Raw genomic sequence first — 57,671 nt, 5'->3', positions numbered from 1 at the left:
ACCAGTTGTAGGTATCCTTAGAGGAATTGACAAACAGACGATCGACAGAATCGTTCCATTATACATTGGTGCTGGATTCACCACATTAGAAATCACAATGAACTCAGAAGGAGCGACAGATTTGATTGCTTATGTGGCCGAAAAATATCCTGAAATTAATGTAGGTGCAGGTACAGTTTGCGATTTAAATGATCTTGAAAAAGCATTAGCGGCAGGCTCTCAATTTATTGTAACACCCATCTTGGACGAAGAAGTTATTCGTAAATGTAAGTCTTTAGATGTTCCGGTATTCCCTGGATCATTTTCGCCTACAGAAATCTATAAAGCGTGGAAGGCAGGTGCAACAGCAGTTAAAATCTTCCCTTATACTCAGTTTAAAGTAGGGTATATGAAAGATGTGAAAGCACCATTAAACGAAATTGAATTACTTCCTACAGGAGGTGTTGGTGTAGAAAACATCGCCGAATTTTTTAAAGGAGGAGCATACGGTGTAGGTATGGGAGGATCTTTATTCCCTAAACATTTGATGGCAGAAGATAAAGCGGATGAATTGAAAGCACACTTCGAAGCCATTGCAAATGCATACTACTCTACTGTTCCCCAAGAAGTGTAGAAATATATTCTTGTAGTGACGTTGCATTGCAACGTCACTACGGGAATTTAATAATGAAAATATAAATGAAATATAAATTCATATTAATTCCTTGCTTACTCTTCACAATTTTTTCTTGTAATGAAAAAGTAGCAAGCAAAAAATCAAACAAATTAGAAAAGCCAAACGTCATCTTTATTTCATTCGATGATCTTCGTCCAGAAATGGGAACGTATGGTTCTAAACTAGCCATTACTCCAAACATCGACCGATTGGCGAGTCAAGGATTACAATTTAATAAGGCTTATTGTCAGCAAGCCATCTGTAGTCCATCAAGAGCTAGTTTAATGACAGGGGCTCGTCCAGAAACGATTAACGTAATTGAGAATTACACTTATTTTAGAGACGAAAATCCAGATATCTTAACACTACCTGAACACTTCAAAAACAATGGCTATGAGACCATCAATTGTGGTAAAGTGTATCATGGAAAATACAACGATCCGGGAAGATCATGGTCGAAAGAGCCTGATTATGCAAGTTTACCCTACGAAGTGAAAACGTTGGTAGAGCAATACGTAGATCCGGACAACAAAAAGATCTTTGCGGAAAACAAGGCAAAGATGTTGAAGAAATACAAAAAACAACATGGTTTGGGCATGGGGCCTGCCTACGAGTGTGTTGATGTAGAAGACAACGCTTATATCGATGGAGTAAACACTGATATGGCTATCGACATCATCAAAAAGCACAAAGATGGCGATAAGCCTCTCTTCTTGGGATTGGGTTTTGTAGCGGCTCACTTAGACTTTTTAGCACCAAAAAAATATTGGGATCTTTACGATGAGGATAAAATCACTTTATCCAATCAACATACAGGTCCATTAAACGGAGCACCAATGGGATTGCATGCTTCTTTCGAAATGAGAGTACGTTCGAATATTCCAAAATACGGAGCATTTCCCGATAGTTTAGCACGTACACTTAAGCATGGTTATTTAGCCACCGCTAGTTATATCGATGCACAAGTAGGTAAAGTATTGAAGGCATTGGAAGAAAAAGACATGTTGGACAATACTATCGTGATGCTTTGGTCTGACCATGGATATCATTTAGGTGAAATGGGCATTTGGGCAAAAGCAACGAACTACGATATATCTACTCGAGTACCGTTAGTGGTTTGGACGCCCAATCAAAATGATAAAAGCAGAGGCATGAAGTCCGATGCTTTGGTAGAATTGGTGGATATGTATCCTACATTGTGTGATTTAGCAGGTTTAGAAAAACCCTCACATTTAGAAGGACAATCGTTCGCTCCATTGTTAGAAAATCCAGCTATGGAATGGAAGTCAGCGGCCTTCTCCCTTTTCCCAACGCCAGCTTTAAGAGAGTGGGCAGCGAATCCATTATCAAAAGGTATGCGTGAGTCGTATTTCGGTCCATTAATCGAAGATGTGGAAGAAAGAATCATTAATGTGATGGGTGATAAGTGGGATAGAGAATTCTTCGAGAACTACCTTATGGGCTATTCGATGAAGACGCAACGCTACAATTTTGTCGTGTGGAGAGATCGTAGAGATAAAACGTCTGAACCGATTTTTATCGAATTATACGATCACGAAAAAGATCCTAAAGAAACAGTAAATATTGCCGAGCAAAATCCTGAATTGGTTGCAGAATTAATGGAACAATTCAATAGAGGATGGGAAGGCAATACAGCCAAAATAGCATTATGATGTGTACTTCAAGTTTATGAACGAAGCAATAAATTTCAAATACCATATAGCAAAAAAAGGCATCCAATTTGGATGCCTTTTTTTAATCTTCTTAGACACTTACGTCTAAATCTTTTTGAAATGAAATGATTCTATTATTACTAACTATATGTATTTGATTCTATGACTAATCATAAATAGGTGATTACAATTCTTTCTTTTGCCATACTCTGATATAATCGATCTCATAAAATGAAGGGAGATCGCTTTCAGAGGGTAAACCAAAATAAGGGACAGTTTCTGCATTTGCCCATAGTTCTATAGGTTCAGTGAGAAGATCTTTGTTGCCTAAATCATCGTAATCCGCTTCAAAAATCAATTGTCCATCAACAAAATATTTAATTCCATTTTCATCCCACTCGCAGCCATACACATGAAATTTACTGATGCTATCTGTGGCCTCTAATGGATAATTAAATATCTTCTTTTTGTTTAAATCGCTGCTGTTTTCTAAACTGTAGATCGACATATTGTAATGTTTGTCAGATCTCTTTTTATAAAACTTTGGGTCACCCACTTGTTCGAATAGTTCAAATTCAGAGTTTTTATTTCTACCACCGAATGAACTACTCACTGTGGAAAATGCCGCTTTCGATTTAATTTCCATATATCCATATAGAAATTTATTTTTACTTACTATTCCGCCTGTGGTGACGTTCTCATAGGATCTGCCATTAAATTTTTCCTGAGAAAAATCGAATTGAGGTTCCCATTTTGTTTCTATAACCAACTTGCCATTATTAAGGTAAGTATTGCTTCCATTAAATTGGGCAGGGGCACTTCCTTTCCATAAATGATACTCATTGTTCTTTCCTTGAATAAACCATTTATTGGAATCCAATACACTGTTATCAAACTCATCACTTAATTCCGATATTAAAGTCCATTTATCTTCTTCGTTTTGTGATAATGTTAAGGGTAAAAGCGTATTTGTATTTTTATTTAAAAGTTGAGCTTGTTCGTTTTTTACAGGTACTTGACTGCATCCAAACATGAAACCCACCGCCACTAAATATATTTTATACATACCATTGATACTTTCGACCAACTTTTTGTTTTATTTAATCGCAATTTATGAGGTGATTTTATTATATTGTTCCTCAATTTTAACAAGATTATGGTAAAAAATAGTCCTATTACATTTTTTACTCTTACTAGATAAATTACGCTTGGTTTTCGTTAATATTGATGAAACAGCATTCGTTTAGATATCTTTTTTTTGTTTTGATTTTTATATTTATCGACAACGAATTCAGGTTAACTATATAACTACCCTAATAGTGATTATTGATTATCAACTTAACATCCGTCGATTTACGGCTTTATTTTTAGTCTTATTATTACTTATCAGTTCAATTGGATTTGGACAGACAAATCACCTTGGTATTAATATTACGAAGCACATTACTTACAATGAAGGATTATCTCATTTTGGTGTGACTGCTTTGGAAGAAGATGCTTCTGGATTGATTTGGGTAGGTACATTTAAAGGGTTGAATAAATATGACGGTTATGAATTTAAAACTTACTACGAACAAGATTATCCAGGTTTAGTAAGTAATAGAATCACTAAGTTGTTTAAAGATGAATCAAATAATCTCCTGATTGGAACAGAAAAAGGCATTTCTATTTATTACCATCAGTTGGATTCTTTTTCGAGTATTTTAGAGAAAGAAGAATCAAAAACATCAATTTCTAACTTTTATATTCAAGATTTTTCTGAAACGAGTAATTACATCGCCTGCTTAACAAGAAGCGCAGAGGTGATTTTACTTAATAAATACAACTATTCAGTCCTTAAAGAATGGAAACCGACATCGATTCTAAATCAAAAATTAATTGCGAGTAATATTACCTCTTTAGGTAAAGATGATGTGTTAATTACCACTAATAATGGACTTTACTTATTAAATCTTAAAAGTGGTGATTATCAGTTAGTAGGTGATGAATATGTGAATTATACTGTAGACGCTACTTTTGATGGTTATAAAAATATTTATGTCCTGAGTTATAAATCGTTATATATCTTTAGATACGACCAAGAAACTAGGAAATTAGAGTGGGTGAATACCATTTTAAAAGAACAATATTACTCTAAAGTTCAATTGAGTCCAGAAGGTATTTTATGGTTGATGAAAGAAAATAATGAGATAGCTATGATTACGGATCCTCAGTATTTTAAGAACATCAATCAGCATTTAATTAAATACACTTTTTCAGAAGATTTTACCCGTCTAAGTAGCCTGTTGATTACCAAAAGTGGGGGTTGGATAGGAAGTTTTAACCAAGGTGTTTTTCAGTTTTTAAGTGAAAATAGAGCTTTTCAATATTCGGCCTTGAAAGGGAATGTGGTAGATAATTCTTCTAGTCAGGTCGTAAACATTTTCGCTTACGATGATAATGAAGTATATGTAACTCTTAACTCCAACTTCAATAAGTTATTTGATATTGATAAAGGCACTTACAAGCGATTTGAACAACCATCGATCAATAATCAGATAATTACTAGAGTACTCAAAGACCAAAGGGGACAGATTTGGGGAGGCAGTAGACGAAATGGAATCTTTAAGAAAAAGAACATTAATTCCCCTTGGAAATTAGTCAGTAACAAAGATTTTAAATGGTTCGCAAACGAAGGGACTAGAGCGATTGCAGAAGACAAATATGGCGATATATGGTTGGCAGGTTTAGATGCTTTTTACCGTTTGAAATTAGATGGAAATGGAGAATTAAATCGTATAAGTACCATAAAAAAATTGGGTAATATTCCATATGACATCAATTTTAATGTAAATGTGATTTATCCTGATCCATTGGAAGATTGTATTTGGTTGGGTACATCAAATAATGGTTTGATAAAACTAAATTACACCCCCGAAGAGATTGATAATGAAGGAATTATAACATTTACAAATAACCCTAACGATAGTTGTTCGATATCAGGTAATGATGTCACCTGTATCCAAAGATTACCGAATAAAGAAATATGGATTGGAGTGTTGGAAGGGGGCATCAATCAGTTAAGAAAAGAACAAGGAAAGTATTGTTTTGATCGCTATTCTGAAAAAGACGGTTTAGATGATAATGATGTAATGACCTTTCAATTCGATATGAGAAATCATTTATGGATTGCAACAAATAAAGGGATCAATCAATTTGATACAAAGACGAAATCATTTACCAATTACACGAGTAAAGATGGTTTAGTGCCTGCTTCTTTTGAGGTGGTGTCTACTAAGTTAAAAAGTGGTTTGATGATCTTTGGAGGGAATAACGGTATCTGTTACTTCCAGCCGGAAAGGGTAAATGTATCTCAGGAAACGCCGAAATTATTATTTGGTGATCTAAAAATACATAATCAAAAAGCAGGGATTGGAGAGCAGGAGATATTGCAAAAGCCGTTAGAAGATACCAATGAAATCACCTTAAATCATGATCAAGGATCGATTTCTATAGAGTTGATTTCACTTCATTTTGGCAACTCCAATACACATGGATTGAGGTATCGATTGCTGCCTAAAGAAACCTCTTGGTTTGTGACGACCTCCAATAATAAGTTGGCTACTTATAGTTTGTTGCCTCCAGGAGAATACGATTTTGAAGCACAAACATCGAACGCTCAAAATGAATGGTCAACACCAAAGCATCTAAAAATTATCATCAAACAAGCTTGGTGGAAAACCAAATTGGCAAAAAGTATTTATTTTCTTATAGCAGCCATCTTGATTATCGCTATTATGGTGGCAATCATCCGATTTAAATCATTGGAGTACAAACTTCAGATCGAACATGTCGAGAAGAATAAACTGAAAGAATTAGATGCTGCCCGTCTTAAGATGTTCATGAATATTTCTCACGAATTTAGAACGCCTCTAACACTCATCAATGGACCAATTAATGTGTTGAAAAATATGTTTGAAAATAACAAAGATGCTTTTCAACATATTGATTTGATACAGAGGCAATCGAAGAAAATGTTCCAATTGGTGGAACAAGTGCATGAGGTGAGAAAGGCAGATCAAAACCTATTAAAGCTTACACCTGATAGCTTCGAATTCACTTATTTTATTAGCGATATTAAAAGAGATTTTGATCAGTTAGCCAATGATACGGGTAAGAAGTTGATTCTAAATGGTGAAGCCAATAAAATAGAGTTGATTGCTGATGCTAAAAAGTTGGAAGTGGTCATCAACAACTTATTAAATAACGCTTTTAAGTTTACCAAAGAAGGTGATTCCATCTTTATCAATTATAAAGTAAAGAAGGGAACAATTTATCTTTCTGTGGAAGATACCGGGGTAGGTATATCAAAAGAAGATCAAAAAAATATATTCACACGTTTTTATCAATCAGAAACCAAAGAAGTATATTCTGTAGGTTCAGGAATTGGTTTAGAATTATCTAAAATGATTGTTGAACTACATGGAGGTAAAATTCAGGTGAGTAGCGAAATCGGGAAAGGAACAAAATTCTCAGTGGAATTGCCTGTGAATGCCAAGCGTTTGGAAGCAATCGAGGAGACCCGTCAACAAGAAATTATTGATACGGAGACTCACGAGCAAAAGCAAAGAGTGATCGATAAAAGTTTTGATCTTTCTTCTATTGTGAAGGGGAATCAGAATAAAGATATGCATATCTATTATGCAGAAGATAATATCGATCTGAGAAACTTTGTGGTCAATATTTTAGGTCAGATTTATAAAGTCACTTCTTTTAAAAACGGTCAAGAATTAGCCAATGCCTTGGACAAAGAATGGCCTGATGTGGTATTAAGTGATATCATTATGCCTGAGATGGATGGTTTAGAATTGTGTAAACTGATTAAAGATGATGTGAAAACAGGACATATTCCAGTGATTCTGTTGACATCAAAATCTTCTTCTGATGCTAAAATTGAAGGTATGGAAGTGGGTGCAGATGCTTACATCACCAAGCCATTTGATATGAAACACTTAGTAGCTACTCTCGAAAGTGTTTATAAAAATAGGAAGAAGATTCAAGATCGTTTTCAATCAGAAGTTCCACTTCCGTTAGTGAAAACAGAACAATCGGATACCGATAAGGAATTTTTAGAGCGTTTATATAAGCTTTTAGAAAAGAACTTGACGAACGAAAACATCGATTTAGAAGAGTTCTCTAAAGAACTTTATATGAGTAGAAGTCAGTTTTTCAGAAAAGTAAAAGCGTTAACAGATTCTACCCCTCAGGATATCATCAGAACCTATAAACTAAAGAAAGCAGCAGCCTATCTTTTAGATAAAGAAAACTCCGTGAACGATGTGATCATCATGACAGGCTTCAAGAGTAGAACTCACTTTAGTAAGTTGTTTAAAGATCATTATGGGGTAACTCCAGGAAAATATGCATCCTCTATAGAAGATAATTAAAGGAAAAGGCCATTTCAAATATTTATGAAACGGCCTTTTTGCTATTATTCTATATGGAAAATTAATTTGCAGTGATGGTCACTCTTACCATTTGCGAAAGATCGGGAACATTGGAACTCAAATCGTTCTCGATGCTAACAACTCCATTCTCGTCCATACCAGAATTAGCACTAGGTTGTCTTGGCGCTTGATAGTTACCCGCTCCTGCATATTCATCCAATTCAGTTCCAGAATCAAATACCATTAAGCTACTTGTAATGTCTCCAGTTAAAGGTGTTGATCCACTGTATAATTTCAAGTTATCGAAACCTATAAACCAATCATTCGACTGTACTAACATAGTCGCTAGGGATAAATAATCTCCTTCTTCAGCAGTGAAAGTAAAAGAATACGATTGATTCGGGAATATTGGGGCAGGGCTATCACCTTGATCAGGAGTATTGAAATGCATGGCAAATCCGGAAGCATTTCCATCTTCAGCTAAAGCCATTAAAGCTTCTGTTGATGATTGACCTAGCATAAATAATTCATTTGTTTTACCTACCGAATAAGCACCAGGGGCAAAAGGAGAAACTAATCCAGAATTGGCACCTAAAGTGGTGTTGAAACCTTCCAAGTTACCATCTTCTGCCAATCCTTCTAAATTACTACTTGCCGTTGATCCATCTTTGAATAATGGATATTGACCACTTGAGTGAACTACCCAAGATCCTGGAGCAAAAGGACTTGCCAAAGAAGCAGTATTCGATTTATTTTCTACTGTAACTGTAAACAATGTGCCGCCATCGTGAGCAATTGATACTTTAATGACATCAGATAGTGTCGGATATGTGTAACCGTCATTTACCATTGAAAGTAGTTTAATGGTTCCGTTTTCCGCAGTACCCGTATTTGGACCTGACTGTCTTGGTGCTTGATCAGCACCCACACCGGGCTCTTGATTTACTTCCGTACCTGCATCCCAATAGTAGAATTGAGAAGTAACATCTCCTGTTACTGCATTGCCATCACTATCATAAAGAGCAATACCAGCATCAGATGGAGCGTAGAACAAATCGTTAGACTGAACAAACATGGTCGCAAAGTTCAGATAATGCCCTTTTCCAGCATTAAAACTGAAGCTTTCTGAGTTTCCTGGAGTAATTAGTCCAGTACTTCCGTAAGCAAAGAAATCTTTTCCCTCAGCAATGTTTTCTATGGTTACTGTAAATTCATTAGCAGCTGGAAGGTTAACAGGATCATCATTTTCGTCGTCTGAACAAGCTGTAAACATAAAAATACTTAGGACGATAAATAGGAGTTGAATAGTTTTCATTATAAATGAGTGTTTAAAAAATTCATCCATTATTAGAATGAATTAAGAGAGTGATTTACAATTGGATTAAGTCGTTGTGTTGGATAATACAAGTTTAACAATACAATTTTCCCCCAAATGTGAAGTAGCTCACATTCAACAGAATTTTAGGTAAATACCTGTTTAAATATTCATTATTTAGGTTAATTTTGATGAATTACTTCAAGTATCAAGCAGTTAATTTTGTGAGATACTAAACAACAGAAGTAAAAACAGCTAGAATATGAGATTTTTATTCTTGGGTATAATTGCCCTGTTATCAATACAACCAACATTCGCACAAATTAACCCAGTATCTGATCCAGAAAATGCTGATGGGTGGATTCTAAATAAATGGGCAAGCGACGAATTTAATGGAACAGAATTAAATAAAACGAAGTGGTGGATTTTAGGTGAGAATAACGATTACCGAACAAAATGGAAAGGTAGAGCCCCTGGACAGTTTGCACCTCACAATGTAATAGTTAAAGATGGTCATTTGATTTTAAGAAGTCAGTGGGAGCCCACATTCGATTTTGCTCCTGAAAAGAATGACGATGTTTATTATGGTGGTTCATCTACAGCGGCTGATTTAAGTAAACCTATCACTCAAGCTTGTATTATGAGTGAAACTTTCTTTCAGTATGGTTATATGGAAATCAAATGTAAAATAGCCGATGCTCCAGTAACCTCTGCATTTTGGACAACGGGTTATCATAGTGAAATTGATATGGTCGAGAACTATGGTAAAAGACCAATAGGTAATTCTGAGAACACACCAGAAAATTTAGAATATAAATACAGAACCAACCTGATTAGTTGGGATCCAGACAGAGCCGCCGATCATGAAGAATGGAAGGTAGAAGAAGTAATGAAAGATCGTTTGGCAAGTGATTTCTTTATTTACGGTTTTGAATGGGATAAAAACTTCATGAAGATCTATTTCAATGGTCATCTCATTAAATCTGTGACAAAAGAAGAGTTAGAAGCTAAAGATCAGTGGAAGTACGATTATCCTCAAGAAATTTGGTTGGATTCCGAAGTATTCTCTTGGTATGGACTGCCAAATCAAGCAGATTTAGAACAGCCAGCAGAGTTTATCATAGATTATGTAAGAATTTGGCAAAAGGAAGAAACCCATTCATTTTTTGATGCATTAAGTTTCGAAGGACCTTTTCATTTTCAAGGTAGAAGCGTGAATTGGTGGTCGTCTGCTGCATCAAAATGGAGATTGAAAGACGATAAGGCTTTATCTGGGAAATTTAGTTTAAGATATGAGAATCAAGCTCCTTATTCAGGTAATTACTCTGTATTCTCTCCCTATGGTTCTATCAACTTACCTGCAGGTGATAATGAATTGACTTTTCATCTATTTATTGATGAAAATACCACAGTTGATAACATTGAATTTGTCTTCAATAATCCATGGTTGGTAAAAGTCGTTGATATTTCTGCCCTTGAAAAAGGAAAATGGGTAGAGGTGAAGGTGCCTTTCAACAGATCATTTGATTCTAACCCGAGTTTGATCAACGGCGACAGATTACAAATTCGTATTCAATCATCTGATATTAAATCTGACAATGCTTTACTATTTATAGATGATATTTCATTCTTAAATGATAATCAGGGAGATTTCCCCGAATATCCTTTCCCAGACGATGAATATCCTGAACAAGAATATCCAGATAACGATCATCCGACTGATTTAGGTTCAAATAGCAAAGTAGATTGGAAAGTATATCCCAATCCAACATCAGATATTTATTCTGTAGAATCTTTAATTAATGGGTCTCTCAAATTATTCGATTTATCTGGAGCATTACTTCAGACAGTTCAAAAAGAGAAAGGTATCATTAAGATAGATGTCAAAGATCTACCGAAAGGTATTTATGTTTTGGCATTTGAAACGTTAAATGAAGTGGTGACGAAGAAAGTAGTGAAGGAGTAAGCTAAGAAAAATTAATTTCATCAGAAGTTCAATAATCATCTGATGATGCATATACTCTACATATATGTTTGCCCACGGTTAATCCGTGGGTTTTTTTTATCCCTGAATTTGTGAGGATGTTGCAGTGCAACGTCCGTACAGGATATTTTTTATTGAAACTATGCAACAATATTTCAATGAGATAATTTGTACGGACGTTACAGTGTAACGTCCCAACGAACCATCAGCTAAACCAATTAATAAGTCATTTAAACCACCAAAAACTCAACTTTTCCCCAAATGTATTTTTACGTGTCACAAATGAAACCTTTTGTTTTTAGCTCGTATAGGCTGTTTTGATACGCAAAATGACACGTATTCCTACATTTTTGATACGCTTTACATACACAACATATTTTATAAGTGTGACCTTTACATTATCAAATCGGAACAAATTATTATCAACTAATAAGCTTTATAAAAGAAACACCGAAGCTTATAAATAATGAAATGAATTACTAACTCTCTTCTTCTTGCTGTAAGGGTACTATAGAAGAAAGACTAAATTACAAAGACATGAAATTAGTATTTAAAGATTCTGAGGTAAAGGACAACAAAACAATTTGTGTATCTAAAAAAGAAACAGCTTGTCATGATACATTATGGCATTACCACCAACAGTATGAACTAATCTACATTCATAAAAGCAAAGGGGTAAGATTTGTTGGAGATAACGTAGGGAGCTTTTCAGAAGGAGAATTGGTATTAGTTGGTCCATACTTGCCACACCTTTGGAAAAACGAAGATGAAACGGATGAGGTAAGTATTGTGGTTATGAAGTTTGAAAGAAACTTTATTGGTAATGGCACTTTTGATACGCCTGCTTTCTCAATGGTGAATGATCTTTTAGAGAAATCTAGATACGGAGTAAGTTTTCCTAAAGAGTTAGGGTTGAAATTGGAAGAAGAAATCTTTGATTGTCTGAATAAGTCTACAGCAGAACAATCTATTCATTTATTAAGCTTATTACTTAAGCTTTCTACAGCAGAAGGCAAGCAGTTGTTATCTACATCAGATATGCGACAGTCGAACGACTCCAACTCGGATCGCATTGATAGAGTATTAAAATACATTTCTGATAATTACGAGAAAGATATCGATTTGCAAGAAATTGCTGACATCGCATGTTTGACATCAAATTCTTTCTGCCGATTCTTTAAGAAAGTGACGAACAAATCTTTTAAGCAATATCTAAACGAAGTGCGTATTAGAAATGCAAGTAGATTGTTGGTACAAGAGAGCTATCAGATTAGTGATGTGTGCTACGAAGTTGGATTTAATTCCATCACAAACTTCAATAAGCAATTCAAACAAATTATAGGGAAAACGCCACGTGAATATAGAATGGCGATGTAGGTAAAAAAGTATATATCTATGATAAAAAACAACTACTGTTTACAGTAAGGAGGATGTAATTTTACTTCACCTTAATGATGGATTCTTTAAGGATTTACAATGAGAAAAATCTAGAATTTATGAGACTTAAATGGACTTTACTAGCGGTTCTTTGTGTAACAGTAAACACACTGTTTGCACAAAAGAAAACAAAAACAGATAAACCTAATATTATTTTGATCTTTTCTGATGACGGAGGATATGCAGATTTCGGTTTTCAGGGGAGTAAAGAGATCAAAACCCCCCAACTCGATAAGCTTGCACATTCAGGGGTAATCTTTTCTCAGGGATATGTGACTGCCTCTGTATGCGGGCCTTCTCGAGCGGGTTTAATTACTGGACAATATCAACAAAAGTTTGGTTATGTAGAAAACAATGTTCCAGGATATATGTCTGATGCTTCTAAATATTTGGATGTTGAAATGGGCTTGCCTTTGGATCAAAAAACAATGGGCGAGTACATGAAAGATCTAGGTTATGCTACTGCTTATTATGGTAAGTGGCACCTAGGAGATGCAGATAAATTTCATCCAAATAAAAGAGGATTCGATGAGTTTTATGGTTTCCGTGGAGGAGATAGAAGTTACTTTGCTTACGAGCAATTTCCTCATCCAGACAAACGTATGGAGAGAAACTTCAATAACTTCGAAGAGCCAAACAGATATGCTACAGATGTTTTTGCGGATGAAACAATCAGTTTTATAGAGAAACATCAAGATGAGCCTTTCTTTATTTTCTTGGCTTTTAATGCAGTACATACTCCGATAGAAACTACAGAAGAGGATTTGGCATTATTCCCGAATTTAGAAGGTAAAAGAAAAGAATTGGCGGCCATGACTTGGGCTTTGGATAGAGCATCTGGAAAAGTGATGGATAAATTAGAAGAGTTGGGATTGGATGAGAATACGATTGTTGTATTTACAAACGATAATGGAGGACCATCTGATAAAAATGCTTCTGTAAACTATCCTTTAGCAGGTACAAAATCCAATCAACTTGAAGGAGGTATTCGTGTGCCTTTTACTATGACATGGAAAAGCAAAATCAAAAAGAAAACAACATTCGATTTCCCTGTAAGTACTTTTGATTTATTACCTACTTTCTATGCTGCAGGTGGTGGTGATGTGAAAGATCTAAAAGATGTGGATGGGGTGAACTTACTTCCATACATCAATGGTGAAAATAAAGAAAGACCTCATGAGGTATTGTATTGGAAAATTAATACAAGAGCAGCGGTTAGAAGTGGAGATTACAAACTACTTCGTTTCTCAGATCGTCCTGCAGAATTGTATAATCTAAAAGAAGATATTTCTGAGCAAAACAATTTGGCATATCAAGAGCCAGAGAAATTGAGAGAGCTATTTAAGGTGTTGTATAACTGGGAGTTAACCCTGGAAAGACCTTTATGGCAATTAAAAGCACAATTTGAGAAGTACGACAACGATCGTATGGATAAATATAGAAATGCAGATGAACTTAACAAATAAATTTTTGCTACCAATCTTAGGATTGGTAGCCTCTATTTCGACTACTTTAGCACAAACTCCAGTGTCTCACCCATTCATGGAATGGAAAACTCAAGAAGAGATGACGGATGAGTTTGAGAACTTGGATCAATCAAAATGGAATAATGATCCGAACGATTGGGGAGTATGGTCTTGGGATCCTTCTCTAGCTTATGTGGAGGACGGTGAGTTAAAGATCAAAATGATTCAAGAAACACACCGCAGAAATACTGATTATGGTCAGAACGAAGAGTTGTACTATAAATCGGGTATTATCAGAAATTATAAGCCGATTACTTATGGATATTTTGAAGCTCGCATCAAAGGAGCGGATAGATTCCCAGGTGTTTCTCCAGCATTTTGGTTGTACAGTATCAATCAGCCAGATCCGACAGAAGATGGACAAGCGAAATATTGTGAGATCGATGTTGTCGAATTGACGCAAAGAGAGTGGAGTTTTGAAACAGGAGATTGGGAAGGTCCAGAAGCCATCGATATGAACCTTCACGCAGTAGCAAGAGAAAATGGTGAATTGATTCAGATTCGTCCACATAAAACTCCTGAAATTGCTCAGAATAAATGGTATGCAGATTTCGACCCGAGAGACGATTACCATACTTATGGAGTACTTAACAGAGCAGACTCTATTATTTGGTATGTGGATGGTATTGAAAGAGGAAGAAAAGAAAACCTTTATTGGCACTTACCAATGTACGTAACTGTATCGATGGGCCTAAGAAGTCCATTTGTGAAATACGATGAAAATGGAGTGAGAAAACCCGTTCCAGAAGAAACAACTACAGAAGGATTCCCAACTGAAATGCTTTGCAGCTATGTAAGAGTATGGGAATCGGATCCTCAAGTTGTGATGGATAAAACCTACGAAGGAAAAGAATTTGGTAAAGATAGAGGCATGAACTTCAATGTTTATTTTGATGCAGGTAGTGGATATCGTTCTACTTATCAAATGGACTTTGAATTACAGGAAAGAGATACCAATGGAGATATTGTTGAGGTAGTTGCTACATCTCAAGCCATCTTAAACGGACGTTCAGCCGGTGATGTTGTAGGTTCTTTCAATCTACAAAATGTTGAACTTTCAGCTTCTTTAGAAGATGGACATTATTATACTATCGATGCCATTTTTAATTCAACAAAAGACGAGAATGAAGAAGTGAGAATGACTTCTCCAGTTGCCGTCAAAATTGTTGATCAAGTGACATCAATAGATACTGAGCGTCAAAAGAATGTTGTTGTGTATCCGAACCCATCAAACAATTTATTCAAAATTAAGGGGGTAAATCAAACAGCACCTGTACAGGTAATGAACATCATTGGGGAAGTAATAATTGATGAGCAAATTGAAGCAAATAAAGCAATTGATATTTCAAATTTAGTCAATGGAGTTTACTTTGTGAGAGTAAACATCGATGGACAATGGATTACTAAACGACTAGTAAAAAACTAAACAATGAAAAAAATACTCTTTAGTCTCAGCTTTTTGCTCTTCGCATTCAATGTGATGGGGCAAAATGATTGGGAGAACGAACATATTTTTGAAATCAACAAACTTCCTGCAAGGGTAGCATCCTATTCTTACTATTCTGAACAAGAGGCATTAGAAGGAGACCGAAAAACATCTAGAATGATGTCGCTGAATGGTACTTGGAAGTTTAATTTTGTCCCTAAGGCAGAACTGAGACCTAAGAGTTTTATGGAGATGGATTTTGATGGCAAAGATTTTACAGAAATTTCTGTTCCATCAAATTGGGAGATGCAAGGACACGGACAACCTATATATACCAATATCACTTATCCGTTCACGCCCAATATTCTTGATCCAAATTTAACGTACGATTGGAAAGGTCCTCAACCGCCACTTCCTCCAAAAATTTATAGAGACAATCCTGTTGGATCGTATTATAGAGATTTTGAAGTGCCAGAAAGCTTTAAAGATGAATCCATTATTCTTCATTTCGGAGGAGTTACCTCAGCTTTTTATGTTTGGGTAAATGGTGAAAAAGTAGGTTATAGTCAAGGAAGTTGCCTAGCCGCAGAATTTGATATTACCGATTACGTAAAGGAAGGAAAAAATAAAGTGGCTGTTCAGGCTTATCGATATTCAGATGGAAGTTACCTAGAGGATCAGGACATGTGGAGACTAAGTGGTATCCATCGTGAAGTGATGTTATTGTCACAGCCGAAGGTAGCTATTAACGATTTCCATGTGAAGACATCATTTAATGAGGATTTGACAGAATCTATTATAAAAATTCGTCCTACTCTTTGGATGGAGGGCGATGAAAAATCATTAAAAGATTATACGATAAAAGGGCAAGTATTTGATGTACAAAATCAACCTGTATTAGAGAAACCTATGCAGGTAAATGCGGAGTATGTATTCAAACAGCGTTGGCCTGCTAGAGACTTACCAAAGTTTGGATTACTTGAAGGGAAGGTGAAAAACCCTGTTTTATGGAATGCAGAAACTCCTAATTTATATACTTTGGTGTTGACTTTAGAAGATGCCAAAGGGAAAACAATTGAATCTAGAAGTCATCAAATAGGTTTTGTAAAAGTTGAGTTCGACGAGGATAATGCTTTATTAGTGAATAATGTTCCTGTAAAAATTATGGGGGCAAATCGTCATGATCATCATCCTATAAGAGGAAAAGCAGTGACGAGAGCTGATATGGAAGAAGAGGTGAGAATTTTAAAACAGTTCAACTTTAATGCAGTAAGAACTTCTCACTATCCGAACGATCCCTATTTCTTAGAATTATGTAATAAGTACGGTTTGTATGTGATGGATGAAGCCAATGTGGAGTGTCATCACTTAGGAAGTTATATTCCACACCAACCGTCTTGGGCCGCACCGATTCTAAGTCGTGTGATGCGAATGGTCGAAAGAGATAAAAATCATCCGTGTATCGTTTCTTGGTCATTGGGTAACGAATCGGGTACAGGTCCAGCCTTTGCAGCAGCTGCAGGTTGGGTAAGAAATTTTGATCCCAGTCGTTTTGTGCACTATGAAGGAGCGCAAGGAGATCCAACACATCCGGAATATGTGGAAAATGATAATGTAGGATATACTTCTCAAAACTGGGAATCCATGGCCAATCCGACAGATCCACAATATGTTGATGTGGTGAGCCGTATGTATCCGAATCAAGCACAGTTAATTCATATGTCGCAGAATCCGAATATCCAACGCCCAATTATTATGTGTGAGTACATGCATGCTATGGGGAACTCTGTTGGTGGATTGGGTGAATTCTGGGATCACATCAGAAAAACGCCAAATACGATAGGTGGATTTATTTGGGACTTTAGAGATCAAGGTCTTTTAACTCAAAGTGATAATGGAGTCGATTACTATGCCTATGGAGGCGATTTTGGAGATGTTCCAAATGATCAGAACTTCTGTATTAATGGGGTGTTTGCTTCAGATTTAACACCTCATCCTCATGCTTTTGAGGTAAAATATGTTTATCAGCCATTAGCCATTGAATGGGTGGATGTTGCAGAACATAAAGTGAAGTTTATCAACCGATTCACACACACTAACCTCGATCAATATCAAATAATCTATGAGGTGTTGGAAGATGGTAAAGTAATTAAAACAGGCGAACTTTCTGATGTTGCTGTTGAAGCAGGAAAATCAAAAGACTACATCTTGCCGATCAAGAAATTAAAGAAATCGCAAGACAAAGAATATTTCATCACCATAAAAATGTTGGAAAAACAAGATCGTTTATGGTGTGAAAAAGGGTTTGATGTTGCACATGAGCAATTATTGATTCAATCCGCATCTGAAACAAGCAAAGTAAAGTATGCTAAGAAGGCAAAAGGAGAGGTGGATACTACAGATAAAGTCATTAAAGTGAAGAATGGAATTGTTCAAGTGGAAGTGTCTAAAGAAAACGGTCAATTGATTTCTTATAAAATTGAAAATACTGAAATCTTAGAACGCCCTATGAAGTCTAATTTCTGGAGGCCATCCATTGATAACGATGTGAGAGGAATTGATGCAAAACGAATGAGTCAATCGAAGGAATTTTGGAAAGACATTGATCAAAGATGGACATCTACAGAGGTGAAAGTGGCCAATGAAAATGCAGGAGTAGTGGAGATAGAAGTGATGCAGAAATTAGAGGATAAGGTAGAATTGAAAACAATCTACTCGGTGACTCCTGAAGATGTTAAAATTGATTTGTATCTATCAGCGGATAAATCCGTGAATGATTTGATCAATTTTGGGATGACTATGGGATTGAGTAAAGAGTATGTTTCTACAGAATATTATGGTAATGGTCCATTTGAAACTTACGCAGATCGTAAAAGAGCAGCGATAAAACAAGTGTATTCGTTAGATACAAAAGAAATATTCTACCCATATGTGAAACCACAAGAAAATGGAAATAGAACAGAAACGTCTTGGGTGAAATTATCGAATAAAGAAAACAAGGGTATTTTATTTAAAGGTGCTCCAACATTAGAGTTCTCTATTTGGGAATATACGGCAGATAATTTAAGAGAAGCGAAGCATCAATATGAGTTGACAGCTGAAGAATATTATACTGTTAATGTAGGATTAGTGCAAGCCGGTTTAGGCGGGACATTATCACTTACTCTCCCAGAATATATATTAAAACCTGGAGATTATCATTTCAATTTCACTTTAGGCAAGTCAAATTCTAAGAAATTGAACTGATTTATAAGCGAATTGGATTAATTTAAGATAATCCTTCATAATTATATTACATAAGCACATAATTACCGCAATTATGTGCTTATTTTTGTATACAATTGACTGACATAGCGTCCACTATGTTATATTCATCGTGACTTCAATGATCTACTTACTTAAATGAAATGATTAAATATTTACAACTTTCATCTAAATATCATCGACTTCTGTCCATCGCATATACTTACTATAATTTACCCGAATAGCACAAAAATCGCTTAATGATAATTTAGTGCAAGTAAAAGGTAATTCTTACACATATCGCGAAGTCGATCTTCCTTAATATTGTATTATGAGTAAAAGCTTTACACATATACAAATTTTTAAAGGAATCGTATGAGGAGATTTTACTAACTCTTCAACATCTGTTCATTAATTTTTTTCAAATTATGCTATTATCAAGTAAACTTAGTATGAAATGGCAAGTGATACCTAAAGGGTGGATTACTACACTACTCTTTATGCTTTTTTCTACTGTTACTTTTGCCCAAGAAGTTGTTGTTGCGGGTAAAGTTTCAGCAGATGGAGAGCCACTTCCAGGGGTGAACATTATTATTAAAGGAACTTCTAAAGGTACTGTAACTGACATTGACGGTAACTACAGTATCAATGTTTTAAAAGAAGATGTACTGGTATTTAACTATATCGGTTTTCTTGCTCAAGAAGTAAAAGTGGGGACACAAACTTCTATTGATATTTCATTAGAGCAAGACATGGAGCTACTAGACGAAATCGTTGTAGTAGGTTATGGTACTCAAAAGAGAAAAGAAGTAACAGGTGCGGTGAACAATGTGACTTCTGAGGCAATTGATAAAGTACCTACTCCAGATTTAGGAACTGCTTTACAAGGTCAAGTAGCCGGTGTAAACGTTCAAGCAGCAAGTGGTGCTCCAGGTGCAGCAGCCAACATCCAAATTCGTGGTATAGGTTCGATTTCAGGATCTAGAGACCCCTTATATGTTGTGGATGGTATTCCATACCAAGGTAACCCTAACATTGCTCCATCTCAAATCAAATCAATTGATATCTTAAAGGATGGTGCATCTGCAGCGGTTTATGGTGTAAGAGCATCTAACGGTGTAATCTTGATTACAACAAAAACAGGTTCTCCTGATAAAATGAAAGTTGATTTTACAGCTTGGGGTGGTATTCAAAACATTACTTCAGGTACTGAATTAATGAATACCCATGAGCAGTTCTACTTCGATCAAATTAAATCAGAAGCAACAGGTGTTCCATCAACAGTCCTAGATGTGAACCCAAGAGCTTTGGAAAATAATTCTGATTTTGTTGGAACAATCCAAAACGATAATGCAGCTATTCAAAACTACGAATTGAATGTTTCTTCTGGTAAAGGTGATTTGATGGTGAACGCCAACGTTAACTACTTTAACCAAGAAGGTATTTTGATTAATTCTGGTTTCGACCGTTTGGCAACTCGTTTAACTGGTTCAATTAACAAGGATAAATTCAAAATGTTTGCTTCAGTTGGATTCCAAAATGAAAACAGACAAAGAGAGCCTTGGGGATTGTATGAGCAAGCAATTCGTCAAATGCCTTGGAACACTCCAATCGAAGAACTTCCAACTAATGGCGACATCATCCAGATTCCAGATCAAAACGAAATTACATATTCTTATTTATCTGGTATCTTATCAAACACTGATGAGGAGAATATCAAAAGGTTTAACGTAGCATTCAATGCGTCATACGAAATTGTGAAAGGTCTTAAATTCCAAGTAAGAGCAGGTGCTAACATGTACAATGCTACTAGAAAGAGATTCCAGCCTAAATATATCATCTTGGATGCTAATGGTAACTTTAACCCAACTGCATCAAGACCAAATGCTCGTTTAAATGAGGATTATGTATGGAATACACGTTATACTTGGGAAAATATCCTTTCATATGATAAGTCATTCGGAGACCATAACTTCAACTTTACAGGAACTTATTCATTTGAAGAATTTACGAACAAAACTACTGGTATAGCAGCATCATTTGCTGAAAATGGTAATAACGCTATTCAAGTACCAGGTGCTACAGTTTCTTCTTCAAATCCTACAGGTGGTTTAAACGAAACCGCAATGGTAGGTATGATGGGTCGTCTGCAATATAACTATAAGAGTAAGTATATGTTGTCAGTGTCTTTAAGACGTGATGGTACTTCTCAGTTCAACCCAGAAAACAGATTTGATGTTTTCCCAGGTGTATCAGTTGGTTGGAACGTAGACAAAGAAAACTTCTGGAATGTAGACTTCATTAACGGATTTAAAGTAAGAGGTTCATATGCTGAACTAGGTAACAATAGAGTAGGTAATAACCCATATATTGCAAGTCGTGTAATCGAATCTGGTATTAACTACATCTACGGTTCAAGTAAGGTATTAACACCAGGTTTAACACAAAGAAGATTCGCTAACCCAGGTATTATGTGGGAGACTTCTATCGCTAAGAACGTGGGTGTTGACTTAAGTATGTGGAACGATAGAATACAGTTTACAGCAGATATCTATGAGAACGATAAGCAAAACATGATCTTAGGTCAGCAATTACCTTTATCTTCAGGTGCAGCAGTAACTCGTGCAAACTCAGAAGTAGCTGAATATAGAACTTATACATTGAATGCTGGTGATATGACGAACCGTGGTATTGAATTGGCTCTAAATTATAAGAACCAAACGAAATATGGTTTGAATTATAACTTTGGTGTTACTTTCACTAGAAATACTAACGTGATCAATAACTTAAATGGTGTTGAAAGAGGTTTTGCAGGAGGTCGTCCTTCATTGACGCATAACTGGATGGATAACACTACATTCATGGCTCAAGGTTATGAGGCAGCATCTTTCTTCTTAGTGAAAACAGATGGTATTCTTAAGACAGAAGAGGAATTAAAAGCTTACCAAGAGACTATCAACCCTAACGCTCGTTTAGGAGATGTTCGTTTTGTAGATCAAAATGGTGATGGTGTAATTGACGACAATGATAGAGTATATGCTGGTTCAGGTATGCCAGATTTCGAAATGGGTCTTGTAGCTACTTTAGAATACAAAGGTTTCGATTTCTTCATCCAAGGTTACTACTCTCATGGTGCTGAAATCATTAACGGTGCTAGATTATATGCTTACGCTGAAGGAAGACACAAAGAGTTAATGGGTATGTGGTCGCCACAAAATCCAAATTCAGATATTCCATTGTCATTAAACAGACAATCTCAAAACGTTCGTTCTTACTCAGATTTATGGATTGAGGACGGTACTTACTTCAGAATTAGAACAATGACACTAGGATACAACTTAGGTAATTTACTTGATTCTTCAACAGGTATTTCTAAAGCTAGACTTTATATCTCTGCAGTCAACCCATTCACATTCACAAAATATACTGGTTATGATCCAGAAGTTGGTGGTGATGGTCTTTACATGAGAGGTGTAGATAGAGGTAACTATCCAGTGGCTAGACAGTTTTTAATTGGCGCTCAACTAAGTTTCTAAAAAGTATAAAACTATGAATACTTTAAAAAATAAATTAATATTCCTTTTCGCAAGCTTGGTGGTTTTAACTTCGTGTGATCATGATAGTTTTCTTACGAGAAACAACCCGAATGCGTTAACAGAAGAGACATTCTGGAAAACAGAATCAGATGCAGAGGCAGCATTAACTACAGCCTATGCAGCACTACAATTCCAATCGGTTAGTGGTGGTAACTTAACTTATGACATGATTAGAAGTGACATGGGTGGTACCAACGATTGGGTAAGACATTATCCTTATACTGAATTTACTATTCCTGATAATGATACCCCTGTATTCAACAAATGGGCAGAATTATATACTGGTATTTTCAGAGCTAATCAAGTAATTGATAATATCCCTACTATGGAGGTATTATCAGAAGAAAGAAAGACAGAACTTATAGCGGAAGCTCGTTTCTTAAGAGCATTCTTCTACTTTGAATTAGCACACTCATATGGTGGTGGTGTAATTAAATTGTCTTCTAAGACAACAAATCACAATGTTCCTTTTTCTTCTTTAGAAGAGGTGACTAACCAAGTAATTATTCCGGATTTAGAGTTTGCAATGGCTGAACTTCCATTAACTCGTCCTGAAGCACTTTTAGGTAAAGCTACTTGGGGTATGGCGACTACTTTGATGGGTAAAGTTCACCTATACAACAAAGATTGGACACAAGCAGCAGCTGAATTTAAAAAAGTAATTGACTCTGGTCTTTACTCATTAACTTCTCAATATGCTGAGAACTTTAGACACGATGTAATTTACAATTCAGAGTCTATTATGGAAGTGCCATTCGATGGTTCTGTTAACCCAGGTACTCCTAACTCAGGTATTGTAGATGATAGCCCTGGTACACCAGGTGCGGAGTCATCAACTCTGGCAAGATGGTTAGGTCCTTATTCTTTAGGTGGATGGCAATCGTTAATGCCTACATATTGGGCACATGAGTTATTTACTGCAGACTCAATTCCAAATTCTTCAGGTCACTCACCAAGATATTCAGCTACTCTAGCTGGTAGAGATGCAGAAGGGTTATATTACAATAAAACTCCTGCAGATTTAAAAGCAGAAGTGCCAAGAAGATGGACATTCGGTGAGTCAAGTTATGTAAAGAAATATGCTAACTGGTACCACTTAGATGTAGAAGATCCTGAATGGAGATCATCTATCCACTTCAAACACATGAGATTAGCAGATGTGTACTTAATGTATGCTGAAGCAGTTTTAGAAGGTGAAAACAACCTTAACGTTGCGATCGAATATATTGACAAAGTAAGAGCAAGAGCGGGTGTTGTAACACTAGCGGACTATATCAGTTCAGGTGGTATTCCACAATTGCATATCTCAAGAGACTTACACGGTGCAAGACCAGTTGTTCCTGCAACAATCGAAAATGTAAGAACTCACTTAAGAATGGTAGAAAGACCTACAGAGTTAGGGTTCGAAAACTCAAGATGGAGAGATTTAGTTAGATGGGGTATAGTAAAAGAAGTATTTACTACGCTACATAATGATGAGAATCAGCGTATCGCTGATTACGATCCTAATGCACCTCTAAAAGCTCCTTTATTTATCGAGCAAAGAGTACGTCCGGATTTCGTAAATAACTGGAACTTCTACGAATCATCTAGACACGATTATTTCCCTATTCCAGCGGCTGAAAAGCAAGCTAACGAAGCACTTTAAGTCATAATTCTATGAAATCAATATTAAAAAATAGTTATATATTTCTAGCTTCACTATTCCTACTTTTAGTAGGATGTGGTGAGGTGATGAATAATCCAGAAGTGATTACACCAAACCATAGTGTAATTAAAATCTCCCAATCTGGTAATGGAAACATCATCAACATGAATCAACATATTGATTTTGCCGATGTTTCACAAGGTGTCGAAAGTCGTCAGTGGATCTTCCCAGGCGATGATACTGTAACTGTAGAAGGTAATCCTGAAGATGTTCAGGTAAGAGGGGTTTTCCATATGGTCGGTACATATGATGTGAAATTACATCAAGTATTCAAAGGGAATGCTTATGTAGGTACTGAAGAAACTCCAAGAGAAACGAATGAGATTGATACTGTTATTACTGTAACAGTAATGCCTAAAGTGGAATTAAAATCAGTAAAAGCAAACATCTTAAATACAGATGGTACTTTGGGTGATGAGATTCCATTAGAAAATGTAGAAACTCCTAAAGACATTCCTTTTGGAAGTGTTTTACGTTTCACTTATCAGGCAGAAGGTAATCCTACTCAAATTCAAGGTGAATTTTTTGGAGCTGAGTTGTTAGCTCAAAATGCTGAAATGGGTACTTTCGATGTGAAATACGTTACTTTAGATAAAGTATACAGCATTGCACCAGTGTTCTTACGTCCACAACCAATGAGTTCAGATACCTTAGCAGTAGTTGATTTTGTGAAGTGTGTTCGTTCTGATGAGCCATTAACATTAGAGGAAGTGGCATCGAATGCGAGTCAAAAACCTACAATCAAATTCTCAAGAGGTTTAAATGCTAATTCTCTTAACAAAGAGGACTTTAGTGTAGTTATTCAAACAGCAAAAGGTGCGACAATTAATCCTGAAATTGTAGATGCATTCCTTGATCCGGATGATGCAAGTAAGGTGATTCTTGATTTAGGTACTGAAGTTATCTATAATGATGATATGGTCACTGTTTCATTCACTGAAGGTAGATTAGAATCTGCTGATGCTGCTAGAGCGACATCATTTACAGACGAAGAACTAGAAGTTTATTCTTTAAACCTATTAAAAGAAGGTGGTTTTGATTACGATATGGAAGATGCTTCAGTTAACTGGAACGCAGGACAACCTGATTGGTTAGGTGGTGACTTTACGAACACGTTAGAAAAAACATCAGAGCATGTAACATCAGGTTCGAAAAGTTTGAAAATATCTGTAAACCCATACAATGGTGTAGGTGCATGGGGTAATGGTACAGTTGTTTCACCATTCTCAAATGGAGAGCTACATAGATTCCCTTATTCTCCACATCCTGATGCAGGTAACAAAGTGAAGATCTCGTTTGATTTATACCTAGAAGAAAATTCAGGAAATATTGATCCGTCAGTACCTAATCAGTTTGCTACAAATATTCGTATGTATATTAACTGGGGTGCAGGTGGTGCAGAGAAAGCCCACTCTATTGGTGGATTACCTGAAGGACAATGGTATCATTTGGAAGATGTACTTGATATAACTAATGTACTAGAGTCATTTAGTATGGCAATTAAAATTGCTCAAACTGGTGATAAAAATTGTACTGTACATATTGATAATATCAATGTTTCACATTACCAAAGAAGACCGTAAATTTATTGAATTGCGATATATTTGAATAATTTTGATAAGAGCTGTCACTTTCGGGTGACAGCTTTTTTTTGTTCTAATTTATTGATTTAGAGTAGTTAAATATTCGATTTAAGTAACAAGATTAATAGTGCAAAGTGTTATAAAACAACTAGTTAATTTTTGATTAGAGCAGGTTAAAAATCGAGAAGTTAAGGGATATGTTAATCTATAAATTGTGGTGATAATGAATTATTTACTTGATGAAACCAAAGTGGTTTCAGTAAATTTTTACCAGCATATTATGACTTACTATTTTACACTCTTAAAGACAACAAAGGTTTGTCTTTTATCAACACTAATGCTTTTTGTGTCGGTCCAACTAATGGCACAAAAACCAACTAAAACAGCCAATCCCAACGATGAGTGGGAAATCCGATGGAGTGCATCGGACGAATTCAATGGAGATTCTCCCGATTGGGCGAAATGGATTCGAACAGGAAATCTTCCAAATACGACAGCATGGAAGTGGGACAATGCAAACAATGTTAAGATTGTGGACGGTGTTGCAGAATTGACAATGCGTCAGAATCCTAACAACCAAAACGATGGTGATACCTATTTTAAATCAGGTATTCTTAAATCCTATCAAACATTTACTTATGGCTATTATGAAGCAAAAATTAAAGGTGCTTCTATTGGTGAAGGGGTATGTCCATCATTCTGGTTATTCTCAAATTTTGATTATTCAGTTGGAAATGGAAAGACTGTTTACAGTGAAATTGATGTAGTTGAATTACAGCAATTTGATTGGTACGAAGGACATCAAGATGATATCCAAGATATGGACCATAATTTACATGCAGTAGTTATGGAAAATGGATCAGGCGTTTGGAGAAGACCTAAAATGCATCCAGATGAGCAATTGCTAAAATACCGTGCACCTTGGGATCCTAGAGATGAATTCCATATCTATGGTTGTGAGGTAAACGAGCAAGAAATTATTTGGTATGTAGATGGTGTTGAAATCGGTAGAAAGCCAAATACGTATTGGTACAGACCAATGAACGTAACACTGTCTTTAGGATTAAGAAAGCCATTTGTTGAGTTTTACAATAACAGAAACAATGCGGTAAATCCGGAAGAAGATGAAAGAGCAAAAGCAGCTTTACCAGGCATGCCTACAACAATGTTTGTAGATTATGTAAGAGTTTGGGAAAAAACAGGGACAAACAATAATCCTGAATTGGGTTTAGGGGAAATTGGCAACCCTGATTTCGAAGAAGGTTCTCTGAATTATTGGAACGCCGGTTCGGGCATTCACGATATTCAAACTACTGATGTAGCTAATGGTAATTATGGTGTTACTGTGAATAATGGTAGTGTAGCACAAAACATTACGTTAGCTGCAAATACAACATACACTATTACTGCAAGCGGTAAGGTGAAATCTGATGGAACAAAAGCATACTTTGGTATTAATGAAGCGATTTCAAATGAATTAGTGAAAAATTATGAATTCACATCCACTTCATTTGATAATGGTTCGATTACTTTTACAACAGGAGGACAAGAAGCGAGTTATAGATTATGGTTCTGGTCATCGACAGAAGCTTCTGTTGATAATTTTCAAATTGTTGAAGGTGATGAGGGTGATATAGTAGTAGTTCCTGTAGATGGAGTGAGCTTATCAGCATCATCAGTAAGTATTTATGAAACAGCAACAGCCAATCTTTCGGCAACAGTCACACCTTCAAATGCTTCTAATAAAGGTGTGACTTGGAGCTGTTCAAACACTAATGTAGCTACAGTTTCAAATGGTGTGGTTACAGGTGTAAACGAAGGAACAGCAACGGTAACTGTAACAACAAACGATGGAAACTTCACTGCTTCAGCTACTGTTACAGTAAATAAAAATACAAATTTAATTCACAACCCAGGATTCGAGTTAGCAGATATGTCGAAGTGGAATTTAGAAGGTAATGCTTCTGTCGGATCTGCTCAAGTATTATCTGGTTCGAATGCTGGATTTGTGAACGGCAATGGATCAATTAATCAAATTGTTACTCTTGCTCCAAACAAAACATATACTTTAAGTGCTTACGGTAAAGTGGCGTCTCAAGGTCAATCTGTTTATTTAGGTGTGACCAATTATACTACTTCTACATTTATAGAAAACGCATTAATTACCTCAACTAACTATGAAAAACAAAGTATCACTTTTACTACAGGTAGTGCACAACAACAGTTTAGAGTTTGGTTCTGGAATAACGAAGGAGGACAATATTATGTAGATGATTGGTCGTTGGAAGAAGTGACTGAAGGAGAGCCAAATGTAGCAGTAGAATCTGTTCAATTATCAAATAGTACATTGGATTTAGATGAAGGCGGATCGTATAGTTTACTAGCAACAGTGCTACCTGCGAATGCTACAGATGCATCTATTTCATGGTCATCATCTAATACTTCAGTAGCAAGTGTTGTGGATGGAGTAGTTTCGGCAATTGCTGAAGGAACAGCGACGGTGACAGTAACGACAACGGATGGTGGTTTTACTGCTACTTGTCTGGTTACAGTAAGTGCTATAGACAATGGACAACCTCCGGTAGGTTCAACATTACCAGAGGCGGGTTCACAAATTTGGTTAAGCACACTTGATAGTGAATACGTAACCGTGAATTTAGGTTCAGGAACAGCTTTACAAGCAACAGAAACTATGGTTACTTCATTGGAAGAATATATTGTGATTGAATCAGATGGTTATATGGTATTACAAAATGCAAATACGAATAAATTTGTGACGGCAGCTTCAGGTACTGGTACGCCAATAAAATGTGGTGCAACAGGTATTTTTGATCGTCAGAAATTTACGTTTGAGCTTGCAGCATCAGGTAATCTTTTGATAAAAGCAAAAATTAATGGATTGTATTTAGCCGTTGATGCGAACAATGTCAATCAACCGTTACTAGCAAATGCCACTTTAGAAGGAGCTACAGAATTTTTATGGAGCGTTTCTTCTTCATCTGGCAAAGTAACGAATATTGATAACTTCACATCGGTGAACAGTTATGTATATCCTAACCCATATTCATCAGGTGCATTAAAAGTAGGTTGGAATCAGAAAGCTACAGGTACAATTCAACTTATAGATTTACAAGGACATACTATTTATTCTGTTGGATTTAATAACCAATCGAATATTAGAATTGCTCCAGAAGAACTCCAAATAGCAAAAGGTATCTACATCATTCAAATTGTAACAGATACACTGACGCAAACATCAAAGTTAATTATAAAATAGAAGACACTACCTATGTCTTCATTATAGGCCTTTCTGTTTCAGAGAGGCCTATTTTTTATATCAAATACTCATAAGGGTAAATTAGGCTAATTTTTTCTATTCAAATGATAATTTTTAGGAATTCTTTACCCCTAAATACGTCTACTTTTACATTATAGAAATGAACAAATTTTTTATAGTAAATATCTCGGTTATCAATTCTTAGAAGATTAATTATCAATATTATCAGATGAAAAAATTATTAGTTTTGGCATGTGCGGCAATGATGTCGAATATGTCACTAGCACAAGAAAAGGGAATTTTAGGACAAGGTGAGACACCTCACGTACATCTAAAATCAATTAATATAGGTGACTGTAAGTGGACTGAAGGATTTTGGGCAGATAAATTTCATACTGCAGAGCATTCTATGGTTCCTTATATGGGAGAGGTGCTAACAGGAGAAGTAGGACATGCGCTGAACAACTTTAAAATTGCTGCAGGTTTAAAAGAAGGTAAACATAAAGGTATGCATTGGCATGATGGTGACTTCTACAAGTGGATGGAAGCAGCGATGTATGTGTATGCTCAAAATGGAGATAAAAAGTTGCTTGAAGAAATTGATGGTTACGTCGATATTATTGCTAAAGCACAGGAAGAGGATGGTTATTTACAAACTCAAGTTCAACTAAGAAGCAATGTTGATAGATATGAAAACCGTAAGTATCATGAGATGTACAATACGGGTCACTTATTGACATCTGCTTGTATTCATCATAGAATTACTGGTCAGGATAACTTCTTAAACATTGCTATCAAGCATGCTGACTTATTATATAAAACATTCAATACTGATGATCCTAGATATGGTCGTTTTGGTTTTAACCAAACACAAATTATGGGTCTAGTAGAAATGTACAGAACTACAGGAGATAAAAAATATCTTGATCTAGCAGAAAGATTTATCAACAATAGAGGTAAATATAAAGTAGAAGAAACTCCTGAAACTAAAGGTTACCCAATTGGTGATATGGTGCAAGAAAGAGTGCCACTGAGAGAGGCTGATGAAGCAGTAGGACACGCAGTTTTAGCATTGTATTATTATGCAGGTGCTGCTGATGTAGCTGCTGAAACAGGTGAAAAAACTTTAGTGGATGCTTTAGATCGTTTATGGGAAAACGTTACGGATAAGAAAATGTACGTAACAGGTGCCGTAGGTCAAGCCCACTATGGTGCTTCTACTAACAGAGATAAAATTGAAGAAGGTTTTATTGATGCTTACATGATGCCAAACATGACAGCATACAATGAAACTTGTGCGAATGTATGTAACTCGATGTTCTCTTACAGAATGTTAGGTTTACACGGTGAGTCGAAGTATGCAGATATTATGGAGTTGGTATTATATAACTCAGGTTTGTCTGGTATTTCAATTGAAGGTAAAGATTACTTCTATTCTAATCCTTTGAGAATGGTTCAAGGATCAAGAGATTATTCTAAGCACAATACAGAAACTCCTCACAGAGAGCCCTATTTAGAGTGCTTCTGCTGTCCTCCAAACATTGTAAGAACTGTAGCAAAATCAGCGAACTGGGCTTACAGCTTATCAAATGATGGTATCGCAGTAAACATGTATGGTGGTAACAGATTGGAAACGAAGTTGGAAGATGGTTCTGACATCATCTTAAATCAAGTAACAAATTACCCATGGGAAGGAGCAGTAAATATTACTGTAGAGAAAGCGAAGAAAAAGCCATTTGATATGATGCTTCGTATTCCTGATTGGGCACACGGTACTACTGTAAAAGTAAATGGTGAAGCTGTTGAATCAGAAGTAGTAGCAGGTAAATTTACTACTGTAAATAGAAAGTGGAAGAAAGGTGATATCATCACTATTGATATGCCAATGGACGTGAAATTGGTAGAGGCCAATCCATTAGTGGAAGAAGCTAGAAACCAAGTTGCGGTAAGAAGAGGACCAATTGTATACTGTGTTGAAACTCCAGATCTACCAGAAAATGCAAAAATTTTAGATGTGTACATCAAAGGTGGTGCACCATTAAAAGTAAATTATGAAAAGGATTTCTTAGGAGGTGTTGCAACAATCGAAGCACCAATCTTAATCAGAAAAGATCAATCAATTGAAGCGAGTATGTACTCAACGGTAACTAAACCTGAGTTTACAGAATCGACGATCAAAATGGTTCCATATTTCTCTTGGTCAAACAGAGGAGAGTCAGAAATGACGGTCTTCATGCCAGTGATTTGGAATAACTTATAATCTAGTAAGGACGTTGCAAAGCAACGTCCTTTCTTAGGTATTAAAAAAATACTCATTTGAGTAGAGCGTATAAATAAACTACAATGAATACTTTAGCTATTGTCTTAATCTTATGTGCCAGTTTTTTTCAAGGCACATTTGGATTAGGAATGAAACATATTGCTCCTGTTAAATGGGAGAATTGGTGGATCGTTCACGCAACGGTTGCTATGATTGCTTTCCCAATGATCTGGTCTTACATCGCAGTGCCAGAAACATTTACAATTATCTCTGAGACAGCTACTAATGTCTTATTTATGGCGATGTTATTTGGTTTCCTTTGGGGGATAGGCGGTATTCTATTCGGTGTATCAGTAGAATACACAGGAGTGAGTATCACATATGGAATCGTGATGGGCTTAGCGGCTTCGGTAGGCTCTTTGATTCCGATGTTCCAAATGGAAGAACTACCCGCCAATTTCAATATAGTATTGGTAGGTGTCGCTTTCTTACTAGTCGGCGTTGGTATTACAGCAATTGCTGGAGTGAAAAGAGATCAAGTTCAAAATGCAGTTGCTGAAGAAGAAGTAGAGGAAGATGGAGATGTACTAGTAGCTGCTCCTCCAAAAACATCACCTAAAAAATCAATTAAAACGGGTGTTGCTATTGCAGTAACAAGTGGTGTTTTATCTGCTTTGTTAAATGTAGGGTTCTCTAATGCTTTGCCAGTAGCAGAATTAGCGTCAACGAAATATGGAGCAAACCCAACCGATGCTAGTTTGGTGGCTTGGGTAGTGGTACTTATCGGAGCCTACATTATGAATGCAGGTTTTGCCTTATTCAAAATGGCATCGAACAACACTTTTGGATCTTTTAAAGTAGCAGGAGGCAAGAAAGCATATTTCTGGTCAGTAGCCGCTGGTTTATTCTGGTTTGCAGCCTTGGGAGTATACGGTCAAGGTGCCGCTGCTATGGGCGATTTAGGCCCAGTAGTCGGTTGGCCAATGATGTTGGGTATCTCTCTAATCGTGAGTAATGTATGGGGATACCGTTCTGGTGAGTGGAAAAATGCAAGTGGACCATTTAAGATATTATTAGGTGGTTTGGGTGTGTTGATTTTTGCGATCTGTGTGTTGGGGTATGCGAATGCGTAATTCTAGCTTCAAACAGGGAAAACCTCAGATTGTGTACCCAGGGTTAAAACCCTAGGTAATCAAAGGTAGGTGAAAAACTCCCTGATAAAAATTAAAAACAAACAAAATGAAAATAATAGATATTCAACCCTATGTATTGTCACAGGACTTAGAAACGCCGTTTTTCTTTTCCCAGTGGCACTACGCCTCTCGTAAGATCTGTTTAGTGAAAATTACACTAGAAGACGGAACTTATGGATGGGGAGAAGGTTATGGCCCTGCGGACATGATCAAGCAGGGGATAGAGTTTTTCAAACCTTTCGTATTAGGCGAGAATGTTTTGGAAAACGAAAAAATTTGGCAAGTGATGTATCTAAGATCACTTGATTTTGGACGAAGTGGTATTTTTAATGCTGCCATTTCTGCGATTGATTTAGCCATTTGGGATTGTAAAGGAAAGGTGTTGAACCAACCTGTTTCAGTATTGCTTGGAGGCGTAAAAAATCCAGTAATTCACCCATATGCTACAGGCTTCTATTTTACAGATTCACCAACTTTGGATGATGATCTAAGAAAAGAAGCTGAATTCTACAAAAGAAGTGGCTTTAAAGCAGCAAAAATGAAAGTAGGCCTAGGTCTTGAAAAAGACTTGCACTATGTGAACCTGCTTAAAGAAGCACTGGGTGATGATGTGAAATTAATGATCGATTCCAACCATGCTTACAATTATAGAGAAGCATTGGAATTGGCGAAAAAGATTGAGCATCTGAATATTGGCTGGTTCGAAGAACCTGTTCATCCAGAAGATTATAATGGTTATAAAAAGCTGAAGGAGAATACAACTATTCCTATTGCCGGTGGTGAGTGTGAATATCATAAACACGGTTTCAAACGACTGTTTGATAACGATTGTGTGGACATTGCCCAACCTGATATTGCAGCCACAGGTGGTCTGACAGAAGCCAAACGTATTGCTGCTTTGGCATCAGCTTACCATAAAGATATTGTTCCTCACTCTTGGGGTACTTGGATAGCCATAAGTGCAGCCGTGCATTTTGTAGGTAATCTAGATAAAAACCCAGGTAGAATGTATATGGACGCTCCAATGATTGAATTGGATCGTACAGAAAATCCATTAAGAGACGATGTTACTATCCCAAGTATTGAAGTGATTAATGGTGAAATAAAAGTACCTAACACTCCAGGTTTAGGTGTAGATGTTAACGAAGAATTCCTAGAAAAATATGCAATCGACAATAGAAAAGAGTTTGCTTAAATTCGGAAGCAAAAAACTATATATCGACGGTGAGTTCGTAGATGGCTCCAACCGTGAAACATCAATGGCATTATGCCCTCATGATAATCAACCGATCTGTGAAATCGCTCAAGCTACAAAAGAAGACACATTACGTGCCTTGGATGCAGCAGAAGCGGGTTTCAAAGTATGGTCAAATACTCCACTAGAAGTGCGTTTGGAAAAAGTACTTCAACTGCGTGAAAAAATGTTGGAGAACGGTGATCGTTTGAGAGAAGCAGTTTGTCATGAAATGGGTAAAACTTGGGAGGCATCAGGAGAAGACCTTCAGAGTATTACGGATTCCTTAGAATTCTATGCCCATGAAATGAGAATCAAGGAGAACTTTACCATCGATGACCGTGCGGGCACTCACTCCCATAGAATGGTATATCAACCATTGGGTGTTGTAGCAGCTTTCCTCGCTTGGAACTTCCCATTGTTGAACCTTGGCTTTAAACTAGGTCCGGCACTGGTAACAGGATGTTCGATCGTGATCAAAGCATCAGAATCATCGACCATTTCCTCATTAATTATAGCAGAACTAGCCCACGAGGTAGGTTTCCCTAAAGGTGTGATTACAGTACTTTGTGGTGACCGTAAAAATGTGGGAATCCCATTGTGTGAGAGTACAATACCTCGTTTGATTACGATGATTGGCTCTACATTTACTGCCCAAAAACTAATTGAACAATCTGTAAAGACTTCCATCAAAAGATACTCAATGGAATGTGGAGGTAATGCTCCATTCATTCTGTTCAACGATGGAAATATGGAAGATGCTTTGGGCATCACCAATGCCATCAAGTTTGGAGGAAACGCAGGTCAAGTATGTGTAGCACCAAACAGATTCTTCATTCAGGAAGGAGTGTATGATGAGTTCATCACTAAACTAACTGATAGTGCAAAGACAGCAAAACTAGGTTTCTTCCAGGAGGAAGGTATCAATATGGGACCGCTTGCCAATCAAGCACAAGTTAAATCTGTACAACATTTTGTAGATGAGTGTGTGAGAGAGGGTGGTAAAATCCTAGCAGGCGGACATAAGATCGAAGGAGAAGGAAATTACTTTGCTCCAACAGTGATCGAGATGGAAAACCGTCAAGCAGATATTCTTCAGCATGAGGTGTTTGGTCCTGTTTGCGTAGTAATGAAATTCAATGTATTGGAGGAAGTGATTGAGCTATCGAATGATTCTACTGCTGGTTTAGCTTCTTATGTTTTCACAGAAGACGAAGAGCTGTTGGAAACAGTGGCTATGGCTTTGGAATTTGGAGAAGTTCAACAAAACGGTGTGAAATACGATATCAACTTGCCTCACTTAGGAGTGAAGAATAGTGGTATTAGTATGGACTGTTCGAAGTTCGCTTTGGATGACTACTTGGTACTAAAGCGTATCTCTAGAAAGCTTTAGATTAGGTAGTAGGTAGTAGGTAGTAGGTAATACCTAAAAAAGTAGAACGAATGAAACAGCCAAAACATTTTGTAAGTTGTGATTGGGGGACCTCCAATTTCCGTGTTCGTTTAATAGATTTCAATTCTCTTGAAGTCATTAAAGAACATAAAACAGAAATGGGAGTAAAGAAGCTGTATCAATCTTTTCTATCAGAAGGAAAGGCTGATCGACAAGCTTATTTCTCGGAGTATCTTCTTTCACAACTTCAACAAATAGTTGATATAAATCAGGAACTCACCATTGTTGCTTGTGGTATGATTACCTCAACAATGGGAATGATTGATATGGAGTATGCTACTATGCCAATTAGTGATAAAGTAGATACGTTAAATATCAAACATCTTGATTTAAATGATCATATTGATCTAATTCTAATTTCTGGGGTAAAAACAACAAATGATGTCATGAGAGGAGAGGAGGTTCAAGCCATTGGACTGATGAAATACCTTAAGAATGATTGTTATTTGTTATTACCTGGAACACATAGTAAACATTTAAAATTTGAAGGTGGATCTTACAATTCTTTTCAAACTTTTATGACGGGTGAATTATTCGAAATAATTTCTCAGCATTCTATTCTAAAAGACTTTTTGATGTCCTCAAAAATGAATGATGAAAGTGAAAAAGCATTTTTAGAAGGGGTTAGAAAAGGCAGTAAAGGAGAACTATTAGGATCCTTATTTGGAATTAGAGCACAGTGGGTGGCTCAAGCTCAAAATATTCAAGAAGAAGGTAAATCAAAAGGAAAAGATACAGAAATGTATCAATCTAATTTTTACTTCTTAAGTGGTTTACTTTTAGGAAATGAACTTTCTTACCTGCAAAACCAAAATGTAGAAGTGGTTATGGCTGCTTCAGGAGTTTTATCAGGTTTATATCAAATAGCTTTGAAGGAACTTAAAGTGGAAGGTTTTACAAGTCTAAGCGGAGAAGTTCTAGAAAAAGCAATGATTCATGGTCAAAAGATGGTGTTGGAACAACATCTTGACCAACTACAGATAATTTGATCAATTTCTAAGTGTTTGTGTGACAATATTATAAATGAAAAAGGCCATCTAATGATGGCCTTTAGCTTTTTATGCAGTTGGATAATCGGTATATCCTTTCTCCCCAGGAGTGTAGAAAGTATCAAAATCTGGAGCAGCTAAATCTATATTTTCTTCAAGTCGATGAACGAGATCGGGGTTAGCAATAAAAGGGCGACCAAAAGCTACTAAGTCACCTTCATTGGCTTCCAAAACGATTTCTGCTTTTCTTTTTGTCATATCCCCACTTGAGATATATGTATTCTTAAATTGATTTCGAATTTCATCTTTTATGCTAGCAGGAACTTCAGGAGCACCCATTCCAGAATGATCAACAACGTGAATATAAGTAAGGCCTAAATCATTTAAACCTTTAATTAATGCCTCATATTGAGCCTCTAACTCATCAAAAGGTCCTTGATCATTGAAAACACCATAAGGCGAAACTCGAATACCTACTTTATCACTTCCAATTGCATCTGTAACACCTTTGGCAACTTCTAAAATAAAGCGATTACGATTTTCTATAGATCCACCGTATTCATCCCTTCTTTGATTCGAATGAGGTGTTAAGAATTGTTCCATCAAGTAGCCGTTGGCACTATGAAGTTCAACACCATCCATTCCACTTTTGATCGCATTCTTAGCGGCATCTACATATTCTTGAATGGCTGCCTTAATATCTTCAGTTGACATTTCTTGGGGAACAGGATAAGATTGCATTCCTTCAGTATCCGTCCACATTTCCCCGCTTAATTGAATGGCTGATGGAGCGACTACTTTCGTTCCTGATTCCATATTCGCAGGATGAGAAGCTCTTCCAGTATGCATGATTTGCATAAAGATTTTACCACCATTATCATGTACCGCTTTAGTAACTTTAGCCCAACCATCTATTTGAGCTTGATTCCAGATCCCAGGAATTCTAGGATAACCACATCCGTTTGGAGAGGGTGCCGTTCCTTCTGTAATGATAAGTCCAGCTGATGCTCTTTGACCATAATATTCTGCCATAATATCGCCAGGAATATTATCAATTGCTCTTGAACGAGTCATGGGTGCCATTACTACTTTATTGGCTAATGATGTAGCACCTAGTTGGTAGCTTTCGAATAGTTTCATTTTTTGATTTAGGGTGTTATTGTTGTTTGAACAAATATTGTAATATAAATGTAGTAATATTCTACTGAATCACCTAACCTTTCTTAAAAGTTTTCTATCAAAAAATTGTTTAATCTAAATATCTTCTTTACAATTGTATATACAATAGTCGTAAAAACGAATATATTTTTTAATTTAACTATTGTATATACAATAATAATACATCAAACATTATGAAAGCGCTACTCTTTTCTACTTTACTTCTTATCAGCTCTTATGTATTCAGTCAAGAAATTGATACATTAAAATGGGATAATAGAATTTCTTTAATTGGTCGACATCAATCAGGTAATCTAAATCAATACAGTATTATGCCTACTTGGAGATCGACTCTGCATAATTCTAAGATCAACGCAGTTCTTGATGTAAATTATCAATATATAAAAGTAGAGGAATTTGAAGTAGTAGACGATTTTTGGGTGAGCGGAATGTTACAATATGGACATCAGCAAAAGGTATATCCAATAGTGTATGGTTTAAATGGTTTTGCACAATCGTATCATATTGATAAATCTTCTTTTTTAGGAGGAGGTATGGGTTGGAATATTTTAAAACAAAAGCCGAATAGCTACTTGCAATTGCATGTGATGGCGGGTTATTTGAATTTTCAGTTCACAGAAACACCTCTTCATGAAGCGTTTAGTTGGAGTGGTTTTATTCGCACTAAATTTCCGATATCAAAGATGTTTCAATTAGAGTGGGAGGTACTCACTTACCAATCGATGAAAGACACTGAATATATGGGTTTTGGTAATTTATTGGTTTTCAACTTTATGTTGAATAAGTGGTTAGGTCTTAATGTGAGACATCAGATTTATTACGATCATAAAGAGGTACCACTTACAGAGAATTTAAATTCGATAGCTTATTTTGGGTTGAATGTGAATTTATGATGAGTTGTTGAATTTATAAAGGCGAAGGATAGTGATCCCTCGCCTTTATATTTTTCTAGAGTTTTACATAAACTGATGATACTCCGGATTCACCTTCGCATTCTTAAACTGAGGCTTCTCCTTCCAAAGATCATAAGTAGCTTTTAACTGCTGAGGATCTTCAGGATATTGTCCTTTATCATCAGTCTCTTTGATCCATTTTTCTAAGACTATTCTATGTCCGATCAACTCTTTTTGATACTCAGGTTTTTGAGCCAAGTTATTGATTTGGAATGGATCTTTTTCCATATCATAAAGTTCTTCTTCAGGACGTTCTCCAAACCAAAATGCATCTTGATAAGGCGTTAGTTTTCCTTCTGCATGTAGTTTACGCATATCTTTTACCACACCCTGACGATCTCTATAACTCGGTTGCATAAGTGGTCGATCTGTAAAATAATTTCTGATGTATCTGTATTTATCAGATCGTACGGTACGAATTCTATCGATAGTGAAATCACAGCGATCTCTTGCTCCAATTACATATTCTCTTTCTTTATGATCTTTTGAGAACAAATCCTGACCATCAAAATATGCTGGAATTTGGATACCACCCATGGCTAAAGTGGTAGCAGAAACGTCCAACAAAGAAACCATATCTTTTCTTCGAACACCTGCTTTCAGATAAGGATGATTCCCCTGAATTACTAAAGGAACATGTACGCCTTCTTCATAACAGAATTGTTTATGACGTAAAGAAGTGTTACTACCATGATCCGAAAAGAAGAAGACAATTGTATTTTCAAGCTCACCATCTTTTTCTAAAAGATCTAAGATTTGTTGCACTTTAATATCAGTCGTTCTGATATTGTTGTAATGTTTCACCCATGCTTTTTTCTGACTCTCCACTTCAGGGAAATAAGGAGGAAGTGGAACATCATCCAATCCTAAAATAGCGTCTTTTGCCAAGAGTTTTGTCTTCTGTTCTTTACCACCTTTTAGCTCAATTTGTCCGAACCATGGTTGATCCTTATCTTTTCTTGCGTTCCAAGTATCTTCTGTAAACGACAAGCGATGTTCAGCAACATTACCTTGCCATCCGTTCATGCCAGCTACATAATCACTTTTCGTGCCTACACTAAAGAATGACCTTCTATCGTAGTGAAAATTATAGTCGTCTTTTCCGCTATTAAAAGTGAAATATCCTGCAGCTCTCATCATTTCAGGAACACTTTTCTGAATATAATCAGGAAGGATGATTCTTAAGTTTTCAGGAACAACTTCACCTTCTGTAGTTCTATTGCTTCTATGATTATGCACCCCAATTGTTGTTTGCATTTTTCCAGTCATCATTGCTGATCGTGATGCTGAACAGACCGGAGCAGTGGCGTAAGCTCTTTCAAATAAAACACCATTTGATGCCATACCATCAATAGTTGGCGTATGATCTTTATTAACTGAATCCCCATAACAACCAATATAAGGAGATAGGTCTTCTACAAAAATCCATAAGATGTTTGGTTGTTTTGTTTTAGTATCTTTAGCTATCTGATTTGATGAATTACAGCTTATTAGTAATGCAATAAAGAAGCTGAAAAAAATGCTTTGTAATTTCATTTCATTTTTGATAATGTTCAACAATTTATGCTACAAATAAAAAGTACATAAGCAGAACATTGATTGCTTATCATTCAATTTTTGTATGTATGCGTTCATTACTACAAAAATGTATCAATTAATACGAACAGTATAGCAAAGTTTTAACTTTCCGATTTCAACATCTTCACAGCAAAACCTCCTAAAACAAATACCATCACACCCATAATTGCCCAAAGCCATATTTCATTTTCAAACAAAGCTTCTTCTTTTACTTTGTCTATTTTTTCAATTTCTTCTTGTTGACCCATTTCCAAAGTAGAAATATTTTCAGGAATATTCTTCTTGAAATGTTTAATGTCATAATCCGGGGCATACACATTTTTACCGCCATAAACCACCCAATAATTAGCCTCTTCAGTAAATCGAGTAGTAAGGTAATAATGATGTCCAGATGCTTTTACTGAAGAAAACTGTATAGGTTGATTCTGCTTATTATAAATGATAATTTTTAATTTTTGAAGGGTAGTACTTTTAAAATTGACTTCATTTTTTTCAACAGAATTAAAGGTATAACCTTTTAGAGTTTTGTAATTATACTTCCAGCCTTTTTCGGTCTTTACACTATCCGATAAATATTTGATAGTGGCATATCTATAGAAGTCAAAGTCCTCTTCGAAATTAAAAGAGAGGTGGTTAATTCTTACCTTTTTGCCAAAATCAATATTTACTTCTGAAGTCTTGTCTTTTTTATGGTCAATCACATTATAATTCGCAATTGGAAACGATTTGATATCACCATCTTCAATTATTTTTCTATTGATCTTGGCCGATGTTAAAGTTGGATCTTCACCCGTTTTTATACTTAATCTGAAATAAGGGTAGTGGGCATCCTTAAATTTTACGTCTGTAAACTTATATTCCATCTGATCATTTTTGATGGATAACAGGCGATAATCCTCTACCACAGTAAACCATTTTTTCTGATCTTGACTTGCCTCTAATTTTACCTTCCAATCGAAATTCTCTAATCCAAAATCCAATTTGATTTGGTTGATTGCTTCTTTGTCCTTCAATAAGAAAGTATAATAGTATCGATTTGCATCATGTGTATCATTAATACGTTTGAAGTCAACCTTCTTAATGATTTCCTTTTTAGGTTGGAAACTTAGGATATATGGAGCAACCACTGTATCGTTTTCAGAAGTTATCCCAAATACTCTGATATCAGAAAGTTTTTGATTTGTCTGCCCAATGATATCATCCGTCAGCTCAATTTTATGCCATTGGTCTTGGATACCATTTAATTTATTCTTGTAATCGAACTGATCAATTTTTTGTGCAAAGACTGAAAAACTGATAAAAGATAAGACGATTAAATTAGTTAGAAACTTCATCAGTAATTTTGTGTTTGAATTTGTTGTACAAGAATGAAATGATAAGTAATAGTACTCCTAATGAGACAAAAACGATGGTTTTTGCAATTGTATTCAGATGAATGATATCATAGAAGAAGAGTTTCAATAAGGTGATACCAAATAAGAAAATTGCTCCAAGTCTTAGGTATTTCACGTTTTTACCAATACCCAAGCTAATCATAAATAAAGAATACAATCCCCAAAGAATACTCAGACCAAGTTTATACGATTGGGTTGATTCTGCTAGATCCATCCAATGAATTAATTCGCTGCTCAATATCCATAAGACAACAACATGAAAAATTCCATTCCCGATTAGACGAATTTTATCACTGTAATAATTTTGTTGAACTAGCTTGTATCCTGCATACAATGTAGCGCCTAATAAAACGAAAGAAATGTATCGTATTACAATATTAAAAATTGATATAATAAAATACTCAGATTCATCTCTAAGGATATAATTTTCTCTCAAATCACTGATCAATAATAATCCGTTGATTAAAAAGGCGAGTAAAGTAAATCCTATAAGTCCTAATGAAATATTTGAAAGTTTTTTATCCTTGATTTTATATACATTTATAAGACTCAATACTGTGACAAAAATGAAGGTGTAAATGTACGACCAAACTCCTCCTAATGTACTAATATTATAGTTGTAAATTTTAGGATTGTAAGCATTTTCTTCTCCAACTTGATCTATAGCCGTAGACTCAAATAAATGATTGAAATGATAATCAATTTCTAAATAGAAAGAAAAGTAAAGCACAAATAGAAATGCTCCACCAATGACATTCTTAACTACAGTGTGTAAGAAGGAAGATTCTTTTAAAGTGGTTTTATATCTTGATGTCATCATCAAATAGACCATGAAACCAAAGGCCCCAACAAAGAACAGATTGGTAAATAAATGAATATTAAAGATTTGAGTAAAATCAGCATTATATCTATAATATGATCCTTCCCAATCACTTACCAAACTAATAAATGACAATAGAATAAGTGGATGTGAAAACCTTTCCAGGTAAGAAATCTGCATTTTTCGACCCAACCAGAATAGCAAAATAGCTTCACCAATCCAAAATAAAGTAACCCATTCTCCATCTAATTGAATAGGGAAGGTGATAGTCACAAAGATTAAAACCAATCCTGCGATAAGCTTTAATAATGATTTTTCGACATAATTTTTCTTATAAATAAAGAAGGCGACACCTGCATGAATTAGTGCATTGAACAGCGTAAATACACCCAAATAATCTGAAGTTGATGGGAATCTATCCAATAGGTTCATGCCAATACCAAAGAAGATAAATGCGTTACTTAATAGTATCGTTATGTTTACTTTCTCTAATTTTTCTTTGTTGATTAACTTATATGCTAAAGAAGTAATGTAGAAAATGACAAAGAAAATAAAAAGGAAACTAAAAGCAATGGCAAAACCATCTTTGTTTCGATAGGCAAAAGCAAACCATGAACTATAAATTAAATTGGTTAAAACAAAAGTGGTATAATACAATTGTTTCCATAATTTCTTAAAGGAAATGACCAAAATACCTATATTGATCATGGCAATATAGGAGAACAATATGGCGACATTACCCGTACCAGTGCTTAATAAATAGGGTAATGCATACGCACCCACTAAGCCGATAATAGCAATCACTTGCTTGTTATAATTTAATGCTGCTAATACTGTGAAAATGGTAAATATCAGCATCAATGCGAAAGTGAGCATCTGTGGTATGAGATCGTAAAAACTATAGGCGGCAAAAGTAATAAAGTACATGATAGCCATGGCGCCACTCACCAATACCGCACTAAAATTCAGATAGTTTTTCTTTAAGTTAATACCAAAACCCATTAGCCCTAACCCTACAAAATAACCTAAGATTATTCTTGTAAGTGGACTAATCAAGTTATTGTCGATAGAATATTTAGCACCTATCGCTACACCAATAATAGTAATTAAAATACCAATTTTATTGATTAGATTTTCACCTATCCAACGTTCAAAATCGGTTTTCTCTCTAGGCTTTTTGATCGCTTGCTTAATAGGATTAGAACGTACAGGTGCTTTTGATTTGTTTTCTTTTTCAACATCAAAAGCATCCACTTCAACCCTTTTAGGTGCTTCTTTTATAATTGGAGTAACTACTTTTTCCTCTTCAGAAGAAGTAGATAAAGATTTTTTCAGAAAATTGATTTCAAATTTCAAATCATTCATTTCCCGATGAAATTCTTGATGTTTCTTAGTTAGCTGCTCTAATTTATATTCGAGCTGATAAATTTTATCTTGGTCGTTAGTCATAAAAAAATTTTGAGTAGTTGATAGAATCCCAATCAAACTCAGCTTTTGATTGATGTCGAACTTACCATATCTATTTCTAAAAAAAGAATTGTTTGTTCATGTATAATGGTAAGTATTTAGCTAAGATAGTGAAAATTTATTTTTTAATGCGAAAAAGAATGAGGTGCCTTTCTGAATGAAGACACCTCATTGTTATTTAAGAAGCTAAGAAAGTATGAATTGCTTCATCTGCATTCTTTTGATAAAGATGATTATCGAAATCTTTCCAAATTGCACTTTGATCTACAATTGGACCTGTCAATACATTTTTCTTACTAGCATAAAATTTTCCACTTTTCAATTGAGGATTCCCTATCGCATCAACGAAACGTTTAGCACCACTTTCCAATGAATGCGACATTCCCATTAAAGGCATAATAAACTTCATCCCGATATGTTTAATAAATATCTTTTTGATGAAGGATAAATCATCCATTCCTTGTGTGCCTCTTGTACCTCCTGGACTTACACTCAAGAATTTAATATCAGGGTATTTATTAGCCATAGATGACATCCAAAGCGTACCTCCATATTTTATCCAACCATAAATCTGAAAAGCATCAAAATTGTCCTTAAACTTACTACCATCAAATACAGAAATAAATTCTTCTCTTGAGGAAGTTTCCAGTTCAGGCCTCAACATTCCCATTTTCTTTATACCTCTAGCGGCCTCCGAACTGGCAAATAAGGCTACATTTTTCAATTTATTGGCTTTGATTAATTCATCGACTAAAGCGACATGTCCCAATAAATTACTCGCGGTTAAAATAGTTACCCCGTCTTTGGTTAATTTTTCGGGAGTTTTACCTCCCGTACCTCCAGCATTCATTATTAAAGCATCCACAGGTTGGGTAATTGTTTTGACAGCATGTTGTACGGAGTATGGATCAGAAACATCCATAATTACTATTTCGAAAAAGTCCTTGCCTGTAGCTGCTTCCAATTCTTTTTTAGCAGCTTCGGCCTTTGATAAATTTCTACAAGCCAAATAAATTTTTTCAGTTTCCTTTTTCATTGCAAGCTGACGAGCAGTTTCTTTGCCAATACCTGCGTTTGCTCCTGTGATTAATATCGTCTTGTTCATGATATGAGTTATTTAGAGAGTTTTAATTTGAATTTTTGAAATAGAATGATTCCGATTGTACCCAACACTAATTCTAAACCAGTAGCTTTTAATAAACTTGCTTCAGGCATGCCATCAAGAAGTATGCTTAATACTCGGCCCAGTCCAATTGATAAAAACAGTAGGGGAGTGATAAGACTAGAAGTGTAGGTGATTTTCTGATTGAATACTCCTGTTAAAGCCACCAAGGCTACTACTAATAGCAATGCACTCATTCCTCTTACATCATTTAAAATATTGATGTTGTCAGAGATGAAGATACCTGCTGTACTTTTCATTTCAGCAGGAATAATTAAAGTAGAGGCGCCGATGAGAGTAAGGAGCAACCCAGAGATAATTAGATAAGATTTTAATACGTTAGACTTTTCCATGTATTTGTTTCGTTTTTGTATGATACAAAGTACAGGAAATCGTTTTCCAAACTTTTTACGGTTCGGCTCAAAAACTTCTCATTTTAGCTCAAGCGATATTTCGAAGGAGATTTTCCAAAAACTTGGGTGAAATTTCTATTAAAAGTAGCCAAGGAATCAAAGCCTACATCAAAAGCAACATCAGAGATTCTCGATTCCGGAGATTGTAACAATTGGGCAGCTTTTTCTATTTTTTTTCGGTTGATATATTTTTTGGGGCTTTCACCATATACTTCAATAAACTTTCTCTTAAAAGAAGAGAGGCTTAAATGACAAAGTAATGCCAATTCGTCTAAGGATAGGTTGGCAAAAAGATTTTGTTGGATAGTGGTTTTAAACTCCACCTCATTTGGTTTAAAAAGTGCAGATAAAAAATCGAGTTGTGAGGGAGCACCTTCCGATTTACTAGCCAATAGAACAAATTCTTTTAATTTCGTTTCTACGATGCTTTCATCAGCTAGTTCGGGGTTTTCTAATAAAATATTGATGCTTTCCTTATAGACATTCAACATTTTATCAATCTGTACTTGCTTTACATTATAATTGACTTGATGTTGAGAAGTGGATAAATCAAACTCAAAAAGTTCTTTTACAAGGGAGGGATATAAGAAAATTCCAATGGCTTCAATACCATCATTACAAGCATCGTTATTTTGGGAAGGTTCAAAAAAATAGTTAAGGCATTTCGCCAACATCCCTACATTTTGATTCAGTTTTAGGTAATCGTCTTGCGTTCTAACATTCACTTCCCCTTTATTTAGGAACATAAAACAAGCTTCATCTTCCACATAGCTTTTTAAAGTTCTACTGAAAGAAGGCATCGAGAGCTTCATAAAAACAACTTTCCCTTTATAACTGATTGCTGGATTCATTTTAGAAAGAATTGAATGTAAATACCCAATTTTAAATAATAAACTATAAAATTTAGTAAAGATTTCGGGTAAACAAGAAAAACTGAATAATCATTTTATTAACAAAATAGTTGATGATGTGTTAGGAGGTGAGTTTTAATTGAAGGCGACGGCCTTCAAATAAAGATAAATTTTTCTCTCCAATTTTTAAAAACCTTAGATAATCCCCATCTTCAGAAAGGTAAATTAATTGTTCACACGAATTTCCGTCTGGAGAAAGATGGCTATTAATTGTACCTTTACTAATAGTATCTTTTTTGAAGTTTTTACCTAAGAAATGAATAATTGTTGGAAATCTATCGAGTGTTTTATTAATGCTTGTTTTAATTTCGAACTCATAATAATTTAGAATTTTTTCAGTATATAAAGTACTCTCATACATGTTTTTTCTATAAAAAAGAATATACTCATTAGTAGGGTTTTGAAGATGAATTATAGTATTATGTTCTCCATCGTTTAATTTCAATTTATAAAGTTGATTTACTTCAAAGTGCTCCTCATCAATACTTACTATATCTTTTTTATTCATTGATGACAGTTTAGTAATATTCAAGTCCCATATATTATGAGTATTTACTTTCTTATTTACCTTTTCAACTTTCTCTAAAACCTCATCTTCATGAACTTTATAATCTTGTAACCCAAGAAAATTTTCTAGTAAATTTTCGACATTCAGAAGATCCATTTGTTTTCCTTCTAATAATTTAATGTGCTTATTATTATACAATAAGTGAAGAGAATTATCTTTTGTAACATAGAATTGCTCAATATCTTTTAAGGCATAATTATAAAAAGTATGTATGCATTTTTTTCGGAAATAAAGGTGATATAACATTTCATCATCTATGATATGTATCTTATAATACATATTCTTGTTAATATAGTAATAAGTAGTTGATAGGAGTCCACTTACCAAGAATAATAAATTCATGGCTTGAAATTGACTCCGAGTCAGAACATCAAATATTGTTTTAAAAACAAAAGTGAGAAAGAGTGTATAGCTAATGGTTTTAGCAATTTTGTGATAATTCCTAATGTTAATTTCAATTGAACCTAGTTCTTTTTTATAGTCTATCATTATATTGTTAGGTTAGGGTAAATGTTAATTAATTGGTTACTATGTTTTATGTTACCAGAAAAATATGTAGTCTCACCATTCACTTCTAATACCCGAATCGTTTTTTTCAATTCTTCATTGATGTAAAATGATTGATTTGCCTTCGTCATCTTATTGATAGAATTATGGATAGTACCACAATTATTACTAAATAGGTAATATTTTTTATGATCGTAAATCACAAACTTTTCTTTGTGATTTAAATTATAAATTTCTTCTTCGATGATGATCAATTCCATACCTATTGAAAAGAAGAAAAAGAGGTGTTTCCCATTGTTGAGGTTATAATAAAAATTTGAAGTAGTATTTTCAAAATCAAGTTGATGCACCTCATCAATCACATAATCGACAGTATCTAAAGTGAAAACACTTCCTTTCGTTAAACTTTCAAGATGAATATCAAAAGAGTCAACTTTTTGTTTGAAGTTTCTTAATTTCTTTGTTTGTTCACCCTTTGGCTGTATGTTAAAGTGGGATTTTAAACGATAGTATAGATGATACTTATAATTCGAAATATCATAACGATAAAAAAAAGCAAAAGGTACATCAATATCATACTTTATACCTGTTGATTTTTGTACAATATATAGAGAATTGTTTAGCAAAAGGAAGTTCTCAATATCGTTATTATTAATTCGAATAATTTCAGTATCTCGAGATAGGTTATTTGAATAGTCAACTATTAGCTGATCCTCATCAATATTTATAGAAATTGCTGTTTCGAAACGGTTAATTGTATGATATCCGAGTAACAGCAATACAGGCAATAAAAACCATGTGATATTGCTTTCAAGTAATAAATTAAAATTTATAACTCCAATAACAACATATAAACCTAGGAGACCTAGAAAATATAGTATAGCTTTAGAGTGAAAACCGGATAAACGAATATTTTGATTACTCATAATTCCTTAGTTAAGTTCTAATGTATTTTCAATTTTCTTCCCAACAAAACCATCGACATAATTATCACCACTTATTTTAGATAGTAATAGTATATTTTCCTTATCAGTGTCAGAATATTCGAATTTAAAGAAGGTCGTTTTATTTTGCTCATCATTATGATTGAACTGTTCTCCTATATTGAATTGTCTCTTTTTATATTTAATAGAGTCAACTCTAAGAATATTCGGAAATTTGTTATACGATTTTTCTTTTAAAATATTTTTATCCAATAATTCATGAATGTTTATTTTATCCAATTCAAAAAGGTCACCAGAATTATTTATACATAACAATTTTATTTCTTTTTCATTTTCTAATCTAAAGATCACCTGAAAGGAAAGATTATACGTAATGTAAATCAGTTTGGTGACCAAGAAATAATCATTTTTATTTAATGAAATTATAGTTCTTAAAGGTTGATCTAACAACTCTAATACTTTTTCATTAATTACATATTTTTTATAATTTGGTCTTATGATCTTATCAATATATTCGTAATAACTTTTATGTACGACTAGGTTTTCAAAGGATTTTGTTTTGTACTTATCTAAATCATTTAAAAATTTGTATGTAGACTTTTTTCTAGATTTATAAGGCTGTAGTGCATCTTTGGTTAGAATTTCGAATTTTTCTAAAGGCAATCGTTTAATTAGATAACATTTGATGACATAATTCTTACCTTGATTTAAACAATAAAAATTTAAAAAAGTATCACTATTTTTAGAATTATATTTTTGTATTTTTATATCAGCTTGTTCCTTTTGATAAGGTCTTATTAAACAGGTTTGATTGTAAGTTTTTAATATCTCAAATTTTTGTTTTCCAATTTTAATAACATCTGGCAAATCACTGATTGATAATTTGTTATTGTCATTGATGTTTAATGAATTTAAATCAATATTTTCAAGTTCAAAAACCGAAAGTTGGTCATTTTGTGAGACAATTCTATAACTCCGAAAATTTTTAATTGAAGATTTAAATACTAAGTCAAAATAGGTCTTTGACAACTTATTAAATGTGAGTTTTTCGATATCAAACAATTGCTTATGTGTCTTATCTATCAGTATTTGGATATTTTTACTTTCATGAAATCTATGTATTAAACTGTCTAAATAAATTGGTGTAATACAGGTAGTCATTGTGTTATTTGAGTCATTCAGATGTGCAGCCTTTTTTAAATCTAGATGTTTGTTTAAATTTAAAGTAAGTTTGTTTATTTCATTAAGCGAATAATTATGTATTTCGATTTTGTATTCTTTCCCACCTTTTAATTTAATAGTGGTTTGATGTTGAAATAATATTTGTTGTTTACCATCAGAATCCGTGTATTTATTTTCATGTTTAACTGTATTAATTTGTTTGATGTTCTTTTTATGAAATGTAGTAGCAGTTTTTTTGTAGCTTTTTTTTATTAAAATATAATCTTCGTAAACTTTAATTATAATACCTTTTCTACTATCTCTTATTAGTATATAATTTCCAAACAATAATCCTATACCAAATACTCCTAAGAAACAGAAAAAGAAGAATGGTGTATGTGGATCATCATATGTAATTGAAAATAAAATGTAATAGGCAAAATCAAAAATTATAAGAAGTATTAAATTGAAAGTTCTTTGACTTTTATATTCAAGTTTTTTTGCACTGAATAAAGCTTTCTTATTAGGAAATTGAGTCATATCTTAGTCTAGTTGTTTGGCTGTAAGTAAAAATATTATTATTTATTTTTTAGAAACTGTCAGTTAAAAAAGTCTTCAAATATTATAAAAAGTATTTAGTCATACAAGAATTATTATTTCTTTTGTTATGAAGTGATTTAAAAATTAAAGTTAACTTTTAGCCTGTTTCGCATAAACATACTCATGAATGCTACATAATGCGATTGAATCCAATTTCTTGATGATGTCATATATCTAATATTTAAAGATTTATAATTATCAACCCATGCATTAGTCTGTTCAACTGAAAACCGAAGTTTATAGAGTTCATTATCAATAACATCCATTTCTTGAGTGTGAGACTTTGTATTCCTTTTATTGTGATCAATATTGTAAACGATACGCTTTCCTCTCAGCAGTTCTTTTAATTCCTTGGAATCAAAACCAGCATCTGCATTTAAAAATAAACCATCTAAACTATAAGTTATTTTTAGAATATTATCCAACATTTTGGACATCAAATTCTTAATATTAAATAGGTCATTATGCTGTCCTGATATTGCCTCAGAAATACTTAATGGGAACCCTGATTTGTCCGAAAGAACTAATAAATTTGTTGTCTTCCCTTTTTTCCTTCCCTGATATCCAACTTGATCTCCACCTTTTTTAGCTAAGGTATGACTACCATCCAAATTTAAAAGAGAACAGTCTAACAAGTGGTTATAGGAAAACAACAAGTCATTATAAATTGATTGGAAAATTCCCTTTTTACACCATTTATTGTAATGGTAATATACTGTCTGGTAAGATATTTCTGTCTTACCAAAAAATTCTTTTAAAGGTAAAAGATGCCATTGAACACCTGTTTTTATCTTATGAAAAATAGCTTTCACTATCCTCCATAAAGGAACTTTAAGCTTTCTTCCTTTTTTATTTTTTGGAATATACTGAGTTACATATTTATTTAGTATCGCTTTATGCATGGTCTGAAGGGTTTTGTTTTTGTGGAAATTAAATATCTCCTTTCAGACCTTTATTTCTAAATGCAACACAAAATATTAAGATCTATTTTTAAATAGCTTCTATGATATAATCTATTAATATTAGATAACTTATATGGTTTCTTTATGTAAACTTTACCATATCAATAATGAATGAACAACCATAACAGAAATAAAAACGTGAAAATTCAGGAGCTCTTAAAATAAGGTTGAGATTTAGAATGAAAAACCAGATAAGCGAATGTTTTCTTAACTCATAATTCCTTAGTTAAGTTCTAATGTATTTTTAATTTTCTTCCCAACTAAACCGTCCATGTAATTATCTCCACTCATTTTAGAAAAAAGAAGTATGTTTTCCTTGCTGGAGTCAGAATATTCAAATTTGAAGAAGGTTGTTTTATTTTCTTCATCTTCATGATTGAACTGTTCGCCTATATAAAATTGTCTTTTTTTATATTCAATAGACTCATATTTAAGAATATTTGGAAATTTGTTATACGGTTTTTCTTTTAATACATACTTATCAAATAATTCATGAATGTATATTTTTTTCAATTCGAAAAGATCACCAGAATTATTAATATATAACAGTTTTTTTTCTTTTTCATTTTCAATTCTAAAGATTACATGAAAGGAGAGGTTATAAGTAATATATATCAGTTTGGTGACCAAGAAATAATCATTATTGTTTATTGAAACTATTTTTCTTAATGGCTGATCTATCAACTCTAATACCTTTTCATTAATTACAAATTCTTTATAATTTTCTTTTATTACATCATTAGCATAATCATAATAACTTTTAGAGGTGTATAGATTTTTATAAGTTTTAGATTTATAAATATCTATTTCAGAAAGGAAATTATATTTGATATTTTTTATGATTTTGTTGTTTCGATTATCCGCTTCAAGATTTGAAATTTCTATTTTATTTAACGAATGTTTTTTTAAGAAATGACATCTGAAAATATAATTTTCACCATGGTCTAAGCAACTAAATTGAATTGATAATTTATCATCGTTTCCTTGATATTTTTGGATTAATATATCAGGTCCTTCTTTTTGAGCTAATCGAACTAACTTCATTCCATTAATCCGTTCATTTATGTTGAATACGTCAGATCTGAAATTTAATTCTTCTGGTAAATCATTTAATTTCAGATTTTTATAAGTTGATCTTTTAAAGATGTTTTTATAGTCTATTTTTTCAATTTCATAAATACCAATTCGATGATTTTGCTGAATGATTCTATAATTTACTTTTTGGTGTAATTTGTTGAGAACAGAGATATCGTAGTATACCTTCTCTTCATTTTTAAATTCAATCTTTTCTATTTGAATAACTTTAGTTGGGATACTATCAATATGAAGTGTGATCTCAATTCCTTTTTTGAATCTGTTAATTAATGTTTCTAAGTATTTCGGACTAATAGAACGCAGTTTATTATTGTTAGAATCTTTCTTGTGATGAACTTTTTTTAGATTTAAAGAGCGATTTAAGCTAGACGTAAGATTGTTGACGTAATTTAAGGAGTAATCATTTATATCAATTTTATATTCTTTTCCTCCCTTCAATTTTATCATTGGTTGATGTGATATTATCACCTGATCTTTACCGTCTTTATCTTTATATTTGTGTTCGTAGCGGACAGCATTAATTTGCTGAATATTACTTTTGTGGAAAATTATACCTTTTCTCTTAGAGCTCTTTTTAATGTAAATAAAGTCCTTATAAACATTAACAAGGATTTTAGAATTATACCTCATAAAGAAAAAGTAGTGTCCAAAAGCTAATATAATTCCAAAAATTATAGCAAAGGGAATAACAAATGTTAGACCTTTAAAAATCATTGTCTTAAAAATGAGAATTAAAACAATATCAAATATTATTAATACTAGAATTGAAAGAATAGAAATTTCTTTCTCATTATATCTAGGAATATTTGAGCTATAAATTAGTTCTTTATCAGGAAAATGAATCATATAAAAATCAAGTTGTTTGGCTATGAACAAAAAAGAGAAACTGATTTTAAAATTTCTGTAATAGTCAGTTAAAATGTTCTCAAATATTAAAAAAATATTCAGTAATACAAGATTAAAGGTACTCTATTTTGGAGTTTAATACATATAAAATCTTTCAAATACTAAAAAGTATTTAAAGTTATCAGATACTAAAATGTTTTATCTTAATATTTGTCCTTCCGATAAATACATTATTATGGTTTTAATATCGATAAAGTATTAGAATGTTTAAATATCTTAATTTTTCATCTTCAAATAGATTCTATAAATATTCTTTTGTTATAGTTATCTATTAATGTTAATATTGAATACAATTATTTTAAACTTAAATACAGAAACTAAAGACTAACCCTCTGTATTCTCTTTTCAACTATCTAAATTAATTATGATGAGATATTTACTAAGCATTATTTTTACATTCATGCTGTCGAATGCTATATGCCAAGATAACCTAGGTTATCAAAAACCACCCGAAGAAATTCTTGAACTTGTAGACGTACCAAGAGCACCTAGTGTTTTACTAGATGATGCCAAAGAGACGATGATTCTTTTGTATAGAAATTCTTACAAATCTATTGAAGAATTATCAAAAGAAGAATTACGATTGGGAGGCCTAAGAATTGATCCGAAAACAAATATTGGAAGTAGGGTGAATTACTATAATAACGTAAAAATCAAAAGTTTAAAGGATAAAAAAGCTACGTTAATAGAGGTGGAAGGCTTACCTGAAAATCCAAAATTAACGAACTTCAGTTGGTCACCCGATCAAACAAAAATCGCTTTAACCAATACAACATTGGAAGGAGTGGAGCTTTGGGTTCTTGATTTAAAAAAGGCCACAGTTACTAAGCTCAGCGATGCGAATTTGAACGCAAATGTGGGTAATGTGATCAATTGGTTTGAAGATGGTAATTCTTTATTGGTGAAAATGGTATCATCAAAAAGAGAGGCTTTAATTAATACGAAGAGTGCTGTCCCTACTGGACCAACAATATCCGAAAATAATGGTAAGAAAGCACAGAATAGAACCTATCAAGACCTACTAAAGAATAAAAATGATGAGCATAACTTTGAGCAGTTAGCAATGTCTGATATGTACAAAGTATCTTTAGATGGTAAGAAAGAAAAATGGTTGGAAGGGAATTTATATACTTCTATAGATTTTTCTCCTGACGGAAATTATGTTTTAGTTAAAACTATTGAAAAGCCCTTCTCTTATTTAGTCACTTATAACCGATTCCCATCAAAAACAGTGGTTTACACCAAGGAAGGTAAGGAAGTGGAAACACTTTTAAAAGTACCATTAATAGAAGACCTACCACAAGGTTTTATGGCTGTAAGAACTGGTAAACGAAGTTTTAGTTGGAGAAACGATAAGCCATCTACACTTACCTATATGATGGCACTAGATGGTGGTGATCCTGAAAATGAAGTGAAATATAGAGATGAGATTTTTGAATTGGAAGCTCCTTTTAATGGTGAAGGTAAATCTTTAGTGAAAACCATTAATAGATCTTACGGAGTTTCTTGGGGTAACGATCAAGTAGCAATTGCCTATGATTATTGGTGGAATACTAGGAATATGAAAATGTACCTTTTTAATCCTTCGGATGCTTCTCAGAAACCAATTACCATAACAGATAGAAATTATCAAGATAGATATAGCGATCCAGGGAATTTTGTTACGGAAAGAAACGAGATGGGTAGCAGAGTTCTAACTATCGTAAATAATCAATTATTTAGAATAGGTGATGGTTTTTCTAAAGAGGGACAATTTCCTTTTGTAGATCAAATGAGTATCAAAACTCAACAATCAAAACGTATATATCAATCCACCTACACAGATAAAATTGAGGATATCAGAAATTATGATCCAAAGAAAAAAGAGTTGTTGGTTCGTATTGAATCTGCTAAAGAATACCCAAATTATTTCTTCAGAAATACAAAAAATAATAAATTAACTCAACTTACCGTTTTTGAAAATCCTTTTAAAAGTATTCAAGATGTACACAAAGAAGTAATTACTTATAAGCGTGAAGATGGTTTGGAACTTTCAGCTACTTTATATCTTCCAGTGGGTTATGATATGGAGAAAAAGGAGAAGATGCCAATGATTATGTGGGCATATCCTACTGAATTTAAAGATAAATCGAGCGCATCACAAAGTACTAAAAACCCTAATGAGTTTACCTATCCTTATTATGGGTCTATGGTGTATTGGGTGACAAGAGGGTATGTCGTTTTAGACGATGCTTCTTTCCCTATTGTTGGAGAAGGTGATGAAGAACCGAATGATTCATTTAGAAAACAATTGGTTGCAAATGCCAAAGCAGCCATTGATGCAGTAGACAATTTAGGTTATATTGATAGAGACAGAGTGGCCGTTGGAGGTCATAGTTACGGTGCTTTTATGGTGGCTAACTTACTTTCTCACTCCAATTTATTTGCTGCAGGTATTGCAAGAAGTGGGGCTTACAATAGAACGTTAACCCCTTTTGGATTCCAAAGCGAAGAAAGAAATTATTGGGAAGCACCTAATGTTTACTATAAAATGTCGCCATTTATGCATGCAGACAAAATGAATCAACCTTTGTTATTGGTACATGGTGAAGCCGATAATAATTCGGGAACTTACCCTATGCAAAGCGAACGTTATTTTAATGCCCTAAAAGGTCTTGGAGCAACTGTTCGATTGGTGATGTTACCCAAAGAGAGTCATGGATACAGATCGAAAGAAAGTATTCTTCACTTGTTATGGGAACAAGATCAGTGGTTAGAGAAGCATGTAAAGAATAAGAAGTCTTTGGAGAATAAATAGATTCAATTTTTTCTAAATTCTAAAGAAAATATAAGAGGTATCACATCATTTGATGTGGTACCTTTTTTTAGTCAAAATCAAAAAACTCTTTCCGTAAGAAGTGTAGATAAATTATTGGGTTGTGTTAACAGAAAAAGAGGAACACATCTTTTTTTAATATCGTAAAATATGTTAAAACAAACTTAAAAAGATTATCATATCACTACTACAATGTATAACAATAAAAAAGTCTTACACTTTTCATTGCTCATAATATGTTTTGCAAGTTTGCAATCGTGGGCACAATCCTATCAAAATAGAATAAACGATCTAACAAGCTTATTAGGTGTAAATAATATTGTTCATTCAACTTATACCTCTCAGCATGATGTCTATTTTGTAAATACTCCGTTTACAATAAATATTATTGATTCACCTCAACCACGTTTACTAGAAGTAAAAAGTAATGAAGTGGTAATAATTTCTTCCAATCTAAAGATATCAGATTCAAAATTTAGAATTAAAGTCGATGAAGGAGGGATGCTTATTGTATTGAAAAGTCTAACTATGGATAATGGTACTTTATTACCAGTTTATGGTGGACATACAACAAATACATTCTATCCGATAGAAAATAAAGGGCTGATCTTGGTAGGAGATAATTATAAAGATCAATCCCGACCTAATGCAGAAACACACCAATTGCCTGTAGAACAATCAGGAGTATTGATTGTAGGGAAATTCTTTCAGAATGGAAATGGAGTTATCCGAGGTGGAACTTGGGCAACTTCTTTGATTAATAATAACGGACAGAATCAAACAGAAATGTTTTTTACTTCTGCTTCAACTACAGAATATTTTGCAGTTAGTGCTGCGAATACACAAACTCAAAGAAAACAATTAGAATTAGCATTTCAGATTTTAGATCATAATTTACCACGTCCATCAACACCTTATTTAAGGTTACAAGACATTAGAGATCAAGTAACGAATGGAATTGCAAATGTAGGATCAACTTCTTATGAGGACGTTATTAAAACATTACATGCCTACCATTTTAATCCAAATGTTGTTGCTCAACAAAATCCCAATAGTTTAAGAACCGATCAAATTGTTGAAGTGCCTAATGATATCACTTTTAACAAACCGGTTACTATTGAACGTGGTAAAATTTTAGTCATTGATGGTAAGTTAACCTTAACAGATGCAGCAGAAATCAATATTAAAGGTACTTTGATTGTAAATGGTGATATAGCCATTGAAACACATCGTCCTGAAGGGATTATATTTAACGAAAATAACTTAGTAATAGGTGGGAGTTTATACGGATATTCAGATGTGAAATTACATCCTAAACAATTCGTAAATATGAATTTGGGAACTACCATAGTTCAAGGAAATGTTTATGAATTTAAAAGCCCAAGTGATTGGACAAGAGTACCAATGATGCAATCGCCTAAAATCTCAGCTTTAGTAGATCATCATATTTCGCCTGCTGACGATGGGCCAATGTTTCCATTTAATGTAAAATTTGGTTTACCTTATAGTTTCTCAAAAATGAATCAGATATCTATGATTTTAGAGGACTATCTTAATAATCCATATGAAAGACCTAATAAATCAATTTTAGCTGATAACTTAAAATTGATTAATGATGGCATAGTTGGGGTAATTGGTATGGGAAATGCACATTTAACCAGATCTTATGATGCTGTTCATAGAACAATTACTGTAAGAATGACTGTTCCTAAAACAGTTAATATGATGGGAGGAATGTTATTATTTAGAAGAAGACAACATGATCCAAATAGAATGTATGATATAGTGGGTAAAATGGTTTCTCGTCCACCATTACCAACTTCACCAGCTTATAGCTTATCTTTTGAATTTGTAGATAAATTAAGTTCAGATGATAGACGTGATGAAGCTTACGATTATGTTGTTGTTGGGAATAACCCTTTAAACCCATTCAATGCTCCGTTAATAGCGGTCGATAGCCAAGGTGAAATACCATTCACGACAACATACAATAATCCAATGTTTATTTCGGGTAATTCTGGATGGGCAGGGAGAGATGTAAGTCTTCCAATAACATTGTCTAAATTTACAGCAGGCTTAAAGGACAATAATGTAATTTTAAAATGGACGGATGAACAAGAGATCAATACTTCACATTTTGTGATTGAGCGTTCTTTGGATGGTCAACATTTTGAAGCAATCTCTGAAAAAATAAAAGCGTCTGGTAATTCGGAAACGGAGTTAAGTTATAGTTTTGAAGATACCGATTTACCAAATTC

General features: G+C 34.2%; 34 protein-coding genes (2 of these 34 running past the window's edge). 20 read left to right on the top strand and 14 right to left on the bottom strand.

Annotated features, from left to right (window positions below):
* Together MY04_RS25290 and MY04_RS25285 are read left to right on the top strand one after the other, a co-directional pair.
* Positions 1-613, top strand: the 3' portion of a protein-coding gene (locus MY04_RS25290) for a bifunctional 4-hydroxy-2-oxoglutarate aldolase/2-dehydro-3-deoxy-phosphogluconate aldolase (protein ID WP_066215586.1). Its footprint begins 35 nt before the window's first position; 613 of the gene's 648 nt are visible here — the last part of the coding sequence; its start codon lies beyond the left edge, outside the window; it ends in the stop codon at positions 611-613.
* 65 nt (positions 614-678) lie between these two features.
* Positions 679-2,328 (top strand): sulfatase, encoded by a 1,650-nt coding sequence (locus MY04_RS25285; protein WP_066215584.1) that lies wholly within the window; start codon positions 679-681, stop codon positions 2,326-2,328.
* A 184-nt stretch (positions 2,329-2,512) separates the two neighbouring features.
* Here the strand turns inward: MY04_RS25285 and MY04_RS25280 are convergent, their stop codons facing one another.
* On the bottom strand, positions 2,513-3,394 hold the full coding sequence (locus tag MY04_RS25280) for a family 16 glycosylhydrolase (protein ID WP_066215582.1): 882 nt from the start codon (positions 3,392-3,394) through the stop codon (positions 2,513-2,515).
* Positions 3,395-3,647: 253 nt separating this feature from the next.
* Between MY04_RS25280 and MY04_RS25275 the strand changes: the two genes are divergently transcribed.
* On the top strand, positions 3,648-7,754 hold the full coding sequence (locus tag MY04_RS25275; RefSeq protein ID WP_066215580.1) for a hybrid sensor histidine kinase/response regulator transcription factor: 4,107 nt from the start codon (positions 3,648-3,650) through the stop codon (positions 7,752-7,754).
* A gap of 61 nt (positions 7,755-7,815) precedes the next feature.
* Here the strand turns inward: MY04_RS25275 and MY04_RS25270 are convergent, their stop codons facing one another.
* Positions 7,816-9,069, bottom strand: a complete 1,254-nt coding sequence (locus tag MY04_RS25270; RefSeq protein ID WP_158297911.1) for a spondin domain-containing protein — start codon at positions 9,067-9,069, stop codon at positions 7,816-7,818.
* A 262-nt stretch (positions 9,070-9,331) separates the two neighbouring features.
* On the opposite strand from MY04_RS25270, the gene MY04_RS25265 reads away from it, so the two are divergent.
* The 14 genes from MY04_RS25265 to MY04_RS25200 all read left to right on the top strand — a co-directional run bounded on the left by MY04_RS25265 (position 9,332) and on the right by MY04_RS25200 (position 35,978).
* On the top strand, positions 9,332-11,035 hold the full coding sequence (locus tag MY04_RS25265) for a T9SS type A sorting domain-containing protein (RefSeq protein WP_066215576.1): 1,704 nt from the start codon (positions 9,332-9,334) through the stop codon (positions 11,033-11,035).
* Positions 11,036-11,590: 555 nt separating this feature from the next.
* Positions 11,591-12,430 carry an AraC family transcriptional regulator gene (locus MY04_RS25260; RefSeq protein ID WP_066215574.1) on the top strand — a complete coding sequence of 280 codons (840 nt, stop codon included), beginning with the start codon at positions 11,591-11,593 and terminating at the stop codon, positions 12,428-12,430.
* Between the two features lie 119 nt (positions 12,431-12,549).
* On the top strand, positions 12,550-13,956 hold the full coding sequence (locus tag MY04_RS25255; RefSeq protein WP_066216808.1) for a sulfatase-like hydrolase/transferase: 1,407 nt from the start codon (positions 12,550-12,552) through the stop codon (positions 13,954-13,956).
* 4 nt (positions 13,957-13,960) lie between these two features.
* The gene (locus MY04_RS25250; protein WP_158297910.1) at positions 13,961-15,442 is read left to right on the top strand and encodes a T9SS type A sorting domain-containing protein; all 1,482 of its coding nucleotides are present in this window, start codon (positions 13,961-13,963) and stop codon (positions 15,440-15,442) included.
* 3 nt (positions 15,443-15,445) lie between these two features.
* The gene (locus MY04_RS25245; RefSeq protein WP_066215570.1) at positions 15,446-18,688 is read left to right on the top strand and encodes a glycoside hydrolase family 2 TIM barrel-domain containing protein; all 3,243 of its coding nucleotides are present in this window, start codon (positions 15,446-15,448) and stop codon (positions 18,686-18,688) included.
* A gap of 449 nt (positions 18,689-19,137) precedes the next feature.
* Positions 19,138-22,221 (top strand): SusC/RagA family TonB-linked outer membrane protein, encoded by a 3,084-nt coding sequence (locus tag MY04_RS25240; RefSeq protein ID WP_066215568.1) that lies wholly within the window; start codon positions 19,138-19,140, stop codon positions 22,219-22,221.
* Between the two features lie 13 nt (positions 22,222-22,234).
* On the top strand, positions 22,235-23,929 hold the full coding sequence (locus MY04_RS25235; protein WP_066215566.1) for a RagB/SusD family nutrient uptake outer membrane protein: 1,695 nt from the start codon (positions 22,235-22,237) through the stop codon (positions 23,927-23,929).
* An 11-nt stretch (positions 23,930-23,940) separates the two neighbouring features.
* On the top strand, positions 23,941-25,572 hold the full coding sequence (locus MY04_RS25230) for a hypothetical protein (RefSeq protein ID WP_066215564.1): 1,632 nt from the start codon (positions 23,941-23,943) through the stop codon (positions 25,570-25,572).
* A gap of 361 nt (positions 25,573-25,933) precedes the next feature.
* On the top strand, positions 25,934-28,849 hold the full coding sequence (locus MY04_RS25225) for an Ig-like domain-containing protein (protein ID WP_066215562.1): 2,916 nt from the start codon (positions 25,934-25,936) through the stop codon (positions 28,847-28,849).
* Between the two features lie 229 nt (positions 28,850-29,078).
* Positions 29,079-31,109: a glycoside hydrolase family 127 protein gene (locus MY04_RS25220; protein ID WP_084006124.1), complete on the top strand. Its 2,031-nt coding sequence runs from the start codon at positions 29,079-29,081 to the stop codon at positions 31,107-31,109.
* A gap of 83 nt (positions 31,110-31,192) precedes the next feature.
* Positions 31,193-32,242, top strand: coding sequence for an L-rhamnose/proton symporter RhaT (locus MY04_RS25215; RefSeq protein ID WP_066215557.1), 1,050 nt, complete (start codon positions 31,193-31,195; stop codon positions 32,240-32,242).
* A gap of 106 nt (positions 32,243-32,348) precedes the next feature.
* A complete protein-coding gene (locus MY04_RS25210) occupies positions 32,349-33,497 on the top strand; it encodes a mandelate racemase/muconate lactonizing enzyme family protein (RefSeq protein WP_066215554.1) in 1,149 nt (382 codons plus the stop codon).
* Positions 33,466-34,929, top strand: a complete 1,464-nt coding sequence (locus MY04_RS25205; RefSeq protein WP_169055550.1) for an aldehyde dehydrogenase family protein — start codon at positions 33,466-33,468, stop codon at positions 34,927-34,929. The genes MY04_RS25210 and MY04_RS25205 overlap by 32 nt, the downstream gene beginning before the upstream one ends.
* A gap of 50 nt (positions 34,930-34,979) precedes the next feature.
* Entirely contained in the window at positions 34,980-35,978 is a 999-nt protein-coding gene (locus tag MY04_RS25200; protein WP_066215546.1) for a 2-dehydro-3-deoxygalactonokinase, read from the top strand.
* A 69-nt stretch (positions 35,979-36,047) separates the two neighbouring features.
* Here the strand turns inward: MY04_RS25200 and MY04_RS25195 are convergent, their stop codons facing one another.
* Positions 36,048-37,118 (bottom strand): alkene reductase, encoded by a 1,071-nt coding sequence (locus tag MY04_RS25195; RefSeq protein ID WP_066215543.1) that lies wholly within the window; start codon positions 37,116-37,118, stop codon positions 36,048-36,050.
* A gap of 212 nt (positions 37,119-37,330) precedes the next feature.
* Here MY04_RS25195 and MY04_RS25190 point away from each other — a divergent pair, with 212 nt between their 5' ends.
* Entirely contained in the window at positions 37,331-38,050 is a 720-nt protein-coding gene (locus MY04_RS25190; protein WP_066215539.1) for a DUF481 domain-containing protein, read from the top strand.
* A 63-nt stretch (positions 38,051-38,113) separates the two neighbouring features.
* Here the strand turns inward: MY04_RS25190 and MY04_RS25185 are convergent, their stop codons facing one another.
* The 11 genes from MY04_RS25185 to MY04_RS25135 form a co-directional block, all read right to left on the bottom strand.
* Positions 38,114-39,646: a sulfatase family protein gene (locus MY04_RS25185; RefSeq protein WP_066215535.1), complete on the bottom strand. Its 1,533-nt coding sequence runs from the start codon at positions 39,644-39,646 to the stop codon at positions 38,114-38,116.
* A 143-nt stretch (positions 39,647-39,789) separates the two neighbouring features.
* A complete protein-coding gene (locus MY04_RS25180; protein WP_066215534.1) occupies positions 39,790-41,022 on the bottom strand; it encodes a DUF3999 family protein in 1,233 nt (410 codons plus the stop codon).
* Positions 41,006-43,351, bottom strand: coding sequence for a DUF2339 domain-containing protein (locus MY04_RS25175; protein ID WP_066215531.1), 2,346 nt, complete (start codon positions 43,349-43,351; stop codon positions 41,006-41,008). Before MY04_RS25175 ends, MY04_RS25180 begins: the two co-directional genes overlap by 17 nt.
* 196 nt (positions 43,352-43,547) lie before the next feature.
* Positions 43,548-44,474 carry an SDR family NAD(P)-dependent oxidoreductase gene (locus MY04_RS25170; protein WP_066215528.1) on the bottom strand — a complete coding sequence of 309 codons (927 nt, stop codon included), beginning with the start codon at positions 44,472-44,474 and terminating at the stop codon, positions 43,548-43,550.
* Positions 44,475-44,482: 8 nt separating this feature from the next.
* Positions 44,483-44,884 (bottom strand): DUF4345 domain-containing protein, encoded by a 402-nt coding sequence (locus MY04_RS25165; protein WP_066215525.1) that lies wholly within the window; start codon positions 44,882-44,884, stop codon positions 44,483-44,485.
* An 83-nt stretch (positions 44,885-44,967) separates the two neighbouring features.
* The gene (locus MY04_RS25160) at positions 44,968-45,795 is read right to left on the bottom strand and encodes a helix-turn-helix domain-containing protein (RefSeq protein WP_066215519.1); all 828 of its coding nucleotides are present in this window, start codon (positions 45,793-45,795) and stop codon (positions 44,968-44,970) included.
* Positions 45,796-45,916: 121 nt separating this feature from the next.
* Positions 45,917-46,912, bottom strand: a complete 996-nt coding sequence (locus MY04_RS25155) for a hypothetical protein (protein WP_066215516.1) — start codon at positions 46,910-46,912, stop codon at positions 45,917-45,919.
* Complete coding sequence (locus tag MY04_RS25150; RefSeq protein ID WP_066215513.1) at positions 46,912-47,856, bottom strand: hypothetical protein; 945 nt, start codon at positions 47,854-47,856, stop codon at positions 46,912-46,914. The genes MY04_RS25155 and MY04_RS25150 overlap by 1 nt, the downstream gene beginning before the upstream one ends.
* 6 nt (positions 47,857-47,862) lie before the next feature.
* Positions 47,863-49,575, bottom strand: coding sequence for a hypothetical protein (locus MY04_RS25145; RefSeq protein WP_066215510.1), 1,713 nt, complete (start codon positions 49,573-49,575; stop codon positions 47,863-47,865).
* Between the two features lie 137 nt (positions 49,576-49,712).
* Entirely contained in the window at positions 49,713-50,537 is an 825-nt protein-coding gene (locus tag MY04_RS25140; RefSeq protein WP_066215507.1) for a transposase, read from the bottom strand.
* A 282-nt stretch (positions 50,538-50,819) separates the two neighbouring features.
* Positions 50,820-52,538: a hypothetical protein gene (locus MY04_RS25135; protein WP_066215503.1), complete on the bottom strand. Its 1,719-nt coding sequence runs from the start codon at positions 52,536-52,538 to the stop codon at positions 50,820-50,822.
* A gap of 424 nt (positions 52,539-52,962) precedes the next feature.
* Between MY04_RS25135 and MY04_RS25130 the strand changes: the two genes are divergently transcribed.
* Together MY04_RS25130 and MY04_RS25125 are read left to right on the top strand one after the other, a co-directional pair.
* Complete coding sequence (locus MY04_RS25130; RefSeq protein WP_236941119.1) at positions 52,963-55,395, top strand: alpha/beta hydrolase family protein; 2,433 nt, start codon at positions 52,963-52,965, stop codon at positions 55,393-55,395.
* A gap of 210 nt (positions 55,396-55,605) precedes the next feature.
* A protein-coding gene (locus MY04_RS25125; RefSeq protein WP_066215496.1) for a T9SS type A sorting domain-containing protein crosses the window boundary here: on the top strand, positions 55,606-57,671 show its 5' portion. The gene runs 328 nt beyond the window's last position; only the first 2,066 of its 2,394 coding nucleotides appear in the window; it begins with the start codon at positions 55,606-55,608; the stop codon falls past the right edge of the window.

Origin of the sequence: Flammeovirga sp. MY04 (assembly GCF_001682195.2) — a bacterium.
GTDB classification, from domain to species: domain Bacteria; phylum Bacteroidota; class Bacteroidia; order Cytophagales; family Flammeovirgaceae; genus Flammeovirga; species Flammeovirga yaeyamensis.
The sequence above is the reverse complement of the archived record's forward strand: the minus strand, read 5'-3'. Positions and strand labels throughout refer to the sequence as shown.

What these genes read in the sequence shown, in the direction of transcription:
- MY04_RS25185 (WP_066215535.1), bottom strand. Translation starts at nt 39,646, where the DNA reads ATGAAATTACAAAGCATTTTTTTCAGCTTCTTTATTGCATTACTAATA.
- MY04_RS25165 (WP_066215525.1), bottom strand. Translation starts at nt 44,884, where the DNA reads ATGGAAAAGTCTAACGTATTAAAATCTTATCTAATTATCTCTGGGTTG.
- MY04_RS25235 (WP_066215566.1), top strand. Translation starts at nt 22,235, where the DNA reads ATGAATACTTTAAAAAATAAATTAATATTCCTTTTCGCAAGCTTGGTG.
- MY04_RS25130 (WP_236941119.1), top strand. Translation starts at nt 52,963, where the DNA reads ATGATGAGATATTTACTAAGCATTATTTTTACATTCATGCTGTCGAAT.
- MY04_RS25280 (WP_066215582.1), bottom strand. Translation starts at nt 3,394, where the DNA reads ATGTATAAAATATATTTAGTGGCGGTGGGTTTCATGTTTGGATGCAGT.
- MY04_RS25260 (WP_066215574.1), top strand. Translation starts at nt 11,591, where the DNA reads ATGAAATTAGTATTTAAAGATTCTGAGGTAAAGGACAACAAAACAATT.
- MY04_RS25175 (WP_066215531.1), bottom strand. Translation starts at nt 43,351, where the DNA reads ATGACTAACGACCAAGATAAAATTTATCAGCTCGAATATAAATTAGAG.
- MY04_RS25180 (WP_066215534.1), bottom strand. Translation starts at nt 41,022, where the DNA reads ATGAAGTTTCTAACTAATTTAATCGTCTTATCTTTTATCAGTTTTTCA.
- MY04_RS25195 (WP_066215543.1), bottom strand. Translation starts at nt 37,118, where the DNA reads ATGAAACTATTCGAAAGCTACCAACTAGGTGCTACATCATTAGCCAAT.
- MY04_RS25205 (WP_169055550.1), top strand. Translation starts at nt 33,466, where the DNA reads ATGCAATCGACAATAGAAAAGAGTTTGCTTAAATTCGGAAGCAAAAAA.
- MY04_RS25285 (WP_066215584.1), top strand. Translation starts at nt 679, where the DNA reads ATGAAATATAAATTCATATTAATTCCTTGCTTACTCTTCACAATTTTT.
- MY04_RS25270 (WP_158297911.1), bottom strand. Translation starts at nt 9,069, where the DNA reads ATGAAAACTATTCAACTCCTATTTATCGTCCTAAGTATTTTTATGTTT.
- MY04_RS25145 (WP_066215510.1), bottom strand. Translation starts at nt 49,575, where the DNA reads ATGACTCAATTTCCTAATAAGAAAGCTTTATTCAGTGCAAAAAAACTT.
- MY04_RS25220 (WP_084006124.1), top strand. Translation starts at nt 29,079, where the DNA reads ATGAAAAAATTATTAGTTTTGGCATGTGCGGCAATGATGTCGAATATG.
- MY04_RS25230 (WP_066215564.1), top strand. Translation starts at nt 23,941, where the DNA reads ATGAAATCAATATTAAAAAATAGTTATATATTTCTAGCTTCACTATTC.
- MY04_RS25155 (WP_066215516.1), bottom strand. Translation starts at nt 46,912, where the DNA reads ATGATAGACTATAAAAAAGAACTAGGTTCAATTGAAATTAACATTAGG.
- MY04_RS25200 (WP_066215546.1), top strand. Translation starts at nt 34,980, where the DNA reads ATGAAACAGCCAAAACATTTTGTAAGTTGTGATTGGGGGACCTCCAAT.
- MY04_RS25240 (WP_066215568.1), top strand. Translation starts at nt 19,138, where the DNA reads ATGAAATGGCAAGTGATACCTAAAGGGTGGATTACTACACTACTCTTT.
- MY04_RS25140 (WP_066215507.1), bottom strand. Translation starts at nt 50,537, where the DNA reads ATGCATAAAGCGATACTAAATAAATATGTAACTCAGTATATTCCAAAA.
- MY04_RS25265 (WP_066215576.1), top strand. Translation starts at nt 9,332, where the DNA reads ATGAGATTTTTATTCTTGGGTATAATTGCCCTGTTATCAATACAACCA.
- MY04_RS25135 (WP_066215503.1), bottom strand. Translation starts at nt 52,538, where the DNA reads ATGATTCATTTTCCTGATAAAGAACTAATTTATAGCTCAAATATTCCT.
- MY04_RS25210 (WP_066215554.1), top strand. Translation starts at nt 32,349, where the DNA reads ATGAAAATAATAGATATTCAACCCTATGTATTGTCACAGGACTTAGAA.
- MY04_RS25215 (WP_066215557.1), top strand. Translation starts at nt 31,193, where the DNA reads ATGAATACTTTAGCTATTGTCTTAATCTTATGTGCCAGTTTTTTTCAA.
- MY04_RS25160 (WP_066215519.1), bottom strand. Translation starts at nt 45,795, where the DNA reads ATGAATCCAGCAATCAGTTATAAAGGGAAAGTTGTTTTTATGAAGCTC.
- MY04_RS25255 (WP_066216808.1), top strand. Translation starts at nt 12,550, where the DNA reads ATGAGACTTAAATGGACTTTACTAGCGGTTCTTTGTGTAACAGTAAAC.
- MY04_RS25170 (WP_066215528.1), bottom strand. Translation starts at nt 44,474, where the DNA reads ATGAACAAGACGATATTAATCACAGGAGCAAACGCAGGTATTGGCAAA.
- MY04_RS25245 (WP_066215570.1), top strand. Translation starts at nt 15,446, where the DNA reads ATGAAAAAAATACTCTTTAGTCTCAGCTTTTTGCTCTTCGCATTCAAT.
- MY04_RS25190 (WP_066215539.1), top strand. Translation starts at nt 37,331, where the DNA reads ATGAAAGCGCTACTCTTTTCTACTTTACTTCTTATCAGCTCTTATGTA.
- MY04_RS25150 (WP_066215513.1), bottom strand. Translation starts at nt 47,856, where the DNA reads ATGAGTAATCAAAATATTCGTTTATCCGGTTTTCACTCTAAAGCTATA.
- MY04_RS25225 (WP_066215562.1), top strand. Translation starts at nt 25,934, where the DNA reads ATGGCACAAAAACCAACTAAAACAGCCAATCCCAACGATGAGTGGGAA.